Origin of the sequence: Streptomyces tamarix, assembly GCF_032423885.1 — a bacterium.
GTDB lineage: Bacteria > Actinomycetota > Actinomycetes > Streptomycetales > Streptomycetaceae > Streptomyces > Streptomyces tamarix.
Genome location: NZ_JAWCTQ010000007.1, coordinates 1 through 55,388, shown reverse-complemented (window position 1 = coordinate 55,388; position 55,388 = coordinate 1). Strand labels below are relative to the sequence as shown.

Annotated in this window: 54 protein-coding genes, 1 tRNA gene and 1 riboswitch (1 of these 56 running past the window's edge); of the genes, 25 read left to right on the top strand and 30 right to left on the bottom strand. The window is 73.8% G+C overall.

The genetic code is table 11. The features are described from left to right. Both RND61_RS08120 and RND61_RS08115 read right to left on the bottom strand, forming a co-directional pair. Positions 1-1,942, bottom strand: partial view of an HAD-IC family P-type ATPase gene (locus RND61_RS08120; RefSeq protein WP_315877126.1) — the 5' portion only. 464 nt of this gene lie to the left of the window's left edge; 1,942 of the gene's 2,406 nt are visible here — the first part of the coding sequence; the start codon lies at positions 1,940-1,942; the stop codon falls past the left edge of the window. Between the two features lie 290 nt (positions 1,943-2,232). Next, positions 2,233-2,499: a DUF2530 domain-containing protein gene (locus RND61_RS08115; RefSeq protein ID WP_315877125.1), complete on the bottom strand. Its 267-nt coding sequence runs from the start codon at positions 2,497-2,499 to the stop codon at positions 2,233-2,235. A 169-nt stretch (positions 2,500-2,668) separates the two neighbouring features. Between RND61_RS08115 and RND61_RS08110 the strand changes: the two genes are divergently transcribed. Further along, positions 2,669-4,114, top strand: coding sequence for an NCS2 family permease (locus tag RND61_RS08110; RefSeq protein WP_315877124.1), 1,446 nt, complete (start codon positions 2,669-2,671; stop codon positions 4,112-4,114). Between the two features lie 65 nt (positions 4,115-4,179). On the opposite strand, the gene RND61_RS08105 is transcribed toward RND61_RS08110, so the two are convergent. Next, complete coding sequence (locus RND61_RS08105; RefSeq protein ID WP_315877123.1) at positions 4,180-5,121, bottom strand: helix-turn-helix domain-containing protein; 942 nt, start codon at positions 5,119-5,121, stop codon at positions 4,180-4,182. A 389-nt stretch (positions 5,122-5,510) separates the two neighbouring features. Here RND61_RS08105 and RND61_RS08100 point away from each other — a divergent pair, with 389 nt between their 5' ends. Beyond that, the gene (locus RND61_RS08100; protein WP_391653107.1) at positions 5,511-7,169 is read left to right on the top strand and encodes an MFS transporter; all 1,659 of its coding nucleotides are present in this window, start codon (positions 5,511-5,513) and stop codon (positions 7,167-7,169) included. Here the strand turns inward: RND61_RS08100 and RND61_RS08095 are convergent. After that, positions 7,123-7,305: a ribbon-helix-helix protein, CopG family gene (locus RND61_RS08095; protein ID WP_315877121.1), complete on the bottom strand. Its 183-nt coding sequence runs from the start codon at positions 7,303-7,305 to the stop codon at positions 7,123-7,125. The genes RND61_RS08100 and RND61_RS08095 overlap by 47 nt on opposite strands. Positions 7,306-7,511: 206 nt before the next feature. On the opposite strand from RND61_RS08095, the gene RND61_RS08090 reads away from it, so the two are divergent. From RND61_RS08090 to thpR, 3 genes are read left to right on the top strand one after another with little or no spacing between them, the layout of a single operon-like run. After that, on the top strand, positions 7,512-7,964 hold the full coding sequence (locus tag RND61_RS08090) for a MarR family winged helix-turn-helix transcriptional regulator (protein ID WP_315877120.1): 453 nt from the start codon (positions 7,512-7,514) through the stop codon (positions 7,962-7,964). A gap of 30 nt (positions 7,965-7,994) precedes the next feature. After that, positions 7,995-9,383, top strand: coding sequence for an MFS transporter (locus tag RND61_RS08085; protein ID WP_315877119.1), 1,389 nt, complete (start codon positions 7,995-7,997; stop codon positions 9,381-9,383). Positions 9,384-9,395: 12 nt separating this feature from the next. Next, on the top strand, positions 9,396-9,977 hold the full coding sequence (gene thpR, locus RND61_RS08080; RefSeq protein ID WP_315877118.1) for an RNA 2',3'-cyclic phosphodiesterase: 582 nt from the start codon (positions 9,396-9,398) through the stop codon (positions 9,975-9,977). A 103-nt stretch (positions 9,978-10,080) separates the two neighbouring features. On the opposite strand, the gene RND61_RS08075 is transcribed toward thpR, so the two are convergent. The 3 genes from RND61_RS08075 to RND61_RS08065 all read right to left on the bottom strand — a co-directional run bounded on the left by RND61_RS08075 (position 10,081) and on the right by RND61_RS08065 (position 11,683). Beyond that, a complete protein-coding gene (locus RND61_RS08075; protein WP_315877253.1) occupies positions 10,081-11,079 on the bottom strand; it encodes an aldo/keto reductase in 999 nt (332 codons plus the stop codon). Between the two features lie 110 nt (positions 11,080-11,189). Further along, positions 11,190-11,468 carry a hypothetical protein gene (locus tag RND61_RS08070; RefSeq protein ID WP_315877117.1) on the bottom strand — a complete coding sequence of 93 codons (279 nt, stop codon included), beginning with the start codon at positions 11,466-11,468 and terminating at the stop codon, positions 11,190-11,192. Next, positions 11,465-11,683 (bottom strand): hypothetical protein, encoded by a 219-nt coding sequence (locus tag RND61_RS08065; protein WP_315877116.1) that lies wholly within the window; start codon positions 11,681-11,683, stop codon positions 11,465-11,467. Before RND61_RS08065 ends, RND61_RS08070 begins: the two co-directional genes overlap by 4 nt. 101 nt (positions 11,684-11,784) lie before the next feature. Between RND61_RS08065 and RND61_RS08060 the strand changes: the two genes are divergently transcribed. Then, the gene (locus tag RND61_RS08060) at positions 11,785-12,645 is read left to right on the top strand and encodes a helix-turn-helix domain-containing protein (RefSeq protein WP_315877115.1); all 861 of its coding nucleotides are present in this window, start codon (positions 11,785-11,787) and stop codon (positions 12,643-12,645) included. A 175-nt stretch (positions 12,646-12,820) separates the two neighbouring features. Here RND61_RS08060 and RND61_RS08055 read toward each other — a convergent pair whose 3' ends face one another. The 5 genes from RND61_RS08055 to thrC all read right to left on the bottom strand — a co-directional run bounded on the left by RND61_RS08055 (position 12,821) and on the right by thrC (position 19,380). Then, positions 12,821-14,266, bottom strand: a complete 1,446-nt coding sequence (locus RND61_RS08055) for an alanine/glycine:cation symporter family protein (RefSeq protein ID WP_315877114.1) — start codon at positions 14,264-14,266, stop codon at positions 12,821-12,823. Between the two features lie 279 nt (positions 14,267-14,545). Next, the gene (gene groL / locus RND61_RS08050) at positions 14,546-16,168 is read right to left on the bottom strand and encodes a chaperonin GroEL (RefSeq protein ID WP_315877113.1); all 1,623 of its coding nucleotides are present in this window, start codon (positions 16,166-16,168) and stop codon (positions 14,546-14,548) included. 462 nt (positions 16,169-16,630) lie between these two features. Then, positions 16,631-16,834 (bottom strand): cold-shock protein, encoded by a 204-nt coding sequence (locus RND61_RS08045; RefSeq protein ID WP_010474007.1) that lies wholly within the window; start codon positions 16,832-16,834, stop codon positions 16,631-16,633. 959 nt (positions 16,835-17,793) lie between these two features. Continuing rightward, positions 17,794-18,072 carry a MoaD/ThiS family protein gene (locus RND61_RS08040; RefSeq protein ID WP_315877112.1) on the bottom strand — a complete coding sequence of 93 codons (279 nt, stop codon included), beginning with the start codon at positions 18,070-18,072 and terminating at the stop codon, positions 17,794-17,796. A gap of 21 nt (positions 18,073-18,093) precedes the next feature. Further along, on the bottom strand, positions 18,094-19,380 hold the full coding sequence (thrC, locus tag RND61_RS08035; RefSeq protein WP_315877111.1) for a threonine synthase: 1,287 nt from the start codon (positions 19,378-19,380) through the stop codon (positions 18,094-18,096). 18 nt (positions 19,381-19,398) lie between these two features. Further along, positions 19,399-19,543, bottom strand: a riboswitch (SAM riboswitch). A gap of 148 nt (positions 19,544-19,691) precedes the next feature. Between thrC and RND61_RS08030 the strand changes: the two genes are divergently transcribed. Together RND61_RS08030 and RND61_RS08025 are read left to right on the top strand one after the other, a co-directional pair. Then, on the top strand, positions 19,692-20,660 hold the full coding sequence (locus tag RND61_RS08030; protein ID WP_315877110.1) for a glucosyl-3-phosphoglycerate synthase: 969 nt from the start codon (positions 19,692-19,694) through the stop codon (positions 20,658-20,660). Between the two features lie 44 nt (positions 20,661-20,704). Beyond that, positions 20,705-22,108: an alpha,alpha-trehalose-phosphate synthase (UDP-forming) gene (locus tag RND61_RS08025; protein ID WP_315877109.1), complete on the top strand. Its 1,404-nt coding sequence runs from the start codon at positions 20,705-20,707 to the stop codon at positions 22,106-22,108. Positions 22,109-22,206: 98 nt separating this feature from the next. Here the strand turns inward: RND61_RS08025 and otsB are convergent, their stop codons facing one another. The 3 genes from otsB to RND61_RS08010 all read right to left on the bottom strand — a co-directional run bounded on the left by otsB (position 22,207) and on the right by RND61_RS08010 (position 24,823). Next, positions 22,207-23,049, bottom strand: coding sequence for a trehalose-phosphatase (gene otsB / locus RND61_RS08020; protein WP_315877108.1), 843 nt, complete (start codon positions 23,047-23,049; stop codon positions 22,207-22,209). Positions 23,050-23,285: 236 nt separating this feature from the next. Beyond that, entirely contained in the window at positions 23,286-23,525 is a 240-nt protein-coding gene (locus RND61_RS08015; protein WP_315877107.1) for a DUF3263 domain-containing protein, read from the bottom strand. A 14-nt stretch (positions 23,526-23,539) separates the two neighbouring features. Further along, on the bottom strand, positions 23,540-24,823 hold the full coding sequence (locus RND61_RS08010; protein ID WP_315877106.1) for an ABC transporter substrate-binding protein: 1,284 nt from the start codon (positions 24,821-24,823) through the stop codon (positions 23,540-23,542). Positions 24,824-24,961: 138 nt separating this feature from the next. Here RND61_RS08010 and RND61_RS08005 point away from each other — a divergent pair, with 138 nt between their 5' ends. From RND61_RS08005 to RND61_RS07985, 5 genes are all read left to right on the top strand, one after another. After that, the gene (locus RND61_RS08005; RefSeq protein ID WP_315877105.1) at positions 24,962-25,870 is read left to right on the top strand and encodes an SIS domain-containing protein; all 909 of its coding nucleotides are present in this window, start codon (positions 24,962-24,964) and stop codon (positions 25,868-25,870) included. A gap of 172 nt (positions 25,871-26,042) precedes the next feature. Then, positions 26,043-26,981, top strand: coding sequence for an ROK family protein (locus tag RND61_RS08000; protein WP_315877104.1), 939 nt, complete (start codon positions 26,043-26,045; stop codon positions 26,979-26,981). Then, positions 26,981-28,153 (top strand): N-acetylglucosamine-6-phosphate deacetylase, encoded by a 1,173-nt coding sequence (nagA, locus tag RND61_RS07995; RefSeq protein WP_315877103.1) that lies wholly within the window; start codon positions 26,981-26,983, stop codon positions 28,151-28,153. The genes RND61_RS08000 and nagA overlap by 1 nt, the downstream gene beginning before the upstream one ends. Positions 28,154-28,292: 139 nt before the next feature. Further along, on the top strand, positions 28,293-29,219 hold the full coding sequence (locus tag RND61_RS07990) for a 1-phosphofructokinase family hexose kinase (RefSeq protein ID WP_315877102.1): 927 nt from the start codon (positions 28,293-28,295) through the stop codon (positions 29,217-29,219). Positions 29,220-29,300: 81 nt separating this feature from the next. Beyond that, entirely contained in the window at positions 29,301-30,167 is an 867-nt protein-coding gene (locus RND61_RS07985; protein ID WP_315877101.1) for a class II fructose-bisphosphate aldolase, read from the top strand. Here the strand turns inward: RND61_RS07985 and RND61_RS07980 are convergent. Beyond that, a complete protein-coding gene (locus tag RND61_RS07980; RefSeq protein WP_315877100.1) occupies positions 30,164-31,153 on the bottom strand; it encodes a carbohydrate-binding protein in 990 nt (329 codons plus the stop codon). The two genes, RND61_RS07985 and RND61_RS07980, sit on opposite strands and share 4 nt — an antisense overlap. 65 nt (positions 31,154-31,218) lie before the next feature. Next, positions 31,219-32,940 (bottom strand): diguanylate cyclase CdgB, encoded by a 1,722-nt coding sequence (cdgB, locus tag RND61_RS07975; protein ID WP_315877099.1) that lies wholly within the window; start codon positions 32,938-32,940, stop codon positions 31,219-31,221. Positions 32,941-33,213: 273 nt separating this feature from the next. Here cdgB and RND61_RS07970 point away from each other — a divergent pair, with 273 nt between their 5' ends. Continuing rightward, the gene (locus tag RND61_RS07970; RefSeq protein ID WP_391653105.1) at positions 33,214-33,759 is read left to right on the top strand and encodes a flavin reductase family protein; all 546 of its coding nucleotides are present in this window, start codon (positions 33,214-33,216) and stop codon (positions 33,757-33,759) included. A gap of 32 nt (positions 33,760-33,791) precedes the next feature. On the opposite strand, the gene arfB is transcribed toward RND61_RS07970, so the two are convergent. Then, positions 33,792-34,229 (bottom strand): alternative ribosome rescue aminoacyl-tRNA hydrolase ArfB, encoded by a 438-nt coding sequence (gene arfB / locus RND61_RS07965; RefSeq protein WP_315877097.1) that lies wholly within the window; start codon positions 34,227-34,229, stop codon positions 33,792-33,794. 149 nt (positions 34,230-34,378) lie between these two features. On the opposite strand from arfB, the gene RND61_RS07960 reads away from it, so the two are divergent. Next, positions 34,379-34,954: a TerD family protein gene (locus tag RND61_RS07960; protein WP_315877096.1), complete on the top strand. Its 576-nt coding sequence runs from the start codon at positions 34,379-34,381 to the stop codon at positions 34,952-34,954. A 126-nt stretch (positions 34,955-35,080) separates the two neighbouring features. Next, positions 35,081-35,593 (top strand): GNAT family N-acetyltransferase, encoded by a 513-nt coding sequence (locus RND61_RS07955; RefSeq protein WP_315877095.1) that lies wholly within the window; start codon positions 35,081-35,083, stop codon positions 35,591-35,593. A 12-nt stretch (positions 35,594-35,605) separates the two neighbouring features. Here the strand turns inward: RND61_RS07955 and RND61_RS07950 are convergent, their stop codons facing one another. After that, entirely contained in the window at positions 35,606-36,997 is a 1,392-nt protein-coding gene (locus tag RND61_RS07950; protein ID WP_315877094.1) for a M1 family metallopeptidase, read from the bottom strand. Between the two features lie 178 nt (positions 36,998-37,175). Further along, complete coding sequence (locus RND61_RS07945) at positions 37,176-37,781, bottom strand: GlcG/HbpS family heme-binding protein (protein ID WP_315877093.1); 606 nt, start codon at positions 37,779-37,781, stop codon at positions 37,176-37,178. A 162-nt stretch (positions 37,782-37,943) separates the two neighbouring features. Between RND61_RS07945 and RND61_RS07940 the strand changes: the two genes are divergently transcribed. The 4 genes from RND61_RS07940 to RND61_RS07925 all read left to right on the top strand — a co-directional run bounded on the left by RND61_RS07940 (position 37,944) and on the right by RND61_RS07925 (position 42,050). Beyond that, on the top strand, positions 37,944-39,293 hold the full coding sequence (locus RND61_RS07940) for a sensor histidine kinase (protein WP_449343273.1): 1,350 nt from the start codon (positions 37,944-37,946) through the stop codon (positions 39,291-39,293). Then, positions 39,290-39,919, top strand: coding sequence for a response regulator transcription factor (locus RND61_RS07935; RefSeq protein ID WP_315877092.1), 630 nt, complete (start codon positions 39,290-39,292; stop codon positions 39,917-39,919). Before RND61_RS07940 ends, RND61_RS07935 begins: the two co-directional genes overlap by 4 nt. 34 nt (positions 39,920-39,953) lie before the next feature. Then, on the top strand, positions 39,954-40,454 hold the full coding sequence (locus RND61_RS07930; protein ID WP_315877091.1) for a hypothetical protein: 501 nt from the start codon (positions 39,954-39,956) through the stop codon (positions 40,452-40,454). A gap of 393 nt (positions 40,455-40,847) precedes the next feature. Next, positions 40,848-42,050: a phytoene desaturase family protein gene (locus RND61_RS07925; RefSeq protein ID WP_315877090.1), complete on the top strand. Its 1,203-nt coding sequence runs from the start codon at positions 40,848-40,850 to the stop codon at positions 42,048-42,050. A 386-nt stretch (positions 42,051-42,436) separates the two neighbouring features. Here RND61_RS07925 and RND61_RS07920 read toward each other — a convergent pair whose 3' ends face one another. The 3 genes from RND61_RS07920 to RND61_RS07910 all read right to left on the bottom strand — a co-directional run bounded on the left by RND61_RS07920 (position 42,437) and on the right by RND61_RS07910 (position 43,521). Beyond that, positions 42,437-42,910 (bottom strand): GNAT family N-acetyltransferase, encoded by a 474-nt coding sequence (locus RND61_RS07920; RefSeq protein WP_315877089.1) that lies wholly within the window; start codon positions 42,908-42,910, stop codon positions 42,437-42,439. A gap of 164 nt (positions 42,911-43,074) precedes the next feature. Further along, the gene (locus RND61_RS07915; RefSeq protein WP_315877088.1) at positions 43,075-43,326 is read right to left on the bottom strand and encodes a hypothetical protein; all 252 of its coding nucleotides are present in this window, start codon (positions 43,324-43,326) and stop codon (positions 43,075-43,077) included. A gap of 118 nt (positions 43,327-43,444) precedes the next feature. Then, a tRNA-Thr gene (locus RND61_RS07910) sits at positions 43,445-43,521 on the bottom strand. 183 nt (positions 43,522-43,704) lie between these two features. Between RND61_RS07910 and RND61_RS07905 the strand changes: the two genes are divergently transcribed. From RND61_RS07905 to RND61_RS07895, 3 genes are all read left to right on the top strand, one after another. Beyond that, a complete protein-coding gene (locus tag RND61_RS07905) occupies positions 43,705-44,841 on the top strand; it encodes an ABC transporter ATP-binding protein (RefSeq protein WP_315877087.1) in 1,137 nt (378 codons plus the stop codon). A gap of 199 nt (positions 44,842-45,040) precedes the next feature. Beyond that, entirely contained in the window at positions 45,041-45,457 is a 417-nt protein-coding gene (locus RND61_RS07900; RefSeq protein WP_315877086.1) for a hypothetical protein, read from the top strand. A gap of 49 nt (positions 45,458-45,506) precedes the next feature. Next, positions 45,507-46,223, top strand: coding sequence for a nucleotidyltransferase family protein (locus tag RND61_RS07895; protein ID WP_315877085.1), 717 nt, complete (start codon positions 45,507-45,509; stop codon positions 46,221-46,223). Here RND61_RS07895 and RND61_RS07890 read toward each other — a convergent pair. From RND61_RS07890 to cysS, 4 genes are all read right to left on the bottom strand, one after another. Further along, complete coding sequence (locus RND61_RS07890) at positions 46,220-46,795, bottom strand: helix-turn-helix domain-containing protein (RefSeq protein ID WP_315877251.1); 576 nt, start codon at positions 46,793-46,795, stop codon at positions 46,220-46,222. The genes RND61_RS07895 and RND61_RS07890 overlap by 4 nt on opposite strands. Before the next feature lie 195 nt (positions 46,796-46,990). After that, complete coding sequence (locus RND61_RS07885) at positions 46,991-48,682, bottom strand: DoxX family protein (protein ID WP_315877084.1); 1,692 nt, start codon at positions 48,680-48,682, stop codon at positions 46,991-46,993. 165 nt (positions 48,683-48,847) lie between these two features. Next, on the bottom strand, positions 48,848-49,798 hold the full coding sequence (gene rlmB, locus RND61_RS07880) for a 23S rRNA (guanosine(2251)-2'-O)-methyltransferase RlmB (protein WP_315877083.1): 951 nt from the start codon (positions 49,796-49,798) through the stop codon (positions 48,848-48,850). Positions 49,799-49,882: 84 nt separating this feature from the next. After that, positions 49,883-51,283: a cysteine--tRNA ligase gene (cysS, locus tag RND61_RS07875; protein ID WP_315877082.1), complete on the bottom strand. Its 1,401-nt coding sequence runs from the start codon at positions 51,281-51,283 to the stop codon at positions 49,883-49,885. Between the two features lie 143 nt (positions 51,284-51,426). On the opposite strand from cysS, the gene RND61_RS07870 reads away from it, so the two are divergent. Beyond that, positions 51,427-51,675: a DUF5133 domain-containing protein gene (locus RND61_RS07870; protein WP_315877081.1), complete on the top strand. Its 249-nt coding sequence runs from the start codon at positions 51,427-51,429 to the stop codon at positions 51,673-51,675. Between the two features lie 161 nt (positions 51,676-51,836). Here the strand turns inward: RND61_RS07870 and ispF are convergent, their stop codons facing one another. The 3 genes from ispF to RND61_RS07855 all read right to left on the bottom strand — a co-directional run bounded on the left by ispF (position 51,837) and on the right by RND61_RS07855 (position 53,889). Then, positions 51,837-52,331 (bottom strand): 2-C-methyl-D-erythritol 2,4-cyclodiphosphate synthase, encoded by a 495-nt coding sequence (ispF, locus tag RND61_RS07865; protein ID WP_315877080.1) that lies wholly within the window; start codon positions 52,329-52,331, stop codon positions 51,837-51,839. Continuing rightward, positions 52,321-53,061 (bottom strand): 2-C-methyl-D-erythritol 4-phosphate cytidylyltransferase, encoded by a 741-nt coding sequence (ispD, locus tag RND61_RS07860; protein ID WP_315877079.1) that lies wholly within the window; start codon positions 53,059-53,061, stop codon positions 52,321-52,323. The genes ispF and ispD overlap by 11 nt, the downstream gene beginning before the upstream one ends. 345 nt (positions 53,062-53,406) lie before the next feature. Further along, entirely contained in the window at positions 53,407-53,889 is a 483-nt protein-coding gene (locus RND61_RS07855) for a CarD family transcriptional regulator (RefSeq protein ID WP_003953493.1), read from the bottom strand. A gap of 612 nt (positions 53,890-54,501) precedes the next feature. Between RND61_RS07855 and RND61_RS07850 the strand changes: the two genes are divergently transcribed. After that, positions 54,502-55,182, top strand: a complete 681-nt coding sequence (locus tag RND61_RS07850; RefSeq protein WP_315877078.1) for a DUF461 domain-containing protein — start codon at positions 54,502-54,504, stop codon at positions 55,180-55,182. Positions 55,183-55,388 lie beyond the last annotated feature (206 nt).

Sequence of the window (55,388 nt, the reverse complement as noted above, 5' to 3'; positions counted from 1 at the left end):
GGGTCAGGTGCCGGGGCAGGAACGGGTACTCGACGCGGGCGGCGACGACGAGGACGGCGAGCAGCATCGAGTACACGGTCTTCGTCAGGAACAGCGTGGCGACGCGCGTGATGTTGCCGATGACGCGCCGGCCCTCGGCGACGACGGCGGGGAGGGTGGCGAAGCTGTTGTCGAGGAGGACGATCTGGGCGACGGCGCGGGTGGCCTCGGAGCCGCTGCCCATGCTGACGCCGATGTCGGCGTCCTTGAGGGCGAGCACGTCGTTGACGCCGTCGCCGGTCATGGCGACGGTGCGCCCGCGGGACTGGAGGGCGCCGACCATGTCGCGCTTCTGCCGCGGGGTGACGCGCCCGAAGACGACGCCGTCCTCCAGGGCGCGCGCCATGGCGTCGCGCTCCCCGGGGAGGCTCCGGGCGTCGACGGCGTGCTCGGCGCCGGGCAGGCCGAGCTTCGCGGCGACGGCGCCGACGGAGACGGCGTTGTCACCGGAGATGACCTTGGCGTCGACGTCCTGGTCGGCGAAGTAGGCGAGGGTGTCGGCGGCGTCGGGGCGCAGCCGCTGTTCGAGGACGACGAGGGCGGTGGGCCGGGCCCCGCGGACGATCCGCGGGTCGTCGAGCTCGCCGCTGACGCGGGCGAGGAGGAGGACCCGCAGGCCCCGCCGGTTGAGCGCGTCGGTCTCGCCGAGGGCGGGGTCGTCGCCGGGGAGGAGGACGTCGGGGGCGCCGAGGAGCCAGGAGCTGCTCTGGCCGTCGCCCTCGCTGAAGGCGACGCCGCTGTACCCGCGGGCGGAGGAGAAGGGGAGGGCCTCGGTGCAGCGCCAGTCGTCGTTGTCGGGGTAGGCGTCGATGATGGCCCGCAGGGAGGTGTTGGGGCGGGGGTCGGAGTCCCCGATGGCGCCGAGGACCCGTTTCACGTACGCCTCGTCGGAGCCGTCCAGGAGGCGCAGCGCGGTGACGTCCATGCCGCCCTCGGTGAGCGTGCCGGTCTTGTCGAGGCAGACGACGTCGACGCGGGCGAGCCCCTCGATGGCGGGCAGCTCCTGGACGAGGCACTGCTTGCGCCCGAGCCGGATGACGCCGACGGCGAAGGCGACGGAGGTCAGCAGGACGAGCCCCTCGGGGATCATCGGCACGATCCCGCCGACCGTACGGGCGACGGAGTCCTCGACGTCGGTGCCCTTGAGGACGAACTGGCTGACGGCGAGGGCGGCGGCGGTGGGGAGCATCATCCACGTGACGTACTTGAGGATGGTGGAGATCCCGGAGCGCAGCTCGGAGTGGACGAGGGTGAAGCGGGACGCCTCCTCCGCGAGCTGGGCGGCGTAGGCCCCGCGGCCGACCTTGGTGGCGGTGAAGGCGCCGACGCCGGCGACGACGAAGCTGCCGGACATGACGGGGTCGCCGGGCCGCTTCCGTACGGGGTCGGCCTCGCCGGTCAGCAGCGACTCGTCGACCTCCAGGTTGTCGGCCTCGGCGACGACGCCGTCGACGACGACCTTGTCGCCGGGGCCGAGCTCGACGAGGTCGCCGAGGACGATCCCGGAGGTGGGCACCTCGACGGGCTCCCCGTCGCGGCGGACGGTCGGTCTGACCTCCCCGACGACGGCGAGGGAGTCGAGGGTCTTCTTGGCGCGGAACTCCTGGATGACGCCGATGCCGGTGTTGGCGACGATGACGAAGCCGAAGAGGCTGTCCTGGAAGGGCGCGACGACCAGCATGACCACCCACAGGACGCCGATGACGGCGTTGAAGCGGGTGAGGACGTTGCCCCGGACGATGTCGAGCACGGACCGCGAGGACCGCAGGGGGACGTCGTTGACCTCGCCCCGCTCGACCCGCCGCGCCACCTCGTCGGCCGTCAGCCCGCCGGGCCGGTACGGCGCGTCCGCCTCCTCACCGGCCTCCACGATCGCGTCCTCGGCCCTGGCCCGCTGCGTCATGCCTCCGACGGTACGGCCGTAGCCGGTCCGTCACCCTCCGAGAGGGCGCGGGGTCCGGCCCCGGTGGGACAAGAACCCTCCCGTGGCACTACACGGGGGCGGGTCGGGGGGCCGGGGGCCCAGGGGCGAGGGCCGGACCGAGGACGGGGGCGGCGCCGGACCGGGGTCGGGAGCCGGACCGGGGGTCGGGGCAGGGGCAGGCGCCGGGCCGGGGCCCGCCGCCGGGGGCCGGGGCAAGGGCCGGGCACCATGGCCGATCGGGCGCCGGGGCCCAGGGGTCGGGGCTCGGATCAGGCGCCGGGTCGGGGCTCGCCCTCGGCGGCGCGCCGGATGGCGGCGTCGCGCTTGCGCACGTACCAGATGCCGAGCAGGCCGAGCCCCGCGCCGGCCAGGCAGGTCCACACCCACCAGTCGAGGTCGCGGTCGGCGAACCAGCCGTAGAAGGGGACCTGCGCCAGGAAGAGGACGAACCAGATGATCGTGCCGCCGGTGACGGTGGCGACGACCGGCCCCTCCAGGGGTTCGGGCGCCTCGTACTTGGGGGTCCACTTGGCCATGCCCACATCGTAAGCGGCCCCGGAATCTACGCGCGGAGATGGCGATCATCGCCTTATATGTTCATACTGAAAACGTTTGCCGTTGGCTGGTTTTCTTAGTGCGAACGCACGAACCGCCCCTCACACGGTCGACGCCCATCCCCACCTTCCCCGCACCATGAGGTTCCGCATGCCCTCCACGGTCACCGCTCCCCCGGCTTCGCCCGGACAGCAACCGGCCGGCTCCAGCGCGCTGGACCGGTTCTTCAAGATCTCGGAGCGCGGCTCCACCCTCGGCCGCGAGGTACGCGGTGGCTTCGCGACGTTCTTCGCGATGGCCTACATCATCGTGCTGAACCCGATCATCCTCGGCAGCGCCAAGGACATGTACGGCCACCAGCTCGACAGCGGCGAGCTGGTCACGGCGACCGTGCTCAGCGCGGCGCTCTCCACGCTGCTCATGGGCGTCATCGGCAACGTCCCGATCGCCCTCGCCGCCGGCCTGGGCGTCAACACGGTCGTCGCCCTCCAGCTCGCGCCCCGCATGGCGTGGGCGGACGCGATGGGCATGGTGGTCCTCGCCGGCATCGTCGTGATGCTCCTCGTCGCGACCGGCCTGCGGGAACGCGTCATGAACGCCGTCCCCGTGGGCCTGCGCAAGGGCATCGCGATCGGCATCGGCCTGTTCATCATGCTGATCGGCCTGGTCGACTCGGGCTTCGTCTCCCGCATGCCGGACGCCGCCCACACCACCGTCCCGCTCCAGCTCGGCGCGGACGGCCACCTCGGCGGCTGGCCGATCCTGATCTTCGCGGTCGGCACGCTCCTCACCCTGGCTCTGATCATCCGCAAGGTGCCGGGCGCGATCCTCCTCTCGATCGTCGTCATGACCGTCGTCGCGGTGATCGTGAACGCCGTCGCCGAGGTCCCGTCCTGGGGCCTGACCACCCCGACCTGGCCGGGCAACCCCGTCGCGTCCCCGGACTTCGGGCTGCTGGGACAGGTCAGCCTGTTCGGCGGCTTCGAGAAGGTCGGCCTGCTCACCGGCTGCCTCTTCGTCTTCACCGTCCTGCTGTCCTGCTTCTTCGACGCCATGGGCACGATCCTGGGCGTCGGCGACGAGGCCAAGCTGATGGACAAGGACGGCAACTTCCCCGGCATCAACAAGGTCCTCCTCGTGGACGGCTTCGCCGTCGCCACGGGCGGCGCGACCTCGTCCTCCGCCACCACCTGCTTCGTGGAGTCCACGGCGGGCGTCGGCGAGGGCGCCCGTACGGGCCTGGCCTCGGTGGTGACGGGCGGCCTGTTCGGCGTGGCGCTGTTCCTCACGCCGCTCGCCACGATGGTCCCCTCGCAGGCGGCGACACCGGCCCTGCTCGCGGTCGGGTTCCTGATCCTCGCCGGGTCGGTCAAGGACATCGACTGGAGCGACTTCACCATCGCCGTGCCGGCGTTCCTCGCCATGATGATGATGCCGTTCACGTACTCGATCACGAACGGCATCGGCATCGGCTTCATCGCCTTCAGCGTGCTGCGCCTCGCCGCCGGCCGCGGCCGTGAGGTGCCGGCCGCGATGTACGCGGTGTCGGCGGTGTTCGTCTTCTACTACGCGATGCCGGCGCTGGGCCTCACGTAATCCCCGCGACCGCCGCCGGGCCGCCCGGGTTCCCGCTCCGCGGGCCCGGGCGGCCCGGCGGCGTTTTACCCGGCGGCGCTCTGCCCGACGACGTCTTGCCCGGCGGTGGCCTGCCCGGCAGCGTTTTGTCCTGCGGCGCTTTGTCCGGCGACGGCCTGCCCGGCGGCTATCTGCCCGGACAGCAGGCGCAGCGCGTCGGCCGAGGACTCGTTCCGGGGGGTGTAGACCTCCAGCCGGTGATCGGGGCTGTCCGGCTGGAGCCAGACCTGGTAGTCGACGTCGGCGTCCCCGACGGTGGGGTGCCGCAGGCGCATGGCGCCCACGGTGCAGTCCGCGACCTCGCCCCTGGACCACAGCGCGGCGAAGTCGCCGCTGCGCATGGCCAGCTCGCCGATCAGCTCGGCCAGCCTCGCGTCGGTGGGGTACCGGCCCGCCGTGAGCCGCAGGTAGGCCACGTGCGTCCGCGCCAGCTCGTCCCAGTTCCGGTAGAGGTCGCGGGCGAGGGGGTCGAGGAAGAACATCCGGGGGACGGACGGCCGGCGCGCGGGGTCGCCGGGCGCGTCGAAGTCGACGTGTTCCGCGACGAGGGCGTGTCCGGCGCGGTTCCAGGCCAGCACGTCGCCGCGGCGGCCCAGCACGACGGCCGGCGAGCTCTCCGCCAGGGACGCCAGGAGCGCCAGGACGCGCGGGTGCGGCTTCTCGGGCCGGGGCCGGACCAGGCGCGGGACGGCGGGCCGGCGGGCGAGGTTGTGCAGGTGGACCGTCTCGGCCGGGTCGAGCCGGAGCACGCGGGCGAGCGCGTCGAGGACCTGCTGGGAGGCGGTGCCGGCCTGGTCCTGCTCCAGCCGGGTGTAGTAGCCGACGCTCACCCCGGCGAGCTGGGCGAGCTCCTCGCGGCGCAGGCCCGGTACGCGGCGGGCGGTGCCGTAGGTGCGCAGTCCGACGTCGGCGGGGGTGACCCGGCCGCGGTGGGTCTTCAGGTACGTCCCGAGGCTCTCCAGCTCCATGGCCCGAGCGTAGGCGCCCCGGCCGGCCCCAGGGTGCCCCTGCGAGGGGTACCCACGGCACGGGCCTGGTTGCCGGGCGGGCGGCGGCGCACCGTCGGGGCATGGACGAACGACGACGCTCCCCTTCCGACTCTTCCGTCTCTTCCGGCCCCTCCGGTTCTTCCGACTTTTCTGGCTCCTCCGGCCCTTCCGGCCCCTCCGGCTCTTCCGACTCTTCTGGCTCCTCCGGCCCCTCCGGCCCCTCCGGCCCCTCCACCCCTTCCGGCCCTTACGCTCCCTCCCACGGCCCTTCCACTCCCTCCTCCGGTCCCTCCTCCTCTCCTCCCCCTCCCGGTGCGCGCGCCTGGCTGGGCCTGCTGGTGGTGCTCGGCCCGGTCCTGCTGGTGGCGATGGACGGGTCGGTCCTGTTCCTGGCGATGCCCCGGATCACCGAGGACCTCTCGCCCACCGCCGACCAGACCCTGTGGATCCTGGACGTCTACGGTTTCGCGGTCGCGTCCCTGCTCGTCGCGTTCGGCGCCCTCGGCGACCGGTACGGCCGGCTGAGGCTACTGATGGCCGGTACGGCCGTGTTCGGCGCCGCCTCGGCGGGGGCGGCGTTCGCGACCGACCCGTCCCTCCTGATCGCCTTCCGGGCGCTGATGGGCACGGCGGGGGCCACCCTGCTGCCGTCGGCCCTGGCGGTGCTCGGCGAGCTGTTCACCGACCCGCGCCGGCGGGCGAGGGCGATCGGGATCTTCGCGGCCACCTTCGCCGCCGGGTTCGCGATCGGCCCGGTCGTCGGCGGTCAGCTACTGGGCAGGTTCTGGTGGGGGGCGGTCTTCCTGATCAACGTCCCCGTCGCCCTGCTGTTCCTGCTCCTGGCCCCGGCCCTGCTCCGCGAGGTGCGGGCCACCCGGCCCGGCCGCGTCGACGCCCTGAGCGTCCTGCTCTCCGCGGGGGGCGTCCTCCTGGCCGTCTACGCGGTCAAGCACACCGCCGCGGAGGGCCCCACGGCCGCCGCGGGCGTCGCGGGGATCACCGGCGTCACCGTCCTGGGGTGGTTCGTCCGGCGGCAGCGCCGCCTGGAGCACCCGCTGATCGACGTCGGCCTCTTCCGCGACCGGGTGTTCACGATCGCGGTCGTCACCGGGCTCCTGCCCCTGGCGGCGTGGTCGGCGACCGCCTACCTCACGGGCGTCCACCTCCAGACCGTCCTCGGGCTGCCGGCGCCGCACGCGGCCCTCCTCGCCCTGCCCGGCGCCGTCGTGCTCACCGTCACCTGCGTCGTCACACCGGCGCTGGTGGAGCGCTTCGGCAAGCGGGCGGCGCTCGTCACCTGCCACTTCGGCGTCGCCGCGGGCCTGCTCCCGCTCCTGGCGACCGGCGTATCGGGCGGGATCGGCTGGTACGTGGCGTCCACCGTCGTCACCGGCGTCGGCTACGGCATCTCCTTCAGCGTCGTGGCCGACACCGCCGTCGCCGCGGTCCCCGCGGAACGCGCCGGGTCCGCGGCGGCCATCGCCGAGACCAGCAACGAGATCGGCAACGCCCTCGGCATCGCGCTCCTCGGTTCGCTCGCCGCGCTGGTCTTCCGGCTCCAGGGGCCGGACCTCGCCGGCACTCTCGACGAGACGCTCAGGACCCCCGGCCTCGCGCCCGCGGTGGCCGGTGACGCGAAGTCCGCCTTCGTCACCGGTCTGCACGCCGCCGTCGCCGTCGCCGCCGCCCTCCACGCCGCGCTCGGCGCCCTCGCCCTGCGCCGGCTCCCGAAGACCGGCACCGGCACGACCGGCACCGGGGCAGCGAGTACCGGAGCGACCGGCCCCGGGGCGGCCGGAGCCAGGACGTCCAGTACCGACGCGACCGGCACCGACGCGGCCGGAGCCGGGACGGCCAGTACCGGAGCCGCCGGAACCGGCCCCGGAGCGGACAGCGCCAAGACGGCCGGCACCGGGGCGGCCGGTGGAGTCACGGTCGGTTCCGGTGCGGAGTCCCCCGCCCGGGGCGTCGCGGCGGGCCCTACGTCAGGCCGTAGAACTTCTCCGTCTCGTCGACGGCCGCGCTGAAGCGCTCGTCGAAGTCCTCGCGGACGAGCGTCCGGACCACGTAGTCCTGGACGCTCATTCCGCTCCGTGCCGCGTGCTGCCGGACCCGGTCGAGCAGCTCTCCGTCTATCCGCAGGCTGAGCACTGTCGATCCCATGACGGACAGGGTCGCGGCAGCCTCGGCGCCCACGCGCCACTTTTCGTCGGATTATCACTCCTACGAGTGATTCACCCCCCATGCTGGTACTCGCCCCGGGTCGCGAGCCCCTCGGCGGCCACTGTGGTGAAGACCACCGGCGCGCCGGCGGGGACCCGGACCGTCCGGCTGGTCTTTAGGCAGAGTAATGAGTTATGCTAAAGAACATGCCTGACCTGTCCCGCAGCGGCTCCGGCGACGACGCCGACGCGGCTGCTGTGAACGCGCTCCGTTCCGCCGTCATGCGGCTGTCCCGGCGCCTGAAGCACCAGCGCGTCGACGAGTCGCTGAGCCCGACCGAGATGTCGGTGCTCGGCACCCTCGCCCGCTGCGGCTCGGCCACCCCCGGTGAGCTGGCCCGCAAGGAGCACGTGCAGCCGCCGTCGATGACCCGCATCGTCGCCCTGCTGGAGGCCAAGGGACTGGTCAGGCTGGAGCCGCATCCGGACGACCGCCGCCAGAAGGTGGTCAGCCAGACCGAGCGGGCCGAGGCCATGCTCGAGGAGTCCCGCCGCAGGCGGAACGCCTGGCTGGCCTCCCTCGCCGAGGGTCTGGACGAGGACGAGTGGGCCAAGCTGCGCGCCGCCGCCCCCGTACTGGAGAAGCTCGCGCACCTGTAGGACGACCCGATACGAGGAGGCGACCCCGTTTTGAGTACGGGAACCGGAGAACTCTCCGCCCCCGGACACAACCCCCATCCCCCGAACCCCACCACCCGCGCCCCGCACCGCGCCGCAGGCGGCACCTTCGCCTCGCTGAAGGTGCGGAACTACCGTCTCTTCTTCACCGGGGCCATCGTCTCCAACACGGGGACGTGGATGGCCCGCATCACCCAGGACTGGCTGGTCCTGAGCCTCACCGGCTCCGCCGCCGCCGTCGGCATCACGACGGCGCTCCAGTTCCTGCCGATGCTGCTGTTCGGGCTGTACGGCGGGGTGATCGCCGACCGGTACCCCAAGCGGCGCCTCCTCGTCCTCAGCCAGGTCGCCCTCGGCCTGTGCGGACTCAGCCTCGCCGCGCTCACCCTGTCCGGGCACGTCCAGGTGTGGCACGTGTACCTGGTCGCGTTCCTGCTCGGCATGGTCACCGTCGTCGACAACCCGGCCCGCCAGTCGTTCGTCTCCGAGATGGTCGGCCCCGCGCAACTGCGCAACGCGGTCAGCCTGAACTCGGCGAACTTCCAGTCCGCCCGCCTCGTCGGCCCCGCCGTCGCCGGTCTGTTGATCGCGTCGGTCGGCAGCGGTTGGGCGTTCCTCGTCAACGGCCTGTCGTTCCTGGCACCGTTGGCCGCGCTGCTGCTGATGCGCCCCGCCGAGCTGTACCCGTCCGCGCGCGCCCCGCGCGGCAAGGGCCAGTTGCGGGAGGGCCTGCGGTACGTCGCCGGGCGGCCCGACCTGATCTGGCCGATCGCGCTGGTCGGCTTCGTCGGCACGTTCGGGTTCAACTTCCCGATCTGGCTGACGGCCTTCGCGGACGGCGTCTTCCACGTCGGCCCCGGCACGTACGGCTTCCTCAACACGCTCATGGCGGTCGGCTCCCTCGCGGGCGCGCTGCTGTCGGCCCGGCGCGGCACCTCGCGGCTGCGGCTGCTGGTGGGGGCCGCCGCCGTCTTCGGCGCCTTGGAGATCGCCGCGGCGGTGACCCCGAGCTTCTGGCTGTTCACGCTGCTGCTCGTGCCCATCGGGATGTTCGGCCTGACCGTGAACGTGACGGCGAACTCCTTCGTGCAGCTCGCGACGGACCCGATGATGCGGGGCCGCGTGATGAGCCTGTACATGATGGTCTTCGCCGGCGGTACGCCGCTGGGCGCGCCCCTGCTGGGCTGGGTCACCGACACGTACGGCGCGCGCGTCGGCTTCGCGACGGGCGGTGCCGTGTCGTTGGCCGCCGCGGTGGTGATCGGTCTGCTGCTGTCCCGGGCGGTCGGCGTGCGGCTGCGCGTGGAGCTGCGGCCGGGGCGCCGCGTACGGCACCCGCAGGTGCGTTTCGTGCCCCGGGAAGGGCGTGAAGAGCCCGCCCGCCTCGCCGCGACGGCGTGACAGACTCGCCGCATGAGGCTTTTCGCTGCCGTGCTGCCGCCCCGTGCGGCGGTCGAGGAACTCGCGCTCCTCGTCGAGGGGTTGCGGACGCTGCCGGGCGCGGACGGGCTGCGCTGGACGGGCCGCCCCGGCTGGCACTACACGCTGGCGTTCATGGGTGAGGTGGACGAGCCCTTGTTGCCGGAGCTGTCGGAGCGGCTCGCCCGGGCCGCGCGCCGCACGCAGCCGTTCCCGCTGCGCGTCCACGGGGGCGGGCGGTTCGGCCACCGCACCCTGTGGGCGGGCGCGGCGGGCGGCCTCGACGACCTGCGGCTGCTCGCCGAGCGCTCCGACGCGGCGGCCCGGCGCTCGGGCGTCGCGATGGACGAGCACCGCCGGTACCAGGCGCACCTCACGCTCGCCCGCAGCCGCGTCGACACGGACCTGCGGCCGTTCGTGGCGGAGCTGGAGCGCTTCAAGGGGGGTCGTTGGGAGGTCACGGAGCTGGCCCTGGTCCGCAGCAACCTCCCCGCGTCGGGGGTTCCCGGCGAGGCGCCCCGCTACGAGACGATCGCCACGTGGCCCCTGGGCGGGCCGGGCCCGGCGGCCGGTTAACCTCGAAGGGTGGATCCGAAGACCCGAAACCGCATCATGGCCGCCGTCCCGCGCGTGCGCGCCCGCCGCGCCCCCGGGCGCCGGGGACGCGGCGCGGGGACGCCTACCAGGCGAAGGCCTCCGGGGACGGGCCCGGGCCCGGGAAGATCCCGTCCAGCTCCGTGAGCAGTTCCTCCGTGAGGTCCAGCTCCGAGGCGCGGATCGCCGACGCCAACTGGTCCGCCGTACGGGGCCCCACGATCGGGCCCGTCACGCCCGGGCGGGTGAGGAGCCAGGCCAGGGCCACCTCACCGGGCTCCAGGCCGTGCTTCTCCAGCAGCGACTCGTACGCCTGGATCCGCTCCCGCACGTCCGTGTCCTTCAGCGCGTCCGCCGACCGGCCCGCCTGCGCGCGCGGCGACGCGCCGCCCTCGCGCTCCTTGCGCAGGACGCCGCCGAGCAGCCCGCCGTGCAGCGGCGACCACGGGATCACGCCGAGCCCGTAGTCCTGCGCCGCCGGGATGACCTCCATCTCGGCGCGCCGCTCCACCAGGTTGTACAGGCACTGCTCGCTGACCAGGCCGACCATGCCGCGCCGCGCGGCCGCCTCGTTCGCCTGGGCGATCTTGTAGCCGGGGAAGTTGCTCGACCCCGCGTACAGCACCTTGCCCTGCTGGATCAGGACGTCGATCGCCTGCCAGATCTCGTCGAAGGGGGTCCGGCGGTCGATGTGGTGGAACTGGTACAGGTCGATGTGGTCGGTGTTCAGCCGCTTCAGGCTCGCCTCGACCGCCCGCCGGATGTTCACCGCGGACAGCCGGTCGTGGTTGGGCCACGGCTCCCCGTCCGGGGCCATCGACCCGTACACCTTCGTCGCGAGGACGACCTTGTCGCGGCGGTCGGAGCCGCCCGCGAACCACGAACCGATGATCTCCTCGGTGCGGCCCTTGTTCTCGCCCCACCCGTAGACGTTGGCGGTGTCGAAGAAGTTGATTCCGGCGTCGAGCGCCGCGTCCATGATGGCGTGGCTTCCGGCCTCGTCCGTCTGCGGTCCGAAGTTCATCGTGCCGAGGACGAGTCGGCTGACCTTGAGTCCCGTGCGTCCGAGCTGCGTGTACTTCATGGAGGACAAGCCAACTCCTTGGAGCGCACTCCAGGCAAGGGCCCCCGGCCGCGCGCCGCCACCCGCGGACGGCGGCGACCGCGGGGGACGGCGGCGCGGCCGGCAGGCCGCTAGCGGAGGCTCGCCCGGTTCAGCTCCCGCACCCGGGCGCGCAGCACCACGTCCGGCGCGGCGGGCGCCACCGCGTCCGGCGGGCAGTCCCACTCCCGCCCGCCGCCCGGCGGCCGGAGCTGCACGTACCCGCCGACGTGGCCCATCACCTGGCCCACCCGCCCGTCGCGCGCGTCGATCACGTACGCGCCGGTGTCGGGCGTGCGGTCCGCGTCCCCCGACGCGTGCGCCGCCGCGTCCCCCGCCGTGCCGGTCGTACCGCCGTCCGCCGAACTCACTTCCGCGCCCCCTCCAGCGCGGCCGCGAGCCGGACCGCCGTGTCCAGGTTGCACCGTCCCAACTCCACCAGCGGACACGGCGTCTCGCTCGTCGCCGTCACCGGGTCCACCCGCAGCGACGGCAGGACCACACCGACCTTGAACAGCTCGCCCCTCAACTTGGCCACCGCCTCCTCCGCCTCCCGCAGCCGCTCCGTCATGGCACGCACCTCCATACGCAGAGTATTCGTATTCCATACACAGAGTGGTCAAAGAGTCAGTAGCCTGAACAAAGTCGGGGCTCCAACAACCCCATCTGGCTAACGGGAGTTGCGCCATGCCCGGTCCAAAGGATCTGGATCCGTCCTCATCACCCAGGGCCCTGCTCGGCGCCGAGCTGCGCCACGCGCGGGAGAACGCGGGCCTGAGCCAGGAGGCCCTGGGCGCGCCGCTCTTCGTCAGCGGCTCCTTCGTCGGGCAGTTGGAGGCCGGCACCCGGCGGATACAGCGCAAGATGGCGGTCCAACTGGACCAGTTGCTGAAGACCAACGGCTTCTTCGAGCGCAACTGCGAAGTGGCGGGGAAGTCGAGGTACCCCGAGCACTTCGCCGAGGCGGCGGACGCGGAGGCGATGGCGGCGACCATCAAGCAGTACACCCCGCTGCTGATCCCGGGCCTGCTCCAGACGAGGGCGTACGCACGGGCGGTCTTCCGCGCGTACCGGCCGACGGCCACCGAAGAGGCCCTCGACGAACAGGCCGACGCCCGGATGGAACGCACCCGGCTGCTCGACGACCCCACCCGGCCGCTGTTCTGGGCGATCCTCGACGAGGCGGTCGTCCGCCGCCCGGTCGGCGGCCCCGAGGTCATGGCGGAGGCGCTGGGCCACCTCGCCGCGCTGATCCGCCGCCACCGGGTCATCGTGCAGATCCTGCCGTTCGGCGCCGGGGCGCACGCGGCCATGGAGGGCGCCGTCAAGCTGATGACGTTCGACGACGCGCCGCCGCTGGCCTACCTGGAGGGGCTGGAGACCGGGAGGCTGGAGGACGACCCGACCCTCGTCAAGCGCCACGCGCTGACGTACGAGTTGCTCGGCGCCGATGCCCTCTCCCCCGCGGACTCGCTGGCCCTGATCGAAGCGGCGGCCGAGGACTACGCCCTGGAGACGCCCGGCCCGAGCGGCCCTGAACGGCCCTGAGCAGCATGGGCCGGGCCACGGCGGGAGCGGCGGGAGTCTCTGCTGGGGAGCCACCGCCCCCGGGCGCCGCACGGGCCAGACGCTCTCGGCGCCGCACGGGCCAGACCGCGACGGGGGCCGGGCCGGCGGGGGACAGACCGGCCGGGGTCAGCCGGTGCCGGCCGGGCCGGCGGGGTCAGCCGACGCGGTCGCGCGCGTTCCCGTCGGGCCAGCACTCGACGCCCGTCAGGTCCGGGAAGCGGCTCGCCGTGAAGACCGGGTCCCGGCCCGCGCGGCGCTGGGTCTGGTAGTCGTCCAGCAGGCGGAACGCCACCACCGACAGGGGCACGATCGCCGCCAGGTTGACCAGCGCCATGAAGCCCATGAACACGTCCGCCAGGTTCCACACGACGCTCACCGTGCCGAGCGCGCCGAGGAACACCGTCACGAGGGCCAGCGTCCGGTACGCGGGGAGGACCCAGCGCCTGCTGGTCATGTACTCGATGTTCGACTCGCCGTAGTAGTAGTTGCCGATCAGGGTCGAGAAGCACAGCATGAACACGACGACCGTCAACGCGTGCCCGGCCCAGGAGCCGAGCGTCGACTCCAGCGCCGTCTGCGTGAGGTCCGCGCCCTGGCGGCCCGACAGCGTCGGGTTGGTGGTGAGGATGATGAACGCGGTCATCGAGCAGATCAGCAGCGTGTCGAAGAAGACGCCCAGCGCCTGTACGAGGCCCTGCTTCACCGGGTGGGTGACCTCCGCCGCGGCGCCCGCGTTCGGCGCGGAACCGAGTCCCGCCTCGTTGGAGAACATGCCGCGCCGGATGCCGTTCTGGATCGCCGCGCCGACCGCGCCGCCCGCGACCTCGCGGAAGCCGAACGCGCCGCCCACGATGTCGGCGAGGACCCGCGGGACGTCGGTGATGTTCATCAGGACGACGATGGTGCCCAGCGCCAGGTACAGGATCGCCATGACCGGCACCAGCCACTGCGTGACCGACGCGATGCGCCGTACGCCGCCGAAGACGACCAGGCCGAGCAGCAGGGCGACGACCGCGCCGATCACCGGGGCGACGACGCCGGTGTCGTCGACGCCGAGCGAGCCGCTGACGACGGTGGTGATCGTGTTGGACTGCACGGCGTTGAAGACGAGCCCGAACGTCACCGTGATCGTGACGGCGAAGAGGAAGCCCAGCCACGGCTTCCCGAGCCCGCGCCGCATGTAGTACGCCGGGCCGCCCCGGTACGTGCCGTCCTCGTCGCGCACCTTGTACAACTGCGCCAGCGTCGACTCGACGAAGGCGGAGGCCGCGCCGACGATCGCCATGACCCACATCCAGAACACCGCGCCGGCGCCGCCCAGCGTGATCGCGCTCGCGACGCCCGCGACGTTGCCCGTGCCGACACGGGCCGCCGCCGAGATCGTGAACGCCCCGAACGACGAGACGGGCTTGCGGCCCTCGTCCCCGTCCGGCGCGGGCGCCGGGTCCTTGAGCACGCGGAACATCTCCGGCAGCAGCCGTAGCTGCACGCCCCGGGACCGCAGGGTGAACCAGAGGCCCGCCAGCACGACGACCGGGATGAGCAGGTAGGTCCAGAACACGTCGTTGACGTCGACGATCAGGGAATCGAAGGTCTGCACGGGAATCCTCGTGGGGGGGTCGACAGCACAGGGGTCCCCCCGAAGGAAGACCCGGCCCATCTTCACACGAACCGACAATCGGCCCCAGTCGTCACACCGACCTCCGGCCCGTTCCCTCACATCCGGAGCGGGCGACACGGCCCGGCGGGCGGGGCGGAGGGGCACACGGACATCGAGAAGGGGAAAGGCCCCGAAGAGGGAAAACGGAGAGAGCGGCACCCCTGGCGCCAGGGGTGCCGCTCTCTGTCCGTACTACTGGACGGTCCGATCCGCGGGGGATCAGAAGTCCATGTCACCGCCCGGCATGCCGCCGCCGGCCGGCGCGGACGCCTTCTCCGGCTTGTCGGCGATGACGGCCTCGGTGGTGAGGAACAGCGCGGCGATCGACGCGGCGTTCTGCAGCGCGGAGCGCGTCACCTTGGCCGGGTCGATGATGCCCTCGGCGACCAGGTCGACGTACTCGCCGGTCGCGGCGTTGAGGCCGTGGCCCGGGGTGAGGTTGCGCACCTTCTCCACCACGACGCCGCCCTCGAGGCCGGCGTTGACGGCGATCTGCTTGAGCGGGGCCTCCAGGGCGGCCTTCACGGCGGCGGCACCGGTGGCCTCGTCGCCGTCCAGCTCCAGCTTCTCGAAGACGCTGGACGCCTGGAGCAGGGCCACGCCACCACCGGCGACGATGCCCTCCTCGACGGCGGCCTTGGCGTTGCGCACCGCGTCCTCGATGCGGTGCTTGCGCTCCTTCAGCTCGACCTCGGTGGCGGCACCGGCCTTGATGACGGCCACGCCGCCGGCCAGCTTCGCCAGGCGCTCCTGGAGCTTCTCGCGGTCGTAGTCCGAGTCCGAGTTCTCGATCTCGGCGCGGATCTGGTTGACGCGGCCCTGGACCTGCTCGCTGTCGCCGGCACCGTCGACGATCGTCGTCTCGTCCTTGGTGATGACGACCTTGCGGGCGCGGCCCAGGAGGTCCAGACCGGCGTTCTCCAGCTTGAGGCCGACCTCCTCGGAGATGACCTGGCCACCCGTGAGGATGGCGATGTCGCCGAGCATGGCCTTGCGGCGGTCGCCGAAGCCCGGGGCCTTGACGGCGACGGACTTGAACGTGCCGCGGATCTTGTTGACGACCAGCGTGGAGAGCGCCTCGCCCTCGACGTCCTCGGCGATGATCAGCAGCGGCTTGCCGGACTGCATGACCTTCTCCAGCAGCGGGAGGAGGTCCTTCACCGCGGAGACCTTGGAGTTGACGATGAGGATGTACGGGTCCTCGAGGACGGCCTCCATGCGCTCCATGTCGGTCGCGAAGTACGCCGAGATGTAGCCCTTGTCGAAGCGCATGCCCTCGGTGAGCTCCAGCTCCAGCCCGAAGGTGTTGGACTCCTCGACGGTGATGACGCCTTCCTTGCCGACCTTGTCCATGGCCTCGGCGATCAGCTCGCCGATCTGGGTGTCGGCGGCGGAGATGGAGGCGGTGGAGGCGATCTGCTCCTTGGTCTCCACGTCCTTCGCCTGCTCCAGCAGCGCGCCGGAGACGGCCTCGACGGCCTTCTCGATACCGCGCTTCAGGGCCATCGGGTTGGCACCGGCGGCGACGTTGCGCAGGCCCTCGCGGACCAGCGCCTGGGCGAGCACGGTCGCGGTGGTCGTACCGTCACCGGCGACGTCGTCCGTCTTCTTGGCGACTTCCTTGACCAGCTCGGCGCCGATCTTCTCGTACGGGTCCTCGAGCTCGATCTCCTTGGCGATGGAAACACCATCGTTGGTGATCGTGGGGGCGCCCCACTTCTTCTCGAGGACGACGTTGCGACCCTTGGGACCAAGGGTGACCTTGACGGCGTCGGCGAGCTGGTTCATCCCGCGCTCGAGACCGCGCCGTGCCTCCTCGTCGAACGCGATGATCTTGGCCATGTGAAGTGGTCCTCCCGGACTGGGGTGGATTGCTCCGGACCGCGCTGGCGCCCGCGACGGACGGCCCGTGTGCCGCGTGGTTCCTTGCCCCACGCGCCTTGCGGGCCTCACCGACGAGGTCCTTCCGTTGTCACTCTCACTCGCAGAGTGCTAACGCCAATGATTAGCACTCGCCCTATGAGAGTGCAAGCGCCCCACGGTGGCGGCGGGGGCTCGGAGGGGCTCTCGGGAGGGCTTTCGGGGGGCTTTCAAGGGGCTCTCGGACGGACGCGCGAAGGGCCCCGCGGGGGACGGCTGCGGGCGGGCGCACGAAGAAGCCGCGAGGCGCGGCTGCGGGGGCCGGCCGCGGGAGGGCGCGTGAAGGGCCCGCGGGGCCGGCCGCGGGCGGGCGCACGAAGGGCCCGTACCCCTTGACGGGGTGCGGGCCCTTCGTCGAATGCCGTTGGCCGGAACGCGTCGTGCTTAGACGGCGATCTTGACCATGTCCGCCTGCGGACCCTTCTGGCCCTGCGAGATCTCGAACTCGACCCGCTGGCCTTCCTCAAGGGTGCGGTAGCCGTCCATCTGGATCGCGCTGTAGTGCACGAAAACATCCGCACCACCGTCGACCGCGATGAAGCCGTACCCCTTCTCCGCGTTGAACCACTTGACGGTGCCCTGAGCCATGCCTAACTCCCCTATTACTGGCCCTTGCACAGGACCGCACTTCGCGGACCCGGGTCAGACCTCGCCCACTGACAGGGGTGGGCGTGCGCCGGAACGCGTCGACCGCGGCTGAATGTATCTGCCCAACTGCCCTCTGCAACAGGTCAATCGGACGAGAAATCCAAGCGCCGGTGAAGGGAAATGATGGCCGGAACGGCCATAACCCCGGGCAAGTCGGGCCGGGCAAAGCGCGCAAACCGCGCATCGGGCGGAGGCACTTTGGCTACTTCTTGTCGGGCCCCGGCGCGTTCTCATATGCAACCGGCACGGACGGCGGCGGGGGGTTCCCCAACTCTACCGCCTTCAACCCTCCAGAATCGCCGCCTCCGCTTTCCTCGGCGCCCGTTCCGAAATGAACGAGCCGCCCCTTTCGCCGACGGACCGAAAAACCCGAAAGGCTCCGTCCGCCCCGCGCGCCTACCCCGCCGGACGCCCGGCGAACACCGGCACGGGACCTGCGGGGGACGGTGGGGGCCTCACGGGGCGGGGTGGGGACGCACGGCCTACGGGGCCTGCGGGGGGACGGCGGGGGCTGCCTACGGGGCCTGCGGGGCCCCTCGGGACCAACGGGTCGGCCCCCGCCAGAGGTGGCGGGGGCCGGGACGCCGGAACCGGGCGGAGAGGCACCGGTCAGTCGTGCACTGGACGGTCGGGCGGCGGACGGTCAGGCGCCGGACGACCGGCCACCGGACAGTCGGCTCAGACGACCGATACCGGACGACCGGACGCCGGACGGCCGGACAGTCGGGCACCGGACGACCGGACATCGGGCAGGCGGCGCCAGGCAGTCGGGCACCGGACGACCGGACGCCAGACGATCAGTGCCAGCCAGTCAGGCACCGGACGGTCAGGCACCGGGCCGACACGGTCCGAGAGGGCGTACGGGCGTCCCCCGTCGCCGGAGGGGACGCCGGAGGGGTTCAGCAGCCGCCCGCGACCGCCGGGATGATCGAGATGCCCGCACCCTCCGGGGTGGCCGTCCCGAGGCCCTGCTCGAAGCGGACGTCGTCGTCGTTGACGTAGACGTTCACGAAGCGGCGAAGCTGGCCCTGGTCGTCGAGGACGCGCGCGGCGATGCCCGGGTGGTTCTTCTCCAGGGACTCGATGACCTCCGCGAGGGTCGCACCCTCCGCCGGGACCTCGGCCTGGCCGCCCGTGTACGTGCGGAGGATGGTGGGGATGCGGACGTTGACGCTCATGGTTCGTGTCTCCCGGGGGTTTCAGTTGGCGAGGCCGGCGTCGCGGAACGCGTCCAGGCTCGGGCGGATCGTCGCGGTGGGGCCGGTCGTCGGGGCGACCGCGTCCAGGGTCTTCAGGCCGTCACCCGTGTTGAGGACGACGGTGGTCAGGGACGGGTCCAGCAGGCCGTTCTCGATCAGCTTGCGCGTCACGCCCACGGTCACCCCGCCCGCCGTCTCGGCGAAGACGCCCTCCGTGCGGGCCAGCAGCTTGATCGCGTCGACGATCTGCTCGTCGTTGACGTCCTCCACCGCGCCGCCCGTGCGACGGGCGATGTCCAGGACGTACGGGCCGTCGGCCGGGTTGCCGATGGCGAGCGACTTGGCGATCGTGTTCGGCTTCTGGGGCCGTACGACGTCGTGGCCCGCCTTGTAGGCCGCCGACACCGGGGAGCAGCCCTCCGCCTGCGCGCCGAAGATCTTGTACGGCCGGTCCTCGACGAGGCCCAGGCTGATCAGCTCCTGCAACCCCTTGTCGATCTTCGTCAACTGGGAGCCCGACGCGATCGGGACGACCAACTGGTCCGGCAGGCGCCATCCGAGCTGCTCGCAGATCTCGTACGCGAGGGTCTTGGAACCCTCCGCGTAGTACGGCCGCAGGTTGACGTTGACGAAGCCCCAGCCCTCGCCGAGCGGGTCGCCGATGAGCTCCGAGCAGAAGCGGTTGACATCGTCGTACGTGCCCTCGATGCCGACCACGTCGCCGCCGTACACCGCGGCCATGACGACCTTGCCCTGCTCCAGGTCGTGCGGGATGAACACGCAGGAGCGCAGGCCCGCCCGCGCGGCGGCGGCGCCGACCGCACCCGCCAGGTTGCCGGTGGAGGAGCACGACAGGGTGGTGAAGCCGAAGACGCGCGCCGCCTCCAGGGCCTGGGCGACCACCCGGTCCTTGAAGGAGTGCGTGGGGTTGCCCGAGTCGTCCTTGACGTAGAGGCCGCCGGTCACGCCCAGTTCGCGCGCGAGGTTGTCGGCCTTGATGAGCGGGGTCCAGCCGGGGTTGAGGTTCGGCTTGTCCGCGACGTCCGCGGGGACGGGGAGGAGCGGCGCGTACCGCCAGATGCTGGTGGGGCCGGCCTCGATCCGCTTGCGGAGCTGCTCCGGGTCGCCGGCCGGCAGGTCGTACGCGACTTCGAGGGGGCCGAAACAGTGCTCACAGGCGAAGATCGGGCTGAGCGGGAAGCGCTCGCCGCACTCGCGGCAGGAGAGCGCGGCCGCGGGGCCGAGGTCGACGGAGGGGGTGGTGGGTGCGGTGGTCTGCACAGCCATGGAAGGCGAGGCCCTTTCTCCTCATCTTTCTCACTGGCGCGTGTCGCCGTGAGACGGATTTGGCACCTTCCCTAGCCGGGGACCTCGCGTGAACGTGCGAGAACCGGCTGGAGGGTTGCCGGGGCTTCATCGGGCCGTGTCCCTCTGCCCCTCTGGATGAGCGGTATGTGGTTGTCGGCACGGGGACCCCGGCATGCGGTGGTCTCGCGCGTTGTTCAAGACTGTAGCCGAAGGGGTGGAGGTCTGAGATAGACGTCCGAACCGCGAGATGGGTCACACACGGCCCCGCAACGACCCGAGGAGTGGCGCGCGTGCTGGAAGAGGTGGAGCGCTGGCTGGGCCGGCGGTCCTGGTCCGTGGCCGACCGGCCGATCGACCAACTGCTCGCCGCGAAACGGGCCCACGGCACCACGGTGAGCGTCGTCCTGCCCGCGCTGAACGAGGAGGCGACGGTCGGTGAGATCGTCGCCGTGATCCGTCGGGACCTGATGTCGGAGGCGGTGCCGCTCGTCGACGAGCTGGTCGTCCTCGACTCGGGGTCTACGGACCGCACGGCGGAGGTGGCCGCGCGGGCCGGCGCGCGGGTGGTGGCGCGGGACGACGTGCTGCCGCGCATACCCGCCCTGCCCGGCAAGGGGGAGGTGCTGTGGCGCTCCCTGCTGGTGACGGGCGGCGACGTGGTGTGCTTCGTCGACGCGGACCTGCGGGAGTTCGACGCGGACTTCGTGGCGGGGATCGTGGGGCCGCTGCTCACGGACCCGGACGTGGAGTTCGTGAAGGCGATGTACGACCGTCCCTTCGCGGCCGGGGCGGACGGCGGACGGGGCGGCGGGCAGGGCGGCCGGGTGACGGAGCTGGTCGCGCGACCGCTGCTGAACCTGCACTGGCCGCGGCTGGCCGGGTTCGTCCAGCCGCTGGGCGGGGAGTACGCGGCCCGGCGCACGCTGCTGGAGCGGTTGCCGTTCCCGGTGGGGTACGGGGTGGAGCTGGGGCTGCTGGTGGACGCGCTGCACCTGGTGGGCCTGGACGCGCTGGCCCAGGTCGACGTGGGCGTACGGCTGCACCGGCACCAGGACGACCGGGCGCTGGGGCGGATGGCCGCGGCGATCTACCGGACGGCGCAGTTGCGGCTGTCGCGCGGGCACCTCGTACGGCCCCGGCTGACGCAGTTCGACCGCACGGAGACGGGCTTCGCGCCGCGCACCCACCCGGTGGACACGGAGGAACGGCCGCCGATGCGGGAGGTCGCGGAGTACCAGCGCAAGCGCCGGGTGGCCTGATCTCCGTACGTTTGAGCGTTTCCCGCTCGGGCTAGGTTGGGCTCATGGTCTCGGACATCCTGGTGGCATCGAATCGCGGTCCGGTCAGCTACGCGCTGCGCGAGGCGGACGGCGGGCTGGAGGCGCGGCGCGGCGGCGGGGGGCTCGTGTCGGGGCTCTCCGCGATCGGACCCGACGCGGGCGCGGTGTGGGTGTGCGCGGCGCTGGGCGAGGGGGACCGGGAGGCGGTGCGGCGCGGCGTCTCCGAGCCGGGCGTCCGGATGCTGGACATCGACGCGCTGGCGGGCGAAGGGACGCACGCCGCCGCGTACAACGGCATCGCCAACTCGGTGCTGTGGTTCGTCCACCACATGCTGTACCAGACGCCGCTGGAGCCCGTCTTCGACGCGGAGTTCCGCCGCCGGTGGGAGGCGTACCGGGCGTACAACCGGGCCTTCGCGGAGGCGCTCGCCGCGGAGGCGGCGCCGGGCGCGGCGGTCCTGATCCAGGACTACCACCTGGCGCTGGCGCCGGGCATGCTGCGCGAGCTGCGGCCGGACCTGCGCATCGGACACTTCTCGCACACCCCGTGGGCACCGCCGGACTACTTCGGGATGCTCCCCGACGACATCGCGCGCGAGCTGTTGAACGGCATGCTCGGCGCGGACCGGCTCGGCTTCCTGACGCGCCGCTGGGCGGAGGCGTTCACGGCGTGCTGCGCCCGCGCGGTGGGCGGCACGGGCACGACCGAGGTGGGGGTGCACGGGCTGGGCGCGGACGCCGGGTTCCTGCGGGCGCGGTCGCGGGAGGCGGACGTCGAGGAGCGGATGGCGACGCTGCGGGAGCAGATCGGCGGGGCCGACCGCAAGACGGTCATCCGGGTGGACCGCACGGAGCTGTCGAAGAACATCGTGCGGGGGCTGCTGGCGTACCGGGAGCTGCTGGCCGGGTGGCCGGAGTGGCGCGAGCGGGTCGTCCACATCGCCTTCGCATACCCGTCCCGGCAGGACCTGGAGGTGTACCGGCGGTACACGGCGGAGGTCTCGCGGCTGGCGGAGGAGATCAACGCCGAGTACGGCACGGAGACGTGGACGCCGGTGCTGCTTCACGTGAAGGACGACTTCGCCCGCTCCCTGGCGGCGTACCGCCTGGCGGACGTGGCGCTGGTGAACCCCATCCGGGACGGGATGAACCTGGTCGCGAAGGAGGTCCCGGTCGTCTCCGACGAGGGCTGCGCCCTGGTCCTGTCCCGCGAGGCGGGCGCGCACGAGGAACTGGGTGCCGACGCGGTGACGGTGAACCCGTACGACGTGACCGGCACGGCCCGGGCCCTGCACGAGGCCCTGTCGATGCCGCCCGCGGACCGCGCGGACCGCACGAAGCGCCTGGCGGCCGCGGCGACGGCCCTCCCGCCCCAGCGCTGGTTCCTGGACCAGCTGGAGGCGCTGCGGGGCGGGACGGCGGGCTAGCGGCCCGGGCCTCCGGTCCCGGTCGGGACCGGAGGCCGGGGCTTGCGGGGCCGGAGGCCGGAGCCACGGGGCCGGAGGCCGGGGCCGGGTGCGGGCGTTCAGTCGGGCAGGGCCGCGGCGAGGGACGCGAAGAAGGCGACGACCTCCGCCGGGCCCCGGAGCGTCAGGTCCGCGCGGGCGGACAGGGCCTGGACCTCGTCGCTGCCGCTGCAGATCAGCAGGCCCGGTACGCCGTCCGCGCGGAGCTTCTCGACCGCCGCGAAGGCCGGGAGGTCGCCCAGGTCGTCGCCGGCGTAGACGACGGCCTGCGCGCCCGTCTCCCGTACGTGCTCGATGAGGGCCTGGCCCTTGTCCATGCCCGGGGGGCGCAGTTCGAGGACCATGCGGCCCGGCTCGACGACGAGGCCGTGGCGGGTGGCCAGGTCGGCGAGCGGCTCGGTCAGGGCGTCGAACGCGGCCTGCGGGTCGGTGGCGCGGCGGGTGTGGACGGCGACCGCGCGGCCCTTCTCCTCGATCCAGGTGCCGGGCCAGGCGCCGGCCCGCTCCAGGACGCCGGGGAGCTCGGCGCGCACGGCGGTGACGCCGGGGTGCTCGGGGGCGGCGCGGACCTCGCCGGTGGCGGCGTCCCAGCGCTCGGCGCCGTAGTGGCCGAGGACGACGAGGTGGTCGAGGCCGGGGACCCCGGCGAAGCCGCCGTACCGGACGGCGACACCGGCGGGGCGGCCGGTGATCACCGCGACGGAGGCGACGCGCGGGGCGAGGGCGGCGAGCGCGGGAACGGCGTCGGGGTGGGCGCGGGCCTGCTCGGGGTCGGCGACGATGGGGGCGAGGGTGCCGTCGAAGTCGACGGCGACGGTGGTGGCGGAGGGGTGCGCGAGGATCGTGGCCAGGGCGTCGCGGCCGGCGGGGGTGGTGGGTCGGGGGAGCGAGTTGCTGGACATGTGTGCGTACCTATCCACAAGCCCCTCACACCACACCTGCGGGCCCGCGTCCCGGAGGACCCGCCCCGCCGGAAGCCGACCCGCCGGGACCCGCACCGCCAGGAGTCACCCCGGCGGTCCCGACCCGGCAGACCCGACCCGCCGGGCCCACCCACCGGAAGCCGCCCCACCGGGACCACCCACCGGAAGCCGCCCCGGCGGCCCCCGCCCGCCGGGAGCCGTTCGCCGGGTGTCCCTCAGCGGCGGGACTCGCGGGAGGCGCGCAGGCGGCGCAGGCGGTTGACGGTGACGGGGTCGTGGGCCAGCGCCCGCTCGTCGTCCAGCAGGGCGTTCAGGAGCTGGTAGTACCGCACCGGCGACAGGTCGAGCTGCTCCCGGATCGCCCGCTCCTTCGCCCCCGGCCCCGGCCACGAGCGCCGTTCCATGGCGAGGACCGCGCGTTCGCGGTCGGTGAGGGCGGGAGGCTGCTCGGTCATATCAGCAACTTAAGCTACCGCGCCGACGCCGACGCCTCCGCCGCCCTGGCGTCCCGGGCGATCTCCCCCAGCACGGCCCGCGGGTTCCCGTCCGGCGCGACGGCCCTGCCGATGTTCTTCTTCACGCTCTCGCTGACCTTCGCCCAGGACGTCTCGCCCACCGGGTACAGCTCCGACCCGGCCAGCTCCTCCAGGAACGGCCGGAGCGCCGCGTGCTCGGGGTCCGCCTCCATGGCGGTGCTGGCGGTGACGGTGACGGGCAGCAGGTCGTACCGGTCGGAGAACTCCAGCACGTTCTTGTCCGTGTACACGAAGTCGAGGAACTCCCCGATCTCCTTGCGGTGCCCGTTCTCCTTGAAGGCCATCATCCAGTCGGCCACGCCCAGCGTCGCCTTCGCCTTGCCGTTCACGCCGGGCAGCGGGACCGTGCCGACCTTCACCCCGGCCTTCTCGGCGGTCTCCATCAGCGTCGGGTGGCCGTTCAGCATGCCGACCTCGCCGCGCACGAACGCGTCGAACGCCTGCTGGCGGTCGAGGTCACCGGGGGCGACGGGCCCGGTGAGGCCCTCGCCGACCAGCTCCTCCTTCAGCCACGTCATCGTCTGGACGTTGGCCGGCGAGTCGATCTGGTACGCCGTGCCGGTCGTGTCGCGGTAGCCGCCGCCCCCGCCGAGCAGCCACATCATGGTCTCGGCCTGGGACTCCTCGGAGCCGAGCGGCAGCGCGAAGGGGAACTTCACGCCCTTCGCCTCCAGCTTCCGCGCGGCGGTCCGCAGCCCGTCCCAGTCGGCCGGCGGCGCGGCCCCGGCCTTGTCGAACAGCTCCTCGTTGAAGAACAGCATGCGGGTGCTCGCACCGAACGGCAGGCCGTACTGGACGCGGTCCACTTCGCCGGCCTGCCGCAGCATGGGGAGGAAGTTGGCCTGGGTGGGGACGGAGACGAGGGTGTCGACCGGGTACAGCTTCCCCTCGTGCGCGTAGTCGGCGTACGCGCCGATCTGGGCCAGGTCGGGGGCCTCGCCGCGCTCGACCATCCCGGCGACCTCGCGGTCGACGTCCTTCCAGGACAGGACGGTGACGTCGATCTTCACGCCGGGCGTCTTCTTCTCGTACGCGCGGGCGAGGTCGTTCCAGTACTTCTCCGACGTGTTGGCGTCGGTGCTGCCGTAGTCGGCGGCGACGAGCTTGAGCGTCACCCCGTCGGCGGCGCCCGCCCCGCACCCCGACAACGTCGCCGTGATCGTCAGTGCGGCCAGCACCGCGGTCGTTCCCCTGTAGCGGCGCACTGCCTTACCCACCCCTGCTCCACGTCGAGCTGCGCTTTTTCCTCACGGAAGGATAAGAGGTCTACACCTAGGTCTAAACCACCGGGTTCAGCGCCCCCGCAGTTCGGTACGTTGCGTGCGTCCGCAGACGACGACCCCGGGAGCCCGCGCATGTCTCGAACAGCCGCCGAGATCACCACCCAGCCCCGCTGTTGGCGCCGCGCCGCCGGGGCCGCGGCGGACGAAGCGGCGGCCGGGGTGCTGCCCCGCCCCGGCGAACGCGTCGCCGTGACCGGCTGCGGCACGTCCTGGTTCATGGCCCTCGCCTACGCGGCGCTGCGCGAGGCCGCCGGGCAGGGCGAGACGGACGCGTTCGCGGCGTCCGAGTTCCCGGCCGGGCGGGCCGCGGCGTACGACCGGGTGGTGGCGATCACCCGCTCGGGCACGACGACGGAGGTGCTGGACCTGTTGGCCCGGCTGCGCGGGAGGACCCGCACGGCGGTGCTGACGGCCGACGCGAAGTCCCCGGTGGTGGACGCGGCGGACGCGGTCGCGGTGCTGGACTGGGCGGACGAGGAGTCGGTGGTGCAGACCCGGTTCGCGACGACCGCGCTGGCCTTCCTGCGCGCCGGCCTCGGGGCCGTACCCGGGGTGAAGACGGTCGAGGAGGCCGCGCTGGACGCGGAGCTGGCGGTGACGGAACCGCTGCCGGAGGCGGTGCTGGCGGCCGAGCAGTGGACGTTCCTGGGGCTCGGCTGGACGTACGGGCTGGCCCTGGAGGCGGCGCTGAAGATGCGGGAGGCCGCGGGCGCGTGGACGGAGGCGTACCCGGCGATGGAGTACCGCCACGGCCCGATCGCGATCACCGGCCCGAACCGGGTGGCCTGGGTCTTCGGCCCGCTGCCGGAGGGCCTGGCGGGGGACGTGGCGCGGGTCGGCGGGACGCTGCACGCCCACGCCTCGGCGGACCCGATGGCCGACCTGGTGCGCGCCCAGCGGCTGGCGGAGGCGCTGGCACAGGCGCGCGGCCTGGACCCGGACCGCCCCCGCAACCTCTCGCGGAGCGTGATCCTCTCCTGAGCCCGGGCCCCGCCGCCCGGCGCGGGCTCGCCCACCGGGCACGGACCCGCCCACCCGGCACGGACCCGCCCGCCGGGCGGCGGACGGCCCGCCTCATTGCATTTGTATGTCGCGGCAACAATCCTCCGAAGTGGACTAGACCTTTAAGGTCGCTCGGGCGACACTGTCTCCCGTGAGACACGTCATCGCCCTCGATGTGGGCGGCACCGGCATGAAGGCCGCCCTGGTCGGGGCCGACGGGGCACTGCTGTACGAGGCGCGGCGCGCGACCGGCCGCGAGCGCGGCCCCGACGCCGTCGTGGCGTCGATCCTCGACTTCGCCGCCGACCTGCTCGCACGGGGCGAGGAGCGGTACGGCGTACGGGCGGAGGCCGCCGGCGTGGCCGTGCCCGGCATCGTCGACCCCGACGGCGGCGTCGCCGTGTACGCCGCGAACCTCGGCTGGCGCGACGTACCGCTGCGCGCCCTGCTGGGCGAGCGGCTCGGCGGCCTGCCCGTCGCCCTCGGCCACGACGTGCGCACCGGCGGGCTCGCCGAGGGGCGCGTCGGGGCGGGCCGGGGCACGGACCGGTTCCTGTTCGTCGCCCTCGGCACCGGCATCGCGGGCGCCATCGGCATCGGCGGGGCCATCGAGGCCGGCGCGCACGGTTACGCCGGCGAGATCGGCCACGTCGTCGTGCGCCCCGGCGGCCCCGTCTGCGGCTGCGGGCAGCGCGGCTGCCTGGAGACCCTGGCGTCGGCCGCCGCCGTGACCCGCGCCTGGGCGGAGGCGAGCGGCGACCCCGACGCGGACGCCGCCGACTGCGCCAAGGCCGTCGAGTCGGGCGACGCGCGCGCCGTACGCGTCTGGCAGGACGCCGTCGACGCGCTCGCGGACGGGCTGGTCACCGCACTCACCCTGCTGGACCCCCGCACCCTGATCATCGGTGGCGGACTCGCCGAGGCGGGGGAAACCTTGTTCACACCCCTCAGGGCCGCCGTCGAGGAGCGCGTCACGTTCCAGCGGACGCCCGCCATCGTGCCCGCGGCCCTCGGGGACACCACCGGCTGCCTGGGCGCGGGGCTCCTCGCCTGGGACCTGCTCGCCACCGATCTGGAGGTATCCGCCTGATGGCCGTTCACGCCGACCGCAAGGTCCTCGCCGGGGCCCGCGTGGTGCTGCCGACCGGCGTCGTCGAAGGCGGGCGCGTCACCGTCGAGGGCGCCCGGATCGCCGACACCGCCGCCGCACCCGCCGAAGCGTCCGCCGACGCGCCCGCGCTGGACCTGACGGGGCACTGGCTGGTGCCCGGCTTCGTCGACCTCCACAACCACGGCGGCGGCGGCGCCTCCTTCACCTCGGGCACCCTCGACGAGGTCCTCCACGGCATCCGCACCCACCGCGCGCACGGCACGACCACCCTCGTCGCGTCGACCGTCACCGGCGACATGGACTTCCTGGCCCACCGCGCCGGCGAACTGTCCGAACTGGCCGAGCAGGGCGACATCGCCGGCATCCACTTCGAGGGCCCGTTCATCTCCCCGTGCCGCAAGGGCGCCCACAGCGAGGCCCTGCTGCGCGACCCCGACCCGGCCGAGGTCCGCAAGCTGGTCGACGCCGCGCGCGGCCACGCCCGCATGGTGACCCTCGCGACCGAGCTGCCCGGCGGCGTCGACTCCGTACGCCTCCTCGCCGAGCACGGCGTCATCGCCGCCATCGGCCACACGGACGCCACCTACGAGCAGACCGCCGAGGCCATCGACGCGGGCGCCACCGTCGCCACGCACCTGTTCAACGCGATGCCCGGGCTGGGCCACCGCGCGCCCGGCCCCATCGCCGCCCTCCTGGAGGACGAGCGGGTCACCGTCGAGCTGATCAACGACGGTACGCACCTCCACCCCGCCGCCCTGGAGCTGGCGTTCCACCACGCCGGCGCGGGCCGGGTCGCCTTCATCACCGACGCGATGGACGCGGCCGGGTTCGGGGACGGGGTCTACCACCTCGGTCCGCTGGAGGTCGAGGTCAGGGAGGGGGTGGCCCGACTCGTCGAGGGCGGCTCGATCGCCGGGTCCACCCTCACCCTCGACACCGCCTTCCGGCGCGCCGCCACCGTCGACGGGCTGCCCGTCGAGGCGATCGTCCGGGCCATCTCCGCCAACCCGGCGAGGCTGCTGGGCCTGGACGACCGGATCGGTTCGATCGAGCCCGGCAAGGACGCCGACCTGGTCGTCCTCGACGAGGAGTTCACCCTCAGGGGTGTGATGCGCAAGGGCGAATGGGTGATTGAACCCCAAGTGGGGTGATTTCCCGGCGAACCACGGAAAGGCGGCCCACCCGAGGACTGGGCGGGCCGCCTTCCGTTTGGCATGATCGTGGCCGCGATTTTTCCGGACCGGACAGCGAGGCGTAACCGGTCCACGACTTCCGGGGGTGGGGGAACCGGTGATCCTCACGGTCACGCTCAACACCGCGCTCGACCTCACCTACGCGGTGCCCGCGCTCACCCCGCACACCACGCACCGCGTCACCGACGTGGCCGAGCGCCCCGGCGGCAAGGGCGTCAACGTCGCCCGCGTCCTGGCCGCCCTCGGCCACGAGACGGTCGTCACCGGCTTCGCGGGCGGCCCCACCGGGGAAGTCCTGCGCGGCCTGCTCGCCCCGCTGCCCGTACGGGACGCCCTGGTGCCGACCTCCGACGCCACGCGCCGCACCGTCGCCGTCGTCGACACGGCGACGGGCGACGCGACGCACTTCAACGAACCCGGCCCGGTGATCACCCCCGCGGAGTGGGCGGCGCTCGTCTCCTCGTACGAGGAGCTGCTCGCCGGGGCCCGGGCGGTCGCCCTGTGCGGCAGCCTGCCGCGCGGCGTCCACGTCGGCGCGTACGGGGAGCTGGTGCGCCGCGCCCGCCGCGCCGGCGTCCCCGTCCTCCTCGACACGAGCGGCGAGCCGCTGCGCCGGGGCATCGCCGCCCGCCCCGACCTGGTCAAACCGAACGCCGACGAGCTGGCCGCCCTCACCGGCTCCCGCGAGCCGCTGCGCGCCGCCCGCGACGCCCGCCGCCGCGGCGCCCACGCGGTCGTCGCCTCCCTCGGCCCGGACGGGCTCCTCGCGGTCACCCCGGACGGCACGTGGACCGCCGCCCCGCCCGCCCGCGTCGCCGGCAACCCGACGGGCGCGGGCGACTCGGCGGTCGCCGGGCTGCTGTCCGCCCTGGTCGAGGGCGAGCCGTGGCCGCGGCGGCTGGCCCGCGCGACCGCCCTGGCGACGGCCACCGTGTACGCGCGGACCGCCGGTGAGTTCGACGCGGCCCGGTACGGAGAACTGCTGGAGCGGGTGACGGTCACGGAGCACGCCACCGCGGCCTGACGCACCGCCCCCCGACGCGGAAACGCACCGCACCCCCGACGGGGAGACGCTCCGCTCCCCCGACGCGGAAAGGACCCGCGCATGCCCCTCGTCACCACCGCCGACCTCGTCGTCCCGGCCCGGGCGGCCCACCGCGCGGTCGCCGCGTTCAACGTCATCACCCTCGAACACGCGGAGGCCGTCGCGGCGGGCGCCGAGCGCACCGGGCTCCCGGCGGTCCTCCAGGTCTCGGAGAACGCGGTCCGCTTCCACGGCGGCGACCTCTTCGCCGTCGCCGCGGCCGTGACGGCCGTGGCCCGCGCCTCCGCCGCGCCCCTGGCCCTCCACCTCGACCACGTGGTCACCCCGGAGCTGGTGCGCGCCGCGCACGCGGCGGGCTTCGGCTCGGTGATGGTCGACGCCTCCCGGCTCGGCTACGGCGACAACGTGAAGGCCACCGCGGAGGCGGTCCGCCGGGGCCACGCGCGCGGCATGTGGGTGGAGGCGGAGCTGGGCCGCGTCGGCGGCAAGGACGGCGAGCCGCCGCTCGACGCCCACGCCCCGGGCGCCCGCACGGACCCGGTGGAGGCGGCGGCGTACGTGGCGGAGACGGGCGTGGACGCCCTGGCCGTCGCGGTCGGCTCGGCCCACGCCATGACGGAGCGCACGGCCGCCCTGGACCATGCCCTGATCGCCGCCCTCCGCGAGGCCCTGCCGGTCCCCCTGGTCCTCCACGGCTCGTCGGGCGTCCCGGACGGGGAGCTCCGCGCGGCGGTCCGCGCCGGCATGACCAAGATCAACGTGGGTACGGCCCTGAACACCGCCTACACGGCGGCGATCCGCGCCTTCCTGGCGGCGAACCCGGAAACGGTGGACCCCCGCCGCTATCTGGCGGGGGCCCGGGAGGCGATGGCGGAGACGGTCGCCCACTACCTGACGGTGGTCGCGGGCGGGGACGGCGACGGCTAGCCGTCGCCGCGGAGCTGGCCCGGCTTGAGCCAGACCTGGTCGAGGTAGGCATCGCACACGTTGCCCGCCTCGCAGGACATCTTCAGGGTGTTCTCGCCCTTCTTCAGCTGGACCCAGGAGTACGTCCGGGTCCAGCCCTTCTCCCAGTCGCCCTCGGGGGCGTGCGCGAAGTTCGACATGTTGATCTCGCGGGGCCGGCCGTCGTTGACGGTGAGGGACGCCTTGGCGTCCTTGCCGGGCACGCTGTAGGTGAGGAACAGCGTGTACGGGCCGTCCTGCGGCACGTCGACCTTCCAGCTGGCCGCGCCGCCGACGCCGTTGAACATCACGTACGCGCCGCCCGCGCCCTGCGCGCCCTTCACCTCCGTGCCGAGCACGGCCGGCGGGGTGAGCTGGAGCGTCGCGGCGTCCCGCTTCGGCAGCTCGACCGCGCCCGCGTCCGCGGACGGGGAGGGGTCCGGGTCCGCAGGGCCCTGGGAGGCCGGGGCCGAGGAGGCCGAAGTGGGGGCCGGCCCGGCCTTGTCGTCGTCGTTGTTGGTGAGCAACGCCACCGTGATCCCGGCCACCACGACCAGGACCACCGCGACCGCGCCGATCAGGAGGCCCTTCGTGTTGGGGCCGCCGCTCCGGCCGCGACCGCCGCCCTGGGCCGGGACCGGCCGGGTCGGGGCGCCGCCCGGGTACGTCTCGGGCGCGGCGTACTGCGGGTGCGGCTGGCCGTAGGGAGCGCCGTGCGGCTGCCCGTGCTGCTGCCCGTACTGGGGCTGCGGCGGGACCTGCCCGCGCGGGCGCTCTCCGACCGCCCTGACCTGGTTGTACGAGGTACGGGGGCGCCCGGGCTGGGCGCCGGCGGGACCGGGGTAGCCGTAGCCGCCCTGACCACCGCCCCGCTGGGCACCGGACGCCTGGCCGTCCGCGTACAGGTAGCCGAACGGGTCGTCGTCCTCGGGCGTGCCCTCACCGTTGCCGTGGTTTCCGGCAGCCATCCCTGGTCACTCCTCATCCGTGCTCGCCAGCCGTCACCGACCCCGGCGAGCCTACCCCGAACGGGCTACCCCGCCCGGCGGTGCACCTTGGACCGGGACCGCTTCTCCACGTACATCCGCTGGTCGGCGGAGTTCAGCACCTCCTCGACGGACATCCCGCACTCCGCCCAGCCGATGCCGAAGCTGGCGCCCACCCGCACCGCGCGCCCGTCCACCCTGATCGGCGGGACGATGCCGCTGCGCAGGCGCGCGGCGAGGTCGGCGGCGTCGGCGGCGCCGAGCCCGTCGGCGAGGACGACGAACTCGTCACCGCCGAGCCGGGCGACCGTGTCGCCGTCGCGGACCCCGGCGGACAGCCGGCGGGCGACCTCGATGAGGACGGCGTCCCCCGTGTGGTGCCCGAACCGGTCGTTGATCGACTTGAAGCCGTCGAGGTCGCAGAAGAGGACGGCGAGGCCCTTCGTCCCGTCGTCGACCTCCTCGTCGGGCGCGACGGCGTGCACGTGCCCGTCGTAGGCGCCCACGCCCCCGGAGGGGGCGAAGCCGAAACCGTCGCCGCGGTAGGCGTGCTCGTACTCGTACGCGCCGGTGGCGCCGGTGTGCGCGGTGTCGTACGTGCCGGTGGCGCCGACGTACTCGTACGCGTCGTCGTAGGCCGGTTCGAGGCCGGCCGCGTCGGCGGCGGTGGCCCGGACGCGACCGCCGGGCCGGGAGCACAGCCGGGCGCTGAGACGGGCGCGCAGCTCGGCGCTGTTGGGCAGGCCGGTCAGCGCGTCGTGGGAGGCGCGGTGGGCGAGCTGGAGCTCGTGCCTCTTGCGCTCCTCGATGTCCTCGACGTGCGTGAGGAGGAAGCGGGGGCCGTCGGCCGTGTCGGCGACCACCGAGTTGCGCAGGGAGACCCACACGTACGTGCCGTCCCGGCGGGCGAGGCGCAGCTCGGCGCGACCGCCCTCGGGGGACGTCCGCAGCAGCGTGCCCACGTCCTCGGGGTGGACGAGGTCCGCGAAGGAGTACCGGCGCATCACCGCGGCGGGCCGGCCCAGCAGCCGGCACAGCGCGTCGTTGGCCCGCAGCAGCCGGCCGTGCTGGTCGCCGCCCATCTCCGCGATGGCCATCCCGGACGGCGCGTACTCGAACGCCTGCCGGAACGACTCCTCGCTGGCCCGCAGCGCCTGCTGCTCGCGCTCCAGCCGTACGAGCGCCCGCTGCATGTTTGCTCGCAGCCGGGCGTTGCTGATCGCAATCGCCGACTGGGAGGCGTACATCTGGAGCGCCTCACGGCCCCAGGCGCCGGGGCGGCGGCCGTTGCGGGGCCGGTCGACGGAGATGACGCCGAGCAGCTCCCGCTGGCCGCCGGTGGTGTACATGGGGGCGTAGAGCCGGTCGCGGGGGTGCCACTCGTCCTCGAAGCGGGGCTCGGGGCCGTCCGTGTGCCACTGGGGCACGTCGTCGTCGACGAGGACCCAGCCCTCGGTGTGCGGGATGAACCGGAGGTCGCCCCACGCCTCCCCCATGTGGAGGCGCCGCTCCCAGGAGACGCGGGAGCCGACCCGGCCGGTGATCAGGGCTTCCGCCGCGGCGTTCCCCGCGAACGCGGCGACGACGAGGTCACCGTCGGGGCGGACGAGGTTGACGCAGGCCAGTTCGTAACCGAGGCCGGTGATGACGCCGTCGGCGACGGTCTGCAGCGTGTCGGCCAGACTGCGGGCCGTGTTGAGGCTGGCGACGACCTGGTGCAGCTGCCGCAGGGTCGCAAGACGGACGTACGGCTCCGACTCGGTCTCCATTGCTCGCTCTCCCCGAGACCTCGACAGCAACAACTCCAGGTGTGTCATCGGCGTTCTCGTGCGGTGTCACCGGCCACTGAATCACAGCGAGCTGTTCCGTCGGTACACAGGGTCAACAATTACTGCCCTCTGTGACTCAAGTCACATGATCGAGGGGGAACTCGGGGAGATCCCGGAAGCAAACCGACCGGGGGACCTAGGTCCGGCGCGGCTCCAACTGGTCCCTTGGCCCGATGCGGCCGGATGGCGGGCGAGACTAGCGTTCCCGGTGTGCTGCCAACAACTCGGACCCCGGTGTCAGACTCCGACCTGCCCCATCCTGAAGGGGTGGGCAGCGAGGAGTTCCGTGCGGCGATGTCCCGGCTGGCGGCCGGTGTCGTCCTGGTGACGGCGGTGGAGCCGCCGATGGACGAGGACGTCGGCATGACCGCGACGGCGTTCGTGTCGGTGTCCCTGGACCCGCCGCTGGTCCTGGTGAGCCTGCGCGAGGGCTCCCGCATGGACGACCTGCTGGCGGAGCAGCCGCTGTGGGGCGTCTCCGTCCTCGCGGAGAGCCAGCGGCACATCGCGGGCCGGTTCTCGATGAAGGGCCGGATCAGCGACCGCCTGCTCTTCGCGGACATCCCGTACACGCGCGGGGAGCTGACCGGGGCGCCGCTGGTCGGCGGGGCCCTGGCGACGCTGGAGTGCCGGACGGAGCAGCGGGTGGAGGCGGGGGACCACACCCTGGTCGTCGCCCGCGTCCTGACGGCCGCCTTCCCGAGCCCGGAGGGCGCGCCCCTGACGTACTTCCGCGGGAAGTACCGCCGTCTGGGGTAGGCCGGGCCGTCCCCCGGGTGCCTCCCGGGGCGCTACGACCAGTCGCGCGCCGAGCGTCCGCGCTTGGTCTCGGACCGCTGCTTCTTCTCCCGCAGCCGCCGTTCGTTGATGCCGCGCGGGACCTTCGTGGGCCGCCGGGGGCGCGGCGGGGGCGCCGTGGCCTCCGCGAGGAGCCCCGCCAGCCGCACGGCCGCCGCCTCCCGGTTGCGCCACTGCGACCGGTGCTCGGAGGCCCGTACGACGAGGACGCCGTCGACGAGCCGCCCGGCGAGCCGCTCCAGGGCGCGCTCCTTCCAGACCGGCGGCAGCGCCTCCGTACGGGCGAGGTCGAAGCGCAGCTCCACCTGGGAGTCGCTGGTGTTGACGTGTTGCCCGCCCGGCCCGGAGGACCTGGAGAAACGCCACATCAGCTCGGACTCCGGCAGGGAGACCGAGCCCCTGATGACATGGGGACCGGGCATGCCGTCCATGTTCCCCGACGCGCGTCCGCCGCGTCACGCGCTTTTCCCCCGGTGACGGGCGAACCTGGAACCTCCTCGCCCCTCCGGGCGTTATCAGCAGTGACGCACACAGCACTCAGGTGCACTCAGGTGCACTCAGGTAGAGGAAAGGGACTTCCATGGCTGTAAGCCTGTCCAAGGGCGGCAATGTCTCGCTGACCAAGGAGGCCCCGGGCCTCACCGCCGTCACGGTGGGCCTCGGCTGGGACGTCCGCACCACCACGGGTACCGACTTCGACCTCGACGCCTCGGCGATCGGCATCGACGCGGCCGGCAAGGTCGCCTCCGACGCGCACTTCGTCTTCTTCAACAACAAGTCCACCCCGGACGGCACCATCGTCCACACCGGTGACAACCGCACGGGTGAGGGCGGCGGCGACGACGAGCAGATCAACGTCAACCTGGCGGGCCTCCCGGCGAACGTCGAGAAGATCGTCTTCCCGGTCTCCATCTACGACGCGGTGAACCGCTCGCAGAACTTCGGCCAGGTCCGCAACGCGTACATCCGCATCGTGAACCAGAACGGCGGCGCCGAGATCGCCCGCTACGACCTCAGCGAGGACGCCGCGACGGAGACCGCCATGGTCTTCGGCGAGCTGTACCGGAACGGCGCCGAGTGGAAGTTCCGCGCGGTCGGCCAGGGCTACGCCTCGGGCCTGGAGGGCATCGCCCGCGACTTCGGCGTGAACGTCTGACCCGCGTTCGGCGCGAACGTCCGACCCGCGCGCCCCGCTGACGCCCCGGCGTCCGGCGCGGGCGCGGACGACGGGCCCCGGTGGCGGTCGCCGCTCCGGGGCCCGTCGTTGCCTACTGTGGGCCGCATGATCGTCGAACCGCTGGAGCTCGGCGAGGAGGGCGCCCTGCCGGGCCCGCTCCTCACCGAACTCACCGACCTGTACGCCTCTAACCGGGAGTTCCAGCAGCTCAGCGGGGAGTTCCCGGACCCCGACGACATCCGGCCCGAGCAGGTCGCCGCCTCGCTCGCCGAGGAGTTGGCCCGGCCGGGCGCCGAGGTGCTGCTGGCCCGGTCGGCCGGGCGGGTGATCGGCATCTCGGTGACCCTGGCCCACCACCCCGACCCGGACGACCCGGACCCGTGGATCGGGCTGCTGATGGTGCACGGCCGGGACCACCGCATGGGCTTCGGCCGGGAGCTGGCGGAGATCGTCGAGAAGCGGTTCCGGGCCCTGGGCCGTACGGGCGTCAAGCTCGCCGTGCTCGACAACAACCGCAAGGCGCTCTCCTTCTGGCGGTCCCTCGGGTACGAGGAGGTCGGCCGCCGCCGGGAGCGCGCGCCGGGCCGGGACTGCGTGGTGCTCCGCAAGCCGCTGTAGCCCGGGCCGGGGTCAGGGCGCGTCCGGCTTCTCCCCGCCGTACAGCCAGGTGTCCCACAGCTCCGTCAGGTCCTCGCCGGTCTCCTCCTCCACGTACGCGGTGAAGTCGTCCGTCGAGGCGTTGCCGTGCCGGTGCTCGGCCGCCCAGCCCCGGAGCAGGCCGAAGAACGCGTCGTCGCCGACCGCCTGGCGGACCTTGTGCAGCACCATCGCGCCCCCGCCGTACACGGGCGGCCCGGAGACGTCGGCGGCGGTCGGCGGCTCCGCGGGCGGGAACGCCCAGTTGGCCGGGTCCGCGAAGGCCGCCTCGAAGCTCTCCTGCGCGGGCGTGCCCCCGAAGTCCTCCGCGTACAGCCACTCGGCGTACTGCGCGAAGCCCTCGTTGAGCCACATGTCCCGCCACGACCGCGGCGAGACGGAGTTCCCGTACCACTGGTGGGCCAGCTCGTGGACGAGGACCCCGGGGGTGAACAGGTCCCGCGGGACGACCGGCCGCGTCTGCGTCTCCAGGGCGTACGAGGAGTCGCCCGGCCGCTCGACGATCACCCCGGCGGAGGAGAAGGGGTACGGGCCGAAGTTCTCCGTCAGCCAGGCCAGCAGTCCGGGCAGCCGGTCCAGCAGGGCCGCGCTCTCGCGCGTGACGGTCCGGTCGGTCGCCGTGAGCACGGGCAGCCCGGCCGGGGTGCGGGTGGTGGTGACGTCGAACCGGCCGACGGCGAGCGTCGCCAGGTAGCTCGCCATCGGCTCGGTGGTCCGCCAGGTGGCGGTGGTCCGGCCGCCCCGGGTGAGGGCCCGGCCGGGCAGCCCGTTGGCGACGGCCTGGTAACCGGCCGGGACGGTGACAGTGAGGGCGTACGTCGCCTTGTCGGACGGGTGGTGGTTGCCGGGGAACCACGCCGTGGAACCGGTCGGCTCCCCGAGCGCGACCGCCCCGTCCGCCGTCCGCAGCCAGCCCTCCTCCGACCCGTCGGGGTCGGTGATCGTGCGCGGGACGCCCGAGTAGCGCACGACGGCGCGGAAGGCGGCGCCGTCGCCGATGTCGGCGCGCGGCCGGAGCGTCACCTCGTGCCCGGCGCGCCGGACGGAGGCCGGGTCGCCGTCGACGGTGGCGCCGTGGACGGTGAGCCCGGCCAGGTCCAGGTTGAAGGAGCTGAGGCCCTGGGTGGCCCGGGCGGTGATCTCGGCGGTGCCGTCGAGGCGCCCGGTGGCGGGGTCGTAGGCGACGGTGAGGGCGTAGTGCCGTACGTCGTAGCCGCCGTTGCCGAGGCGCGGGAAGTACGGGTCGCGCACGCCGGCGGCGCCGGGGGTGCCGGTGACGCCGCCCGTGCAGCCGGCCGCGGACAGCAGCAGCAGCGCGGCGAGCGACGCGGAGGCGGGGGCCCTCCCCCTCTTCCCGTGGATCACCCGGTGATCCTAGACGGGCGCCGCGCCCCGGCGTCCGGTCAGCGGAGGGCGCACCTCGGCGTCCGGCCAACGGGCGCCACGCCCCGGCACCCGGTCAGCGGGCGCCGCTCTCTGGCTCCCGGCCAGTGGAGGCCGCGCCCCGGCTCCCGGCCAACGGGCGCCACGCCCCGGCGTCCGGTCAGCGGAGGCCGAGCGCGGCGGCACCGGCCCGCGCGTACTCCTCGTCGAGGGCGCCGCTCGGGGCGCCGGCCACGCCGATGCCGGCGACGGGGGTGCCTCCGACGGCCACGGGGACGCCGCCCCCGAGGAACAGCGTGCCGGGGATGTCCTTCAGGGTGGGCGTGGTCTCCAGGCGCTCGACCAGGGCGGACGTGGGGGCGTTCCAGGAGACGGCGGTGTACGCCTTGCGCTCGGCCGACTCGTACGACTGCGGGCCCGCGCCGTCGCCGCGCAGGACGGCGATCGTGTTGCCGTCGCGGTCGACGACGGCGACGGTGACGCGCCGGCCGTCCTGACGGGCGGCCTTCAGGGCGGCCTGGGCGGCGCGGGTGGCGGCGTCGACGGTGAGGTGGCGGGTCTGGTGCGTGTTCCGGTCGGCGGCCTCGGGGGCGGTCTGCGTCCGCTGCGGCGCGGAGGCGCCGGCGGCGGTCTGCGCCTGCTGCGGCGTGGAGGCGCTGGCGGTGGCGGAGACCGCGCCGAACGTACCGGCGGCGAGGGCGGCCGCGGCGAGGCCGCCGATGAGGAGGCGGGTGCGCGGGGAGGACTTCTCGCGGTGGGTTTCCATGGGGGCTCCAAGTGTCGGGGGCCGGCCGCCGGAAAGGCCGGGCCCGGTGCGGCACCTCCACCATCCCGCCGTGACCTGGGCTTCCGCGTCGCCGGAGGGGGCGACAGGGGGGTCAGCCGATCGGTTGATGCCGCGGGGCGCGGAACGGCGGAGGATGGGGGCGTGACGCACGCGGACAGCCCGAAGGCCCCCGACCGGGAACCCGACCCGGTCCCGGCCCCGGAACCAGGTACGGCCCCGGGCCCCGACCCGGCCGGGGCCGGGGCCGGGGCCGGAGACGTGGAGGCGGCCGGGGACGTGGCCGGGGCCGGGAACGCGGGCGCGGCCACCGACGAGGCCGGGGACGCGGACGCCCGTCGGCTGGCGCGGGTCATGCACGCGGCCTTCTTCCTGCTGCTCGCCGCCTCCCTGGCCCGTTACCTGCTGCGCCACCCCTGGGACGGCCCCGCCGGCTGGGTCGTCGCCCTGTCGGCGGCGCTGGCCGGGCTGTACGTCCTCGGCCCCGGCGCGGCGGCCCCCGCGCGGCGCGGCCGGGTGTGGCTGCTCGCCGTGGTGGCGGTGTGGATGGTGCTGGTGGTCGTGGCGCCGAGCTTCGCGCTGTGCGCCGTCCCCCTGCTGTACACCGGGTTGCGGCTGCTGCCGCCGCGGGCCGCGCTGGTGCTGGTCGCGCTGCTGACGCTGTTCGTGGTCGTCGCCCTGCAGAAGCTCGCGGACTCCGGGGTCGACCCGATGCTGCTGGTGGCGCCGCCCGCCGCCGCGGCCATCGCGACGGCCGTGTTCGCCCACGCCCGACAACAGGCCGACCGGCAGCGGGCGCTCATCGGGGACCTGCTGCGCACCCGCCGCGAGCTGGCCGCGACCGAGCGGCGCGAGGGCACCCTCGCGGAGCGGCAGCGGCTGTCGATGGAGATCCACGACACCCTCGCGCAGGGCCTGTCGAGCCAGCGGATGCTGCTCCAGGCCGCCGACCGCACGTGGGACGGCGACCCGGAGACGGCGCGCCGCCACGTGCGTACCGCCGCGACGATCGCCGAGCACAACCTCGCCGAGGCGCGCCGCTTCGTCCACGACCTGGCGCCCGCCGACCTGGCGGCCGGCGGCGGCGACCTGGCGGAGGCGCTGCGGGCCCTAGCCGCCCGCGAGACGACCGCCGCGCTCCGAGTGCGCTTCCACGCCGAGGGCGACGGCGGGCCCCTGTCCGACCGGGTGGCGTCCGCGCTGCTGCGGATCGCGCAGGGCGCCCTCGCGAACGTACGGGAGCACGCCGGCGCCACCACCGCCGCGGTGACCCTGACGCGGCTGGACGACCAGGTGGTGCTGGACGTGGCGGACGACGGCCGCGGCTTCGACCCGTCCGGCGCCCCGGCGCGCGGCGAGGGCGTGCGCGGCTACGGCCTGCCCGCGATGCGCGCCCGCCTGGCGGCGCTGGGCGGCGCCCTGACGGTGGAGTCCGCACCGGGCGAGGGAACCGTCCTGTCGGCGTCGATCCCCGTGGAAGGGGCCGCCCGATGACGGCGGAGACGATCCGCGTCCTCCTCTGCGACGACCACGCGGTGGTCCGCGCCGGCCTGCTGGCCCTGCTGGGCAGCGAACCGGGCATCGAGGTCGTCGGCGAGGCGGGCAGCGGCGAGGAGGCCGTCGCGCGGGCGGCGCGGCTGCGCCCCGACGTGGTCCTGATGGACCTCCAGTTGGGTCCCGGCATGGACGGCGTGGAGGCCACCCGCCGGATCGTCTCCCCCGGCGTCCGGGTCCTCGTCCTCACCACGTACGATACGGACGCCGACATCACCCGCGCCATCGGCGCGGGCGCCACCGGCTACCTCCTCAAGGCCGAGCGCCCCGAGGAGCTGTTCGCCGCGATCCGCGCGGCCGCCGAGGGCCGCACGACCCTGTCCGCCCCCGTCGCCGAACGCGTCATGGACCGCGTCCGCGGCACCGTCGGCCCCTCCCTGACCGCCCGCGAGCGCGACATCCTGGGCCAGTTGGCCCGCGGGCTCGGCAACCGCGACATCGCCCGCGCCCTCTTCATCAGCGAGGCGACGGTCAAGACCCACCTGAGCCGCGTCTACGCCAAGCTCGGCGTCGACACCCGCGCGGGCGCGGTGGCGGTCGCCAAGGAGCGGCGCCTCCTCCCGTGAGCCCCGGCCCGACCGACGTGACACCATCGCGTACGTGCTCGATATCGGCTACTCGCTCTCCCGTCGCTTCCCCGACCCCCCGCAGACCGACTACCGGCGGGCCGATGTGCACGCCCTGCGGCACGACCTGTTCTGCGGGGACGTGTACCTGGCGGACACCGAGGCCGACCGGGAGGTGTCCACGGCCTGGGGATGGGTGCCGGTGCTCGACTTCGCGTGGGCGCTGTGCGACATCGTCGAGCGGCTCGACCGGGACCCGCTCGGCAGCCGCTCGGCCCGGCCGCAGTACGCCGAGCTGGACTTCACCGAGTCCACCGACCGGATGCTGTTCGAGCGACGCTTCGGCTGGGTCGACGTGGAGGCCGACTGGATGCCCGGGGACGAGCCGCCGCTCACCTTCGGCCACGCCGAGCTGCGCCGGGAGGCGCGGGACTTCCTGCACGACCTGATCGCCGACCTCGTCGACCTGCACGAGGGCCTCGCCGACAACCCCGTCGTCTGGGACCTCCAGGCCCGCTTCCCCCGCCTGCCCTGACCCGGCCCCCGCCGGCCCGGGCCGGCCCGCGGCTCCGAGCCGGCCCCGAACCGGTCCGCATCCGCCCTGACCCGGTCCGCACCGGCCTACGCCCGTCCTGAGCCGGTCCGCGCCGGCCCTGCCCCGGCCCCGCCTGCCCTGTCCCGACCCACGCCCGCCCAAGCCAACCCACGCCGACCCACGCCGGCCCGCCCCGGCCCGGCCCCCGCCGATCCAAGCCGACCCACGCCGGCCCACACCGGCCCTGGCCCGGTCCGCGCCCGCCCCGAGAGTCGACCCGCACCGGCGCCCTGACCCGGCCCGGCCCGCCCCCACACCCGCGCCGGTCCGTCACGAAACGGCCCTCCTGCCCGGTCCTCCCGGTGAGAGCACCCCGCACCACCAGGAGGAGTCATGGCCCCCCGTTCCGGCCGGCGCGTCACCGTCATAGGCGGCGGCTTCGCCGGGCTGACCGCGGCGATCACCGCGGCCGAGGCCGGCGTCCGCGTCACCCTGTACGAGGCCCACCGCACGCTCGGCGGTCGCGCCCGCACCGCCGGCGCCCCGTACCGCACCAACGAGGGCCCGCACGCCCTGTACCGCCGCGGCCCGCACTGGGCCTGGCTGGAGGAACGCGGGCTGCTCGGACCGATGGCGCCGATCCCGCCGCGGGAGGGCGCCCGGTTCCGGTTCCACCGCGGCGGGGCCCTGCGCCGCACCCCGCCCCTGGGCCTGCTGCGCCTGGCCCGGCGCGACCCCGGGGACGCGCCGGTGGACGCGGACTTCCTGACGTGGGCCACCACCCGGGTCGGACCGGCCGCCGCCCGCGCCGCCGCGCACTACAGCGGCGTCGCCCTGTACCACCACGACCCCGGCGCCCTGTCGGCCCGCTTCGTCCAGGAGCGACTGCGCCGCGCCGCCGCCCTGCCGCCCGAGGCCCGCTACCCGCGCGGCGGTTGGGGCCAGGTCGTGGAACGCATGGCGGCGCACGCCTGGAACCTGGGCGTACGCATCGAGGTCGGCGCCCGCGTGGACGCCCTGCCGGACGGGACCGGCGGGCCCGTCGTCGTCGCCACGTCCCTGGACGCCGCCCGGCAGCTCCTCGATGACCCGACGCTCACCTGGGAGAGCGGCCGTACGGCGCTGCTGGACCTGGGGCTGCGCACCCGCGCGGGCGACCCGTTCGTCGTGTCCGACCTGGACGCGCCGGGCTGGCTGGAACGGTTCAGCGCCCAGGACCCGGGCCTCGCGCCGGCCGGGCGGCAGTTGCTGCAGGGCCAGTTCCCCGTGGCGCCCGGCGAGTCGGGGTCCGTGGGGATCGCGCGCGCCGAGCGCCTGCTCGACCTCGGCTTCCCCGGCTGGCGCGACCGTACGGAATGGCGTCGCGAGGCCCTCGCCCAGGGCCGTACGGGCGCCGTCGACCGCCCCGGTACGACCTGGCGGGACCGGCCGGCGATCGTACGGGGCGACGGGCTGTTCCTCACGGGCGACGCCGTCGCGGCGCCGGGTCTCCTGGCGGAGGTCGCGTTCACCAGCGGCCTGACGGCGGCGGCCCTCGCCGTCGAGTCGCTCGGCGCACCCCACCCGGCCCCCCACCTCGACCTCAACCACGCTTGAGGACAACAACCGTCCCCTGCGCTCCACCGCTCACCGCGCGCCGCGTCACGGCCCCCGGCGAACGGCCGGGTCAGTCCCGGTCCCGAACACCGCTGGTACTGGTGGGTGTTGTCCCTGTGAGCGCCGCTCGTGCCGTCGCGGCACTCCGCCTGCGGCTTTCGCGCGAGACGTCCGTGCCGACTCCCCGGAGGGCAGGAGGGCGACTCCGGTGGGAGGGCGACTCCGGCAGGAGGGCGACCCCGACGGGCCGGAGAGCCTGCCGGGCCGGACGTCTGGAAGTGGCCCGGCCGTGACCGCCCCCGTGACGTTCGAGGCCGGGGCGCGAGCCCCTGACCGGTCGCCCCGCCCGGTGCCCGGTGGGGCGGCCGGACCTCCGGGTGTCCGGGTTACCGCGCCCCCAGCTCGGCCAGGGCGTCGTCCGTCAGCCGGTACACGGTCCACTCGTCCTGGGGCCGCGCGCCCAGCGCCTCGTAGAAGTCGATCGACGGGGTGTTCCAGTTCAGCACGGCCCACTCCAGCCGCTCGTACCCGCGCTCCACGCAGATCCGCGCCAACTCCCGCAGCAGCGCCTTCCCGTACCCGCCGCCGCGCGCCTCGGGCCGCACGTACAGGTCCTCCAGGTAGATGCCGTGCACCCCGCGCCAGGTGGAGAAGTTCAGGAACCACAGCGCGAAGCCGACCGCCTCGCCGCTCTCGTCCTCCGCGATGTGGGCGTACGCCGCCGCCCGCTCCCCGAACAGCGCTTCCCGCAGTTGCCCTTCGGTGGCCCGCACCTCGTGCAGCGCCTTCTCGTACTCGGCGAGGTCGCGGATCATGGCGTGGAGGACGGGCACGTCGGCCGGGGTGGCGATACGGATCATCCCCGCAGCTTCCCCCGCGCCCCGGTCCTCCGTCCAGCGCCTTTCCCCGACCCCGCCTCGCCCCGCCTCGCCCCCGCCCACCCCGACGACCGGGCCCGCTCCGGGCAACCGGCCCGCTCCGTCCCCGCCCGCTCCGGGCAACCGGCCCTCCCCAGGCGACCCGCTCACCCCTGGAGCTCCAGGACGTCGGACCAGGTGCGGTCCGCCCACACCCCGTCGCTCGCGACGCCCAGCCGCGCGGCCACCACGTCGTCGAGAAGCCGGGCCGTGTCCTCGCCCACCACGTCGTCGGGCCACCAGAAGGCGTCGCACTCCGAGCACAGCAGGAACGGCTCACCGCTGTCCTTGAAGCAGTACACCTGGACGAACATCTGCTCGCAGCAGGGACACACCGGCCACACCGGCCCCATCTCCACGCCCCCCTGGCCTCCCCGGACCCCCGGGCCCCGACCCAGGCCCGGACCCCAACCCCCGCCCCAGCCCCGCCCCCCGAACGCCGAAGACTCCCGGCCGAACGGGCCAGGAGTCTTCCGGTGGAGCCGCCTGTCGGAATCGAACCGACGACCTCAAGATTACAAGTCAAGCGCTCTAGCCAACTGAGCTAAGGCGGCAGCCGGGCCAGTGTAACCAACCGCGGGCACCCCGGCGCCGAAAATTTCGCCGGGCTCGAACTGCTGACAGGGGCCACCCCCGCCAGGTACGGTCACCGGGAGTTCACCTAGGTGGACCAGACACACATCTCTCCTTTACTCGGATCGTCCGGCACGTTCCTGCCGGTGAAGGGACCCATCACCATGGCGTCTGTCACGTTCGACAAGGCAACCCGGCTCTACCCGGGCGGCACCAAGCCCGCCGTCGACCAGCTGGAGATCGAGATCGCGGACGGCGAGTTCCTCGTCCTCGTCGGTCCCTCCGGCTGCGGCAAGTCCACCTCCCTGCGCATGCTCGCGGGCCTGGAGGACGTCAACGCCGGCGCGATCCGCATCGGTGACCGCGACGTCACCCACCTGCCGCCGAAGGACCGGGACATCGCGATGGTGTTCCAGAACTACGCGCTCTACCCGCACATGACCGTCGCCGACAACATGGGCTTCGCCCTCAAGATCGCCGGCGTCAACAAGGCGGAGATCCGCAAGAAGGTCGAGGAGGCGGCGAAGATCCTCGATCTGACCGAGTACCTGGACCGCAAGCCGAAGGCGCTCTCCGGTGGTCAGCGCCAGCGCGTCGCCATGGGCCGCGCCATCGTCCGCGAGCCCCAGGTGTTCCTCATGGACGAGCCGCTGTCCAACCTCGACGCCAAGCTCCGCGTCTCCACGCGTACGCAGATCGCGTCCCTCCAGCGCCGCCTCGGCATCACCACCGTGTACGTCACGCACGACCAGGTCGAGGCCCTCACCATGGGCGACCGCGTCGCCGTCCTCAAGGACGGTCTGCTCCAGCAGGTCGACACCCCGCGCAACATGTACGACCGCCCGGCCAACCTCTTCGTCGCCGGCTTCATCGGCTCCCCCGCCATGAACCTGGTCGAGGTGCCGATCACGGACGGCGGCGTGATGTTCGGCAACAGCGTCGTCCCCGTGTCGCGCGAGGCGCTCGCCGCCGCCACCGCCAAGGGCGACCGGACCGTCACGGTCGGCATCCGCCCCGAGCACTTCGACGTCGTCGAGCACGGCGGCGCCGACGCCGCGCAGGCCCTGTCCAAGGACGCCTCCGCCCCGGCCGGCCTCGCCGTCTCCGTCAACGTCGTCGAGGAGCTCGGCGCCGACGGCTACGTGTACGGCTCCGCCCAGGTCGGCGGCGAGCTGAAGGACCTCGTGGTCCGCGTCGGTGGCCGCGCCATCCCGGAGAAGGGCTCCGAGCTGCACGTCGTCCCGCTCCCGGGTGAGCTGCACGTCTTCTCCACCTCCACGGGCGAGCGCCTCAGCGACTGACCCCGCCCGACCGCCGACGGCTCCGCGTGCTCCACGCGGAGCCGTTCGCGTGGGGCGGCCCCTTCGGAGGCGATACCCCGGCACACCGACCTTTTCGGGTGGCGTTCGTCAACACGGGACGTACGGAAGGGTGGAGAAGACTCCCCCGTGCGAGTGACTGCGCGTCCCTGAAACTTCACCGAGCGCTACGCTCGCCACCGTGAACCAGACAGCACGCCGCATCGGCCGTTCCCTCGCCCTCGTCCTGCCCGTCGTCCTGGTCCTCTCCGGTACGCTCGCGGTCTCCAGCGTCCCCTGGGCGGGCCAGCGCTCCGACACCCAACTCCTCACCGCCTCCGCGGAGAACGTCCCGGCGCGCACGGCCAAGCCGCTCGCCCCGCAGGACGTGCTCCGCGAGCGCCTCCTGGCCGAGTTGGAGCGCGAGGACCCGGGCGTCGCCCTGACACACCTCCAGCGCGCCGTGGAGGACCGCCCGTCCCTCGCCAAGCACTGCATGTCGATCGCCCGCGAGTTGGGCGCCGCCGCCGTCCGCGTCTACGGCCCGACCGAGGCGCAGTCCTACTCGCGGCCCGTCTGCGACACGTCGTTCGCCGGTGGCGTCGCCTCAGCGAGCTGAGACAGCGGAGCGCCCCCGTGACCGCCGCGGTACGCCTATCGTGCCCGGTATGCACACCACTCCGACGCAGGCCGTGGTCCTGGCTGGCGGCCAGGGGTCCCGGCTGCGCCCCTACACCGATGACCGCCCCAAGCCGATGGTCGAGATCCCGGGCACCGGGACCCCGATCATCGGCCATCAGTTGTCCTGGCTGGCTGCCGAGGGCGTGACCCACGCGGTCGTCTCCTGCGGCCACCTCGCCGACGTCCTGCGGCAGTGGCTCGACGACGCCGAACCGCCCCTGCGCGTCACCACCGTCGTCGAGGAGGAGCCGCTCGGCCGCGGCGGCGGCCTGAAGTACGCGGCGGCCCACCTGCCGTACCCCGACGAACCCTGGTACGCGACGAACGGCGACATCTGGACCCGGTTCTCGCTGCGCGAGATGGCCGGGTTCCACGCCGAGCGCGACGCCACCGCCACGCTCGCCCTGGCCCGCCCCCGCATCCCCTGGGGCGCCGTCGAGACCGACGCGTTCGGGCACATCACCGACTTCATCGAGGCGCCCCCGTCGCCGTACCTGATCAACGCGGGCGTGTACGTCTTCTCCGCGGCCTTCCGCGACCTGCTGCCCGAGCGCGGCGACCACGAGCGGACCACGTTCCCGCGGCTCGCCCGCGAGCGGCGCCTCGCCGGGTTCCCGCTGCCGCAGGGCGCCTACTGGCGGGCCATCGACACGGCGAAGGACCTGGCGGAGGCCGCCAAGGAGCTGGCCGCGCACGGCGGTTAGCCGGCGTCGTCGCGGCGCGTCCGCGCCCGTACGTGCATCCGCGCGCCCTGGTTGCCGAAGATGCTGAGCAGCTCCACCGGGCCGTCCCCGGTGCTGCCGAACCAGTGCGGCACCCGCGTGTCGAACTCGGCGGCCTCGCCGGGCCCCAGCACCACGTCGTGGTCGCCGAGCACCAGCCGCAGCCTCCCCGCCAGCACGTACAGCCACTCGTGCCCCTCGTGGACGCGCGGGTCGGGCGTGGCGCGGGACGCCGGGACGACCATCTTGTACGTCTGGAGCGGGCCGGGCTGCCGGGTGAGCGGCACGACGGTCGAGCCGTGCACGGTGCGCGGCTTGAGCCGTACGCGCGGGTCCCCGACGTCGGGGGCGCCGACCAGCTCGTCGAGCGGCACCTGGTGGGCCTGGGAGAGCGGCAGCAGCAGCTCCAGCGTGGGCCGGCGCTGCCCGGTCTCCAGCCGGGAGAGGGTGCTGCGCGAGATCCCGGTCGTGTCGGACAGCGCGGTGAGGGTCACCCCGCGCCTCCGCCGCAGCTCCCGCAACCGGGGCCCGACCCGGGCGAGCGCCTCCTCCATGTCGACGGGCCGCGGGGCGGAGGGGGTCCGCCGCCGCGCCGGCCGGTGTTCCGCCGTCTCGTGCCGCATGTCCGTCATTGGATCCCGGCCGTTCCGGGAACGGCAACCGTTGTTGCCGTTTCCGGGAAACGGCCGTGGGCGACCACCGGCGCGCCTTCACGCGCCCGGTGACCGCCCACGGTCCGGAAAGACGGGTCAGCCGAGGAGGCCGCCCAGCGGGTTGCGGTTGCCGCCCGTGCCGCCGTCGGAGGAGCCGCCGGACGAGCCGTCCTCCGTGCCGCCCGGGCCGGAGCCCTCGTCGCCGCCGGTGCTCCCGCCGGAGCCGCCGCTGGACGTGGGGCCGGCGCTGGTGATCGGCGGCGGTTCGGGCCGGGGCTCCTGGGGGACCTCGCCGATCCCCTGGGTGGCCGTGGGCCGCTCCTCGGTCCGTTCGCTCTCGCGCACCGGCTCCTCCTCGGCCTCCTGGCCGGCAGCGGGGCTCTGGCTCGGGGACGCCGACTCGGACGGGGACGCCGTCTCGGACGGCTCCGGCTCCTCCGCCGACGCGCTCGCGGACCCGCTCTCCACCGGCTCCTCGGGGAGGGGCCGGCCGGGCAGGTGGTTCGTCGGGTCGTCGTTCGGGCCGGGCACGGTGATCAGGTCGGAGGAGCGTACGGCCCCGCCGAGCACCGAGCCGACGAGCAGCGTCAGCCCGGCCACCACGGCCGCGACCACCGCGCCGCGGCGCAGGACCCGGCGGCGCAGCTCCCACAGCGCGGCGCGCGGTCCGAGCGTCCGCCAGGCCTCGCTCGCGAGGCGGCCGTCGACGGAGTAGACGGGCGCCCCGGCGATGAGCAGCGGCGACCAGGCGGCGAGGTAGATGATGTCGGGCGTCTCGTACACCGGTACGGCCCGCCAGCTCATCGTCAGCAGCAGCGCCGCCGACAGCAGCGCGCCGAACGCGGCGGCGACCCGCTGCCACAGTCCGAGGATGGTGAGGACGCCCACGACGACCTGGGCGAACGACACGCTGAGGCCCGCGCCGACCGGGTGGGCCAGCGCGAAGTCCCGCAGCGGCTCGGCGAGCGGCCACGGGTTCAGCGAGGTGAGCCACCGGACCATCGAGCCGCGCTCGCCGCCGTCGAAGTAGACGGGGTCGCAGAGCTTGCCCATGCCGGCGTAGATGGAGATGAGGCCGAGGAAGACGCGCAGCGGCAGCAGCACGACCCCGAGGTTCATCCGGCGGCCGGGGTAGTAGGCGTGGCGGTGGTGGGCGGCGGAGCCGTCGGCGTACGCGTCGCGGTCCTCGGCGTCGTACCGGTCCCCGTACGCGTCGTACGCGTCGTCGTACGCGTCGGAGTCGTGGTCCGCGTCGTACGCCGGCTCGTACCGGGAGTCGTGGCCGCCCCGCTCCGCCGTGTCCTCGGGGACCGTGTCGTAGGCGCCCTCGGCGCGCCGCATGGGCGGCAGCAGCGGCGGCGCGCCGGGGCCGCGCCGCCCGCCGACGACGGGTGTCGGCAGCGTGTCGTCGGGGTGGCCCACGCGCGGGATGACCCGAGTGGCGTCCCCTCCTGTGTCCAGGAGCGGGACGGCCGTCGTGCGGTCGAGGATGTCGACGGCGGCGGAGTCCCGTACGGCCTGGAGGAGTCCGGTCGCGCCGGGGTCGCCGGGCGAGGACTTGCCGCTCCACACGACGGGCGCCCGCCGCCGACCCCCGTCGGGCGCCGCGCCGCTCATGGCGGGGACGCGGGCGGGGTCGACGAACCGGGGCTTCCGGATCGGGGCGAGCTCTACCCGGAAACTGGCGTGGTTCACGATGACCTGCGCGGGGTCGCTGTGCACCTTGACCATGTTCAGCGCGGGCTGATCGTCGAAGCCGGGCCGGGGCGTTCTGGTGTCCACACTCATCTAACCGAGTGATGACGCTTTAGGACACTGCCGCGACGGCCTCCAAATGTCCGAGACCCGTCAAGATCACGACGGGTCCCGGTACGACAGGGGCGGATGATGCGGGCGAGACGCCCGTGACGGACGTGACATCCGCTACGGGCGGGGCGCCCGGGTCGGGAGGGGTCAGCCGCGGCGGCGTGCCGCCTCGTACAGCACGACCCCCGCGGCGACACCGGCGTTCAGCGACTCGGCGCCACCCGGCATCGGGATGCGGACGAGGTGGTCGCAGGTCTCCCCGACGAGCCGGGACAGGCCCTTGCCCTCGCTGCCGACGACGATGACGACCGGGCCGCCCAGCGCCTCCAGGTCACCGACCTCGGTCTCGCCCTCGGCGGCGAGGCCGACGACGGTCAGCCCGGCCTTCTGGTACGCCTCCAGCGTGCGCGTCAGGTTGGTGGCGCGGGCGACGGGCGTGCGGGCGGCCGTACCGGCGGACGTCTTCCACGCGCCCGCCGTCATGCCGGCGGCGCGCCGCTCCGGGACGACGACGCCGTGCCCGCCGAACGCCGACACGGACCGGACGATCGCGCCGAGGTTCCGCGGGTCGGTGACGCCGTCGAGGGCGACGATCAACGGCTCCTCGCCCTCGTCGTACGCGGCGGCGGCCAGGTCCTCCGGGTGGGCGTACTCGTACGGCGGGACCTGGAGGACGAGGCCCTGGTGGTTCAGGCCGTTGGTCATCCGGTCGAGCTCCGCGCGCGGGGCCTCCATCAGGTGGATGCCGCCGCGGTCGGCCGCGAGCTTGAGCGCGTCGCGCACCCGCTCGTCGTTGTCGATGAACTGCTGGACGTACAGCATGGTCGCGGGGACGCCGTCGCGCAGGGCCTCGTAGACCGGGTTGCGGCCGACGACCATCTCGGACTGGCCCTTGCCGCCGCGCCGGGCGACGGGGCGGCGCGCGGCCTGCTTGGCCTTGGCGTTGGCGACGCGGTTCTTCACGTGGCCCTTGCGCATGTGCGCGGGCGGCGTCGGACCCTTGCCTTCGAGCGAGCGGCGCCGATTGCCACCGCTGCCGACCGTCGCGCCCTTCTTGTTGCTGGTGCGGCGGTTCCTGCGCTGGCTGTTCCCGGCCATGACCTACCTGTCTCCGTCAAACTTCACAGTCGTACATACGTCAGTGTGCCGCCCGGCCGGGCCGGGCGGCACATCAAGAGTGCGTCAGCGGGCGCCGAGCGTCCAGCGGGGTCCGTCCGGCCCGTCCTCGATGACGAGCCCGGACTGCCCGAGCTGGTCGCGGATCGCGTCGGCGGTGGCCCAGTCCTTCCGGGCGCGGGCCGCCTCCCGCTGGTCGAGGACCATCCGCACGAGGCTGTCGACGACGCCGTGCAGGTCCTTGTCCCCGCCGGCCTCCCCCGCCCAGTGCGGGTCGAGCGGGTCCAGGCCGAGGACGCCGAGCATCGCCCGGACCTCCGAGAGGCGGTCGACGGCGGCGTCCTTGTCGTCCGCGGCGAGGGCGCTGTTGCCCTGCCGGACCGTGTTGTGGATGACGGCGAGCGCCTGCGGGACGCCCAGGTCGTCGTCCATCGCCTCGGCGAACGCCGGCGGCACCTCGGGCGCGGGCTCGACGACCCGGCCGGCCTTCTCCACGACCCGCTGGACGAAGCCCTCGATCCGCGCGTACGCGGCGTCCGCCTCGCGCAGGGCCTCCTCGCTGTACTCGATCATCGACCGGTAGTGCGGGGTGCCGAGGTAGTAGCGCAGGACGACGGGGCGCCACTGCTTGACCATCTCGGAGACGAGGACGGAGTTGCCGAGCGACTTCGACATCTTCTCGCCGCTCATCGTCACCCAGGCGTTGTGCATCCAGTACCGGGCGAACTCGTCGCCGTACGCCTTGGCCTGGGCGATCTCGTTCTCGTGGTGCGGGAAGACCAGGTCGAGGCCGCCGCCGTGGATGTCGAAGGACTCGCCCAGGTACTTGTGGGCCATGGCCGAGCACTCCAGGTGCCAGCCCGGCCGGCCCCGGCCCCAGGGCGTCTCCCAGCTGGGCTCGCCGGGCTTGGCGGCCTTCCACATGGCGAAGTCCCGCGGGTCGCGCTTGCCGGTCTCGCCCTCGCCGGACGGCTGGCGCAGGTCGTCGAGGTCCTGCCGGGACAGCTCCAGGTAGCCGGGGAAGGACCGCACGTCGAAGTAGACGTTGCCGTCCGCCTCGTAGGCATGGCCCCGTTCGATGAGGCCGCGCATCATCTCGACCATCTCGGTGACGTGCCCGGTGGCACGGGGCTCGTACGTCGGCGGCAGGCAGCCGAGGGCCCGGTAGCCGTCGTTGAAGGCGCGCTCGTTCTCGTACCCGATCGACCACCACGGGCGCCCCTGGTCGGCGGCCTTGGCGATGATCTTGTCGTCGATGTCCGTGACGTTGCGGATGAACGTCACCTCGTAGCCGCGGTAGGCGAACCAACGGCGCATGATGTCGAAGTTCAGCCCGGACCTGATGTGCCCGATGTGCGGGGCCGCCTGCACGGTGGCGCCACACAGGTAGATCGAGACACACCCCGGATTGAGGGGGGCGAAGTCGCGGATCTGCCGGGCGCTGGTGTCGTACAGCCGAATAGTCACCACTCCAGAGTAGTGGGCGGTCGCCGGTGCCCACGCCCGATCCGCGGGGAGCCGGGGCCGCATCGTTCTCCGCGACGCCACGCATGCTTGATCGAAGACGGGGTAGGCGCGCAGTCCCGGCCCAACGATGGAGGTCTGCACCCGTGTTGACACCCGACCCCCGTTACCTGCGCTCCCTGCTCGCCCGCTACGCGGACCTGCGCATCGCACAGAGCCGCGGTGAGCAGGGGCTCGAGCAGCCCCTGGACGACATCACCTACACGCTGTGCGTCGCCACCGGGACCACCCGCATAGAGGACGCCCTGGCGACCGCCGACACCCTGCTCGCCGCACCGGCCGCCACCACGGCCCCGCCCGCCCTGGAGGCGGACCGCGCGGAGCTCGCGGCCTGACGCCCCTCCCCCGTCGGGCCCCGGTCCTCCGGTGCGGCGAAGGCGCCGCCGGCGCGCCCGGGGCCCGGTCGCGGCTCCGGCCCGACGCGCCCGGGGGACCGCCGCCCGCCCCGCCGGCCGCTCCGTCCGGTCGGCGGGGGCGGCCCGCGGGAGGCGGTGGCCTACGGCCGTCGTACGACCAGCGCGGTGGCGATGGCCGCCAGCCCCTCGGCCCGGCCGGTCAGGCCGAGCCCGTCGGTGGTCGTCCCGGAGACGGCGACCGGGGCGCCCACCGCCGCGGCCAGCGCCTGCTGCGCCTCCGCGCGGCGCTTGCCGACCTTCGGCCGCACGCCGATCACCTGCACGGCCACGTTGCCGATCTCGTACCCCTCCGCGCGGACGATCCGTGCCGCCTCCGCGAGGAGGGTGACGCCGGAGGCGCCCGACCACTCGGGCCGGCCCGTGCCGAAGTGCGCGCCGAGGTCGCCGAGCCCGGCGGCGGAGAACAGCGCGTCGCACGCCGCGTGGGCGGCCACGTCGCCGTCGGAGTGCCCGGCCAGGCCGTACTCCTCGCCCTCCCAGAGCAGCCCCGCGCACCACAGCTCGCGGCCGTGCTCGAAGGCGTGGACGTCCGTGCCGATGCCGACCAGCGGCAGCGCCAGCCCCTCAGAACCCATCGTTCACCCTCCTGCGCGCCAGGACGGCCTCCGCCAGCACCAGGTCCAGCGGGCGCGTCACCTTGAACGCCTCCTCGTGGCCGGGCACGGCGACGACCCGGACGCCGAGCCGCTCCACCATGCTCGCGTCGTCGGTGACCTCGCCGGTGACCTCCGCGTGGGCGCGCACGAGGGTGGCGCGGTCGAAGCCCTGGGGGGTCTGCACCGCGCGCAACCGGGCCCGCTCGGGCGTGCCGAGGACGGGCTCGGGCGTGCCGTCGGCGGCCGGCTCGACCTCCTTGACGGTGTCCGCGAGCGGCACGGCCGGCACGACGGCCGCCGCGCCCCCGTCCCGTACGGCCTCGACGACCGCGTCGACCGTGTCGACCGGGACGAGGGGGCGGGCGGCGTCGTGGACGAGGACGGTGGTGACCGTGTCGGGCAGCGCCTCCAGGCCGTGCCGCACGGACTCCTGGCGGGTGGCGCCGCCGGGGACGACGAGGACCTCGGTGCGCTCGGGCGCCGGGTACTCGTCCAGGAGCGCCCGTACGCCCGCCACGTCGTCCGGGGGTGCGACGACGACGACCAGGGACACGGCGCGGGAGGCGGACACGGCCCGCACGGCGTGGACCAGCATCGGGATGCCGCCCAACGTGCGGAGCGCCTTGGGGGCGCCCGGCCCGAGCCGTACGCCTCGGCCCGCGGCGGGGATGACCGCCGCGGTGCGGGCAGGATGTGCGGTGTCTGACATCGGTTGCACTCCGGCAGGTTTGTTTACTCGGCCGACATGGGTATGGCCACAGACGCGGGCGCGACCCCTTGACCAGACCCTTCCGTGACGCTGGTCGAACGAGTCGCCCGGTCGCCGGCAGCCGGGGCCCTGTACGGGTGCGGACATGCCGCGGCGCCCGGCGACGAAGCTGTGGTTTCACAGCATGTCATCGGGCACCGCGGCAGTGGTTACCACTTTCACCATGTGAGGCGTACCGCACAGTGGGTACCGCACACGCGGTGGCTCACTTCGGTACTCGGCGCTCTGGACTCCGGTCCGGCCGTCCCCTTCCGGGTGCGGCGGCGTGGGCCCGAGGGCCCGGCGTCAGGACGCGAGGACCTCGTCGAGCAGGGCCTCGGCCTTGTCTTCGTTGGTGTTCTCCGCGAGCGCGAGCTCGCTGACGAGGATCTGGCGCGCCTTGGCGAGCATGCGCTTCTCTCCGGCGGAGAGACCGCGCTCGCGCTCACGGCGCCACAGGTCGCGCACCACCTCGGCGACCTTGATGACATCGCCCGAGGCGAGCTTCTCGAGGTTCGCCTTGTAGCGGCGGGACCAGTTCGTGGGCTCCTCGGCGTACGGTGCGCGGAGCACCTCGAAGACCCGGTCCAGCCCGTCCTGGCCGACCACATCGCGCACACCGACGAACTCCGCGTTGTCCGCCGGGACACGTACCGTCAAGTCACCCTGGGCGACCTTGAGCACCAAGTAGGTCTTGTCCACGCCTTTGATCTGGCGAGTTTCGATAGCCTCGATCAGCGCGGCCCCGTGATGGGGATAGACCACGGTGTCGCCAACCTTGAACGTCATGTGACAGGTACCCCTTCCGTGGCTATCCAGGGTAACACGGATACGGCTTCTTCTGAATGGCGTTTTCGCAGGTCAGGGCATATCTCGGGGCTTGACAACAGCGACGCGGACGTGCTGTGACGGGTCGTCGCAAGCGGGTATTCGCAGGTCGGAGCGGCTGTGGACACGGTCCGAAACGCCTCGGTCGCAGTCACCCGAGGGGCCGCCGCAAGGGTGAAACGTCCCGGTTTGTCTGGTTCGAAGGCGGCCAGTTCCCGTACTCCGTTCGGTCGTCGGTCACTCGCACGGACGGAAGCCGGGAACTTTCCCGAATTGATCACGGGTGGCTTTTCCGTGGGGAATGTGTGAGCACCGGAGAATTGATCAAGCCAGTTATGCGAACGGCGCCGAGAAGCCGGACGCCCCGGGCGTGGCGGACCCTCGCCACGCCCGCGGCGGGAGCGCCGGTGGCGGCACAGGGCGGGTCGGGTGCGGGACGGGGACACAGGGTCGGTAACCTGAGCCCGCTGACCGCTCCTTGACCGGTCCTGCCGGTCCGGTCCGGAAAAGGTCGCATCCGTTCCACCGACCGTGTCCGTCCTCCCGTCCGTACGTCTAGGAGTTGCCGCCGCCGTGAGCCGCAGCCTTCGACGCGGCGCCCTCGCCGCCACCGCCCTCGTGGTCTCCCTCGCCTCGCTCACCGCATGCGGGGCGGGCAACGACGCACAGAGCCTCCAAATCAAGCCGGACAACGCCGCCACCACCGTCGGTGACATCAAGGTCCAGAACGCCCTCGTGATCACCCCTGCCGGGGACGCCGGGGGCCCGGCGGCCATCTCCGCCACCGTCTTCAACGAGGGCGCCAAGGCCGAGACGCTGGAGGCCGTCCAGCTCCCCGGCTCCGGCGCCAAGGTCGAGCTGAAGCCCGCCAAGGGCTCCGGCCCCCTCACCGTCCCCGCCGGCGGCTCCCTCATCCTCGGCGGCCAGGGCAACGCCTCCGTCGTGGTCGAGGGCCTCAAGGGCTCCGTCAACGGCTCCGCCCAGGAGGTCGTCTTCCGGCTCAGCGAGACCGGCGACGTGAAGCTCCGGGCGCTCGTCCACCCCGCGAACGGCTACTACGAGGGCTTCGGGCCGAGCGGCGCGCCGTCCTCCCCGGCCGCCTCGCCGTCCCCGGCCGGTACGCCGTCGGGCTCCCCCGCGGCCTCGCCGTCGGGCTCCCCGGCCGGTACGCCGGGCGCGACGCCGACCGGTTCGGCTTCCGCGACGGGGGACGACGCGCACGACGACCACGCCGAGGGCGACCACAGCCACTGACGCGCGGCCCCCGGCGTGCGCGCCGGGGCGCGAGCAGCGTGAAGGGGGCCCCCCCCGGCACAACCGGGGGGGGCCCCTAACCGCGGGACCCCCGGGGCGGGGCCGCCCCCGCCCCCCCCCCGGGGGGGGGGGGGGCGGGGCCGCCGTACCGGGGGGGCGCGCCCCCGGTCTGTCGGGCACGGGCGGGGCGGGCGGGGGCGGGTCCG

Coding starts and splice junctions, on each gene's coding strand:
- RND61_RS08115 (WP_315877125.1), bottom strand. CDS start 2,499: ATGGCCAAGTGGACCCCCAAGTACGAGGCGCCCGAACCCCTGGAGGGG.
- RND61_RS08110 (WP_315877124.1), top strand. CDS start 2,669: ATGCCCTCCACGGTCACCGCTCCCCCGGCTTCGCCCGGACAGCAACCG.
- RND61_RS08105 (WP_315877123.1), bottom strand. CDS start 5,121: ATGGAGCTGGAGAGCCTCGGGACGTACCTGAAGACCCACCGCGGCCGG.
- RND61_RS08100 (WP_391653107.1), top strand. CDS start 5,511: ATGGACGGGTCGGTCCTGTTCCTGGCGATGCCCCGGATCACCGAGGAC.
- RND61_RS08095 (WP_315877121.1), bottom strand. CDS start 7,305: ATGGGATCGACAGTGCTCAGCCTGCGGATAGACGGAGAGCTGCTCGAC.
- RND61_RS08090 (WP_315877120.1), top strand. CDS start 7,512: ATGCCTGACCTGTCCCGCAGCGGCTCCGGCGACGACGCCGACGCGGCT.
- thpR (WP_315877118.1), top strand. CDS start 9,396: ATGAGGCTTTTCGCTGCCGTGCTGCCGCCCCGTGCGGCGGTCGAGGAA.
- RND61_RS08075 (WP_315877253.1), bottom strand. CDS start 11,079: ATGAAGTACACGCAGCTCGGACGCACGGGACTCAAGGTCAGCCGACTC.
- RND61_RS08065 (WP_315877116.1), bottom strand. CDS start 11,683: ATGGAGGTGCGTGCCATGACGGAGCGGCTGCGGGAGGCGGAGGAGGCG.
- RND61_RS08060 (WP_315877115.1), top strand. CDS start 11,785: ATGCCCGGTCCAAAGGATCTGGATCCGTCCTCATCACCCAGGGCCCTG.
- groL (WP_315877113.1), bottom strand. CDS start 16,168: ATGGCCAAGATCATCGCGTTCGACGAGGAGGCACGGCGCGGTCTCGAG.
- RND61_RS08045 (WP_010474007.1), bottom strand. CDS start 16,834: ATGGCTCAGGGCACCGTCAAGTGGTTCAACGCGGAGAAGGGGTACGGC.
- RND61_RS08040 (WP_315877112.1), bottom strand. CDS start 18,072: ATGAGCGTCAACGTCCGCATCCCCACCATCCTCCGCACGTACACGGGC.
- thrC (WP_315877111.1), bottom strand. CDS start 19,380: ATGGCTGTGCAGACCACCGCACCCACCACCCCCTCCGTCGACCTCGGC.
- RND61_RS08025 (WP_315877109.1), top strand. CDS start 20,705: ATGGTCTCGGACATCCTGGTGGCATCGAATCGCGGTCCGGTCAGCTAC.
- otsB (WP_315877108.1), bottom strand. CDS start 23,049: ATGTCCAGCAACTCGCTCCCCCGACCCACCACCCCCGCCGGCCGCGAC.
- RND61_RS08015 (WP_315877107.1), bottom strand. CDS start 23,525: ATGACCGAGCAGCCTCCCGCCCTCACCGACCGCGAACGCGCGGTCCTC.
- RND61_RS08005 (WP_315877105.1), top strand. CDS start 24,962: ATGTCTCGAACAGCCGCCGAGATCACCACCCAGCCCCGCTGTTGGCGC.
- nagA (WP_315877103.1), top strand. CDS start 26,981: ATGGCCGTTCACGCCGACCGCAAGGTCCTCGCCGGGGCCCGCGTGGTG.
- RND61_RS07985 (WP_315877101.1), top strand. CDS start 29,301: ATGCCCCTCGTCACCACCGCCGACCTCGTCGTCCCGGCCCGGGCGGCC.
- RND61_RS07980 (WP_315877100.1), bottom strand. CDS start 31,153: ATGGCTGCCGGAAACCACGGCAACGGTGAGGGCACGCCCGAGGACGAC.
- cdgB (WP_315877099.1), bottom strand. CDS start 32,940: ATGGAGACCGAGTCGGAGCCGTACGTCCGTCTTGCGACCCTGCGGCAG.
- arfB (WP_315877097.1), bottom strand. CDS start 34,229: ATGGACGGCATGCCCGGTCCCCATGTCATCAGGGGCTCGGTCTCCCTG.
- RND61_RS07960 (WP_315877096.1), top strand. CDS start 34,379: ATGGCTGTAAGCCTGTCCAAGGGCGGCAATGTCTCGCTGACCAAGGAG.
- RND61_RS07955 (WP_315877095.1), top strand. CDS start 35,081: ATGATCGTCGAACCGCTGGAGCTCGGCGAGGAGGGCGCCCTGCCGGGC.
- RND61_RS07945 (WP_315877093.1), bottom strand. CDS start 37,781: ATGGAAACCCACCGCGAGAAGTCCTCCCCGCGCACCCGCCTCCTCATC.
- RND61_RS07935 (WP_315877092.1), top strand. CDS start 39,290: ATGACGGCGGAGACGATCCGCGTCCTCCTCTGCGACGACCACGCGGTG.
- RND61_RS07925 (WP_315877090.1), top strand. CDS start 40,848: ATGGCCCCCCGTTCCGGCCGGCGCGTCACCGTCATAGGCGGCGGCTTC.
- RND61_RS07920 (WP_315877089.1), bottom strand. CDS start 42,910: ATGATCCGTATCGCCACCCCGGCCGACGTGCCCGTCCTCCACGCCATG.
- RND61_RS07905 (WP_315877087.1), top strand. CDS start 43,705: ATGGCGTCTGTCACGTTCGACAAGGCAACCCGGCTCTACCCGGGCGGC.
- RND61_RS07895 (WP_315877085.1), top strand. CDS start 45,507: ATGCACACCACTCCGACGCAGGCCGTGGTCCTGGCTGGCGGCCAGGGG.
- RND61_RS07890 (WP_315877251.1), bottom strand. CDS start 46,795: ATGGAGGAGGCGCTCGCCCGGGTCGGGCCCCGGTTGCGGGAGCTGCGG.
- RND61_RS07885 (WP_315877084.1), bottom strand. CDS start 48,682: ATGAGTGTGGACACCAGAACGCCCCGGCCCGGCTTCGACGATCAGCCC.
- rlmB (WP_315877083.1), bottom strand. CDS start 49,798: ATGGCCGGGAACAGCCAGCGCAGGAACCGCCGCACCAGCAACAAGAAG.
- ispF (WP_315877080.1), bottom strand. CDS start 52,331: ATGGGTTCTGAGGGGCTGGCGCTGCCGCTGGTCGGCATCGGCACGGAC.
- ispD (WP_315877079.1), bottom strand. CDS start 53,061: ATGTCAGACACCGCACATCCTGCCCGCACCGCGGCGGTCATCCCCGCC.
- RND61_RS07855 (WP_003953493.1), bottom strand. CDS start 53,889: ATGACGTTCAAGGTTGGCGACACCGTGGTCTATCCCCATCACGGGGCC.